The organism is Streptomyces sp. NPDC005898 (assembly GCF_040629635.1).
Classification (GTDB): domain Bacteria; phylum Actinomycetota; class Actinomycetes; order Streptomycetales; family Streptomycetaceae; genus Streptomyces.
The window spans coordinates 1-57,671 of record NZ_JBEXWC010000031.1; the positions used below are offsets into that span (position 1 = coordinate 1).

Annotated in this window: 48 protein-coding genes, 1 pseudogene and 1 riboswitch (1 of these 50 running past the window's edge); of the genes and pseudogenes, 25 read left to right on the plus strand and 24 right to left on the minus strand. The window is 72.2% G+C overall.

The annotated features are described in order from the left end of the window. Positions 1–96 precede the first annotated feature (96 nt). A complete protein-coding gene (locus ABZ385_RS29525; protein ID WP_358587148.1) occupies positions 97–1,080 on the minus strand; it encodes a helix-turn-helix domain-containing protein in 984 nt (327 codons plus the stop codon). A 142-nt stretch (positions 1,081–1,222) separates the two neighbouring features. Between ABZ385_RS29525 and ABZ385_RS29530 the strand changes: the two genes are divergently transcribed. Next, positions 1,223–2,161, plus strand: a complete 939-nt coding sequence (locus tag ABZ385_RS29530) for an NADP-dependent oxidoreductase (protein WP_358587147.1) — start codon at positions 1,223–1,225, stop codon at positions 2,159–2,161. 30 nt (positions 2,162–2,191) lie between these two features. Here the strand turns inward: ABZ385_RS29530 and mnmA are convergent, their stop codons facing one another. Further along, positions 2,192–3,328, minus strand: coding sequence for a tRNA 2-thiouridine(34) synthase MnmA (gene mnmA, locus ABZ385_RS29535; RefSeq protein ID WP_358587144.1), 1,137 nt, complete (start codon positions 3,326–3,328; stop codon positions 2,192–2,194). A gap of 61 nt (positions 3,329–3,389) precedes the next feature. Here mnmA and ABZ385_RS29540 point away from each other — a divergent pair, with 61 nt between their 5' ends. After that, complete coding sequence (locus tag ABZ385_RS29540; protein ID WP_358587142.1) at positions 3,390–4,085, plus strand: N-acetylmuramoyl-L-alanine amidase; 696 nt, start codon at positions 3,390–3,392, stop codon at positions 4,083–4,085. Here ABZ385_RS29540 and ABZ385_RS29545 read toward each other — a convergent pair. The 3 genes from ABZ385_RS29545 to ABZ385_RS29555 form a co-directional block, all read right to left on the minus strand. After that, a complete protein-coding gene (locus ABZ385_RS29545) occupies positions 4,082–5,251 on the minus strand; it encodes a cysteine desulfurase family protein (protein ID WP_358913842.1) in 1,170 nt (389 codons plus the stop codon). The genes ABZ385_RS29540 and ABZ385_RS29545 overlap by 4 nt on opposite strands. Positions 5,252–5,299: 48 nt before the next feature. Then, positions 5,300–5,518 (minus strand): DUF4190 domain-containing protein, encoded by a 219-nt coding sequence (locus ABZ385_RS29550; RefSeq protein WP_358587152.1) that lies wholly within the window; start codon positions 5,516–5,518, stop codon positions 5,300–5,302. A gap of 184 nt (positions 5,519–5,702) precedes the next feature. Beyond that, positions 5,703–5,855: a hypothetical protein gene (locus ABZ385_RS29555; protein ID WP_358587138.1), complete on the minus strand. Its 153-nt coding sequence runs from the start codon at positions 5,853–5,855 to the stop codon at positions 5,703–5,705. Positions 5,856–5,992: 137 nt separating this feature from the next. Here ABZ385_RS29555 and ABZ385_RS29560 point away from each other — a divergent pair, with 137 nt between their 5' ends. Next, positions 5,993–6,637 (plus strand): TetR family transcriptional regulator, encoded by a 645-nt coding sequence (locus tag ABZ385_RS29560; protein WP_358587136.1) that lies wholly within the window; start codon positions 5,993–5,995, stop codon positions 6,635–6,637. Between the two features lie 27 nt (positions 6,638–6,664). Further along, positions 6,665–7,525: an alpha/beta fold hydrolase gene (locus ABZ385_RS29565; RefSeq protein ID WP_358587134.1), complete on the plus strand. Its 861-nt coding sequence runs from the start codon at positions 6,665–6,667 to the stop codon at positions 7,523–7,525. On the opposite strand, the gene ABZ385_RS29570 is transcribed toward ABZ385_RS29565, so the two are convergent. From ABZ385_RS29570 to ABZ385_RS29580, 3 genes are all read right to left on the minus strand, one after another. Further along, positions 7,470–8,465 carry a YafY family protein gene (locus ABZ385_RS29570; RefSeq protein ID WP_358587132.1) on the minus strand — a complete coding sequence of 332 codons (996 nt, stop codon included), beginning with the start codon at positions 8,463–8,465 and terminating at the stop codon, positions 7,470–7,472. The genes ABZ385_RS29565 and ABZ385_RS29570 overlap by 56 nt on opposite strands. Before the next feature lie 72 nt (positions 8,466–8,537). Then, complete coding sequence (locus ABZ385_RS29575; RefSeq protein ID WP_358587130.1) at positions 8,538–9,425, minus strand: thioesterase family protein; 888 nt, start codon at positions 9,423–9,425, stop codon at positions 8,538–8,540. 45 nt (positions 9,426–9,470) lie between these two features. Further along, a complete protein-coding gene (locus ABZ385_RS29580; protein ID WP_358587128.1) occupies positions 9,471–10,145 on the minus strand; it encodes a trimeric intracellular cation channel family protein in 675 nt (224 codons plus the stop codon). 179 nt (positions 10,146–10,324) lie between these two features. Between ABZ385_RS29580 and ABZ385_RS29585 the strand changes: the two genes are divergently transcribed. Continuing rightward, positions 10,325–10,510 (plus strand): hypothetical protein, encoded by a 186-nt coding sequence (locus tag ABZ385_RS29585; RefSeq protein WP_358587126.1) that lies wholly within the window; start codon positions 10,325–10,327, stop codon positions 10,508–10,510. 73 nt (positions 10,511–10,583) lie between these two features. Here ABZ385_RS29585 and ABZ385_RS29590 read toward each other — a convergent pair whose 3' ends face one another. From ABZ385_RS29590 to ABZ385_RS29625, 8 genes are all read right to left on the minus strand, one after another. Further along, the gene (locus tag ABZ385_RS29590; protein ID WP_358587150.1) at positions 10,584–12,140 is read right to left on the minus strand and encodes a dipeptide ABC transporter ATP-binding protein; all 1,557 of its coding nucleotides are present in this window, start codon (positions 12,138–12,140) and stop codon (positions 10,584–10,586) included. Between the two features lie 29 nt (positions 12,141–12,169). Next, entirely contained in the window at positions 12,170–13,267 is a 1,098-nt protein-coding gene (locus ABZ385_RS29595) for an ABC transporter ATP-binding protein (RefSeq protein WP_358587125.1), read from the minus strand. Beyond that, complete coding sequence (locus ABZ385_RS29600) at positions 13,264–14,265, minus strand: ABC transporter permease (protein WP_358587123.1); 1,002 nt, start codon at positions 14,263–14,265, stop codon at positions 13,264–13,266. The genes ABZ385_RS29595 and ABZ385_RS29600 overlap by 4 nt, the downstream gene beginning before the upstream one ends. A gap of 156 nt (positions 14,266–14,421) precedes the next feature. Beyond that, positions 14,422–16,176 carry an ABC transporter substrate-binding protein gene (locus ABZ385_RS29605; protein ID WP_358587121.1) on the minus strand — a complete coding sequence of 585 codons (1,755 nt, stop codon included), beginning with the start codon at positions 16,174–16,176 and terminating at the stop codon, positions 14,422–14,424. A gap of 102 nt (positions 16,177–16,278) precedes the next feature. Beyond that, positions 16,279–17,283, minus strand: a complete 1,005-nt coding sequence (locus tag ABZ385_RS29610) for an ABC transporter permease (RefSeq protein WP_358587119.1) — start codon at positions 17,281–17,283, stop codon at positions 16,279–16,281. A 298-nt stretch (positions 17,284–17,581) separates the two neighbouring features. Further along, positions 17,582–18,313 (minus strand): enhanced serine sensitivity protein SseB C-terminal domain-containing protein, encoded by a 732-nt coding sequence (locus ABZ385_RS29615; RefSeq protein WP_358587117.1) that lies wholly within the window; start codon positions 18,311–18,313, stop codon positions 17,582–17,584. A 203-nt stretch (positions 18,314–18,516) separates the two neighbouring features. After that, positions 18,517–19,296: an enhanced serine sensitivity protein SseB gene (locus tag ABZ385_RS29620; RefSeq protein ID WP_358587115.1), complete on the minus strand. Its 780-nt coding sequence runs from the start codon at positions 19,294–19,296 to the stop codon at positions 18,517–18,519. Between the two features lie 59 nt (positions 19,297–19,355). Beyond that, positions 19,356–20,021 carry an AAA family ATPase gene (locus ABZ385_RS29625; RefSeq protein ID WP_358913843.1) on the minus strand — a complete coding sequence of 222 codons (666 nt, stop codon included), beginning with the start codon at positions 20,019–20,021 and terminating at the stop codon, positions 19,356–19,358. 204 nt (positions 20,022–20,225) lie between these two features. Further along, a riboswitch (glycine riboswitch) is annotated at positions 20,226–20,329 on the plus strand. 148 nt (positions 20,330–20,477) lie between these two features. Between ABZ385_RS29625 and gcvT the strand changes: the two genes are divergently transcribed. From gcvT to ABZ385_RS29680, 11 genes and pseudogenes are all read left to right on the plus strand, one after another. Then, entirely contained in the window at positions 20,478–21,602 is a 1,125-nt protein-coding gene (gene gcvT / locus ABZ385_RS29630) for a glycine cleavage system aminomethyltransferase GcvT (RefSeq protein ID WP_358698456.1), read from the plus strand. Positions 21,603–21,660: 58 nt separating this feature from the next. Next, the gene (gcvH, locus tag ABZ385_RS29635; RefSeq protein ID WP_358582332.1) at positions 21,661–22,038 is read left to right on the plus strand and encodes a glycine cleavage system protein GcvH; all 378 of its coding nucleotides are present in this window, start codon (positions 21,661–21,663) and stop codon (positions 22,036–22,038) included. Positions 22,039–22,049: 11 nt separating this feature from the next. Then, a complete protein-coding gene (gene glyA / locus ABZ385_RS29640) occupies positions 22,050–23,309 on the plus strand; it encodes a serine hydroxymethyltransferase (protein ID WP_358582334.1) in 1,260 nt (419 codons plus the stop codon). 157 nt (positions 23,310–23,466) lie between these two features. Next, positions 23,467–24,852: an L-serine ammonia-lyase gene (locus ABZ385_RS29645; protein WP_358582336.1), complete on the plus strand. Its 1,386-nt coding sequence runs from the start codon at positions 23,467–23,469 to the stop codon at positions 24,850–24,852. Between the two features lie 377 nt (positions 24,853–25,229). Continuing rightward, positions 25,230–26,462 (plus strand): hypothetical protein, encoded by a 1,233-nt coding sequence (locus ABZ385_RS29650; protein WP_358913844.1) that lies wholly within the window; start codon positions 25,230–25,232, stop codon positions 26,460–26,462. Then, a complete protein-coding gene (locus ABZ385_RS29655; protein WP_358913845.1) occupies positions 26,459–27,583 on the plus strand; it encodes a phosphopantetheine-binding protein in 1,125 nt (374 codons plus the stop codon). The genes ABZ385_RS29650 and ABZ385_RS29655 overlap by 4 nt, the downstream gene beginning before the upstream one ends. Further along, the gene (locus ABZ385_RS29660) at positions 27,584–28,867 is read left to right on the plus strand and encodes an MFS transporter (protein WP_358913846.1); all 1,284 of its coding nucleotides are present in this window, start codon (positions 27,584–27,586) and stop codon (positions 28,865–28,867) included. It begins immediately after the preceding gene. Continuing rightward, positions 28,864–30,357: an amino acid adenylation domain-containing protein gene (locus ABZ385_RS29665; protein ID WP_358698968.1), complete on the plus strand. Its 1,494-nt coding sequence runs from the start codon at positions 28,864–28,866 to the stop codon at positions 30,355–30,357. The genes ABZ385_RS29660 and ABZ385_RS29665 overlap by 4 nt, the downstream gene beginning before the upstream one ends. A 369-nt stretch (positions 30,358–30,726) precedes the next feature. Beyond that, positions 30,727–32,550, plus strand: a complete 1,824-nt coding sequence (locus ABZ385_RS29670) for an acetolactate synthase large subunit (RefSeq protein WP_358698967.1) — start codon at positions 30,727–30,729, stop codon at positions 32,548–32,550. A 7-nt stretch (positions 32,551–32,557) separates the two neighbouring features. Then, positions 32,558–32,788, plus strand: a pseudogene (gene ilvN / locus ABZ385_RS29675) (acetolactate synthase small subunit); the annotation flags it as partial. 60 nt (positions 32,789–32,848) lie between these two features. After that, positions 32,849–33,808 (plus strand): hypothetical protein, encoded by a 960-nt coding sequence (locus tag ABZ385_RS29680; RefSeq protein ID WP_358913847.1) that lies wholly within the window; start codon positions 32,849–32,851, stop codon positions 33,806–33,808. A gap of 77 nt (positions 33,809–33,885) precedes the next feature. On the opposite strand, the gene ABZ385_RS29685 is transcribed toward ABZ385_RS29680, so the two are convergent. Continuing rightward, positions 33,886–34,917, minus strand: a complete 1,032-nt coding sequence (locus ABZ385_RS29685; RefSeq protein ID WP_358913848.1) for a hypothetical protein — start codon at positions 34,915–34,917, stop codon at positions 33,886–33,888. Positions 34,918–35,421: 504 nt separating this feature from the next. Between ABZ385_RS29685 and ABZ385_RS29690 the strand changes: the two genes are divergently transcribed. The 4 genes from ABZ385_RS29690 to ABZ385_RS29705 all read left to right on the plus strand — a co-directional run bounded on the left by ABZ385_RS29690 (position 35,422) and on the right by ABZ385_RS29705 (position 40,631). Then, positions 35,422–36,924 (plus strand): MFS transporter, encoded by a 1,503-nt coding sequence (locus ABZ385_RS29690; RefSeq protein ID WP_358913849.1) that lies wholly within the window; start codon positions 35,422–35,424, stop codon positions 36,922–36,924. Beyond that, positions 36,924–39,506 (plus strand): AMP-binding protein, encoded by a 2,583-nt coding sequence (locus ABZ385_RS29695; RefSeq protein ID WP_358913850.1) that lies wholly within the window; start codon positions 36,924–36,926, stop codon positions 39,504–39,506. The genes ABZ385_RS29690 and ABZ385_RS29695 overlap by 1 nt, the downstream gene beginning before the upstream one ends. A 64-nt stretch (positions 39,507–39,570) precedes the next feature. Then, positions 39,571–39,783: an EF-hand domain-containing protein gene (locus ABZ385_RS29700; RefSeq protein WP_358582359.1), complete on the plus strand. Its 213-nt coding sequence runs from the start codon at positions 39,571–39,573 to the stop codon at positions 39,781–39,783. A gap of 188 nt (positions 39,784–39,971) precedes the next feature. After that, entirely contained in the window at positions 39,972–40,631 is a 660-nt protein-coding gene (locus tag ABZ385_RS29705; RefSeq protein ID WP_358913851.1) for an NAD(P)-binding domain-containing protein, read from the plus strand. A 26-nt stretch (positions 40,632–40,657) separates the two neighbouring features. Here ABZ385_RS29705 and ABZ385_RS29710 read toward each other — a convergent pair whose 3' ends face one another. The 7 genes from ABZ385_RS29710 to ABZ385_RS29740 form a co-directional block, all read right to left on the minus strand. Continuing rightward, a complete protein-coding gene (locus tag ABZ385_RS29710) occupies positions 40,658–41,209 on the minus strand; it encodes a glycoside hydrolase family 25 protein (RefSeq protein ID WP_358582361.1) in 552 nt (183 codons plus the stop codon). A gap of 96 nt (positions 41,210–41,305) precedes the next feature. Next, positions 41,306–42,493 (minus strand): hypothetical protein, encoded by a 1,188-nt coding sequence (locus ABZ385_RS29715; RefSeq protein ID WP_358582364.1) that lies wholly within the window; start codon positions 42,491–42,493, stop codon positions 41,306–41,308. Continuing rightward, complete coding sequence (locus ABZ385_RS29720; protein WP_358913860.1) at positions 42,493–43,197, minus strand: polysaccharide deacetylase family protein; 705 nt, start codon at positions 43,195–43,197, stop codon at positions 42,493–42,495. Before ABZ385_RS29720 ends, ABZ385_RS29715 begins: the two co-directional genes overlap by 1 nt. Positions 43,198–44,103: 906 nt before the next feature. Further along, positions 44,104–44,607, minus strand: coding sequence for an ATP-binding protein (locus tag ABZ385_RS29725; protein ID WP_358582369.1), 504 nt, complete (start codon positions 44,605–44,607; stop codon positions 44,104–44,106). A 289-nt stretch (positions 44,608–44,896) separates the two neighbouring features. Further along, positions 44,897–45,664 (minus strand): enoyl-CoA hydratase-related protein, encoded by a 768-nt coding sequence (locus tag ABZ385_RS29730; RefSeq protein ID WP_358582371.1) that lies wholly within the window; start codon positions 45,662–45,664, stop codon positions 44,897–44,899. Positions 45,665–45,756: 92 nt separating this feature from the next. Continuing rightward, positions 45,757–46,998, minus strand: coding sequence for an Ig-like domain-containing protein (locus ABZ385_RS29735; protein ID WP_358913852.1), 1,242 nt, complete (start codon positions 46,996–46,998; stop codon positions 45,757–45,759). Positions 46,999–47,162: 164 nt separating this feature from the next. After that, the gene (locus ABZ385_RS29740; protein WP_358582376.1) at positions 47,163–48,317 is read right to left on the minus strand and encodes an Ig-like domain-containing protein; all 1,155 of its coding nucleotides are present in this window, start codon (positions 48,315–48,317) and stop codon (positions 47,163–47,165) included. Positions 48,318–48,524: 207 nt separating this feature from the next. On the opposite strand from ABZ385_RS29740, the gene glgX reads away from it, so the two are divergent. From glgX to ABZ385_RS29765, 5 genes are all read left to right on the plus strand, one after another. After that, the gene (glgX, locus tag ABZ385_RS29745; protein WP_358913853.1) at positions 48,525–50,807 is read left to right on the plus strand and encodes a glycogen debranching protein GlgX; all 2,283 of its coding nucleotides are present in this window, start codon (positions 48,525–48,527) and stop codon (positions 50,805–50,807) included. A gap of 59 nt (positions 50,808–50,866) precedes the next feature. Further along, positions 50,867–51,832, plus strand: coding sequence for a LysR family transcriptional regulator (locus ABZ385_RS29750; RefSeq protein WP_358582381.1), 966 nt, complete (start codon positions 50,867–50,869; stop codon positions 51,830–51,832). A 776-nt stretch (positions 51,833–52,608) separates the two neighbouring features. After that, entirely contained in the window at positions 52,609–53,805 is a 1,197-nt protein-coding gene (locus ABZ385_RS29755) for an alpha-lytic protease prodomain-containing protein (protein ID WP_358913854.1), read from the plus strand. 99 nt (positions 53,806–53,904) lie between these two features. Further along, positions 53,905–55,881, plus strand: coding sequence for an ABC transporter ATP-binding protein (locus ABZ385_RS29760; RefSeq protein ID WP_358913855.1), 1,977 nt, complete (start codon positions 53,905–53,907; stop codon positions 55,879–55,881). After that, positions 55,878–57,671: the 5' portion of an ABC transporter ATP-binding protein gene (locus tag ABZ385_RS29765; RefSeq protein WP_358913856.1), read on the plus strand. 204 nt of this gene lie beyond the right edge of the window; only the first 1,794 of its 1,998 coding nucleotides appear in the window; its start codon is at positions 55,878–55,880; the stop codon falls past the right edge of the window. The genes ABZ385_RS29760 and ABZ385_RS29765 overlap by 4 nt, the downstream gene beginning before the upstream one ends.

A 57,671-nucleotide genomic window follows, 5' to 3' on the forward strand; every position in this document is an offset into this window, starting at 1 on the left:
GTATCGGGGCGACCCTCCGCCTTGCGATCGCACGCACCAGACGCCGCCAGGCCCGCCCTGCGGGCGGACGACGCTACTTTCGAAACACGCCCTAGGTCACCCGCCGGCGCCGGCGAACGTCTTGCGGTAGGCGGCCGGGGAGACCCCGAGCACCGCGCGCATGTGCTGGCGCAGTGAGTTGCCGGTGCCGAATCCGGCCCGGTGGGCGACCACGTCCACGGGCAGGTCGCTCGACTCCAGGAGCTGGCGGGCCAGTTCGATGCGCTGGGCGGTCAGCCAGCGGCCGGGGGGCATGCCGACCTCCTCCTGGAAGCGGCGCGTGAAGGTCCGCAGGCTCATGCGCGCGTGGGCGGCCAGCTCGCCGAGCGGCAGCGGCTCGTGGAGCCGTTCGAGCGCCCACGCGCGCGTGGCGGCCGTCGTGGCGAGCGTCGGCGCGGGGACGGGCCGCTCGATGTACTGCGCCTGCCCGCCCTCGCGCCAGGGCGGGACCACGCAGAAGCGGGCGACGCGGTGGGCGACGGCGGTGCCGTGGTCGCGGCGCAGCAGGTGCAGGCACAGGTCGATGCCCGCGCCGACGCCGGCCGCCGTCAGGATGTCGCCGTCGTCCACGAAGAGGACGTCCTCGTCGAGCGCGACCCGGGGGAAGGTGCGCCGGAAGTGGTCGGCCTCCTTCCAGTGGGTGGTCGCGGGGCGCCCGTCGAGCAGCCCGGCGGCGGCCAGGACGTACGAGGCGGTGCAGAGCGACACCCAGCGTGTGCCGGGCCGCACCCGGGCGAGCGCGGCGGCCAGGGGGCCCGGCAGGACGCCTTCGTCCGTGCCGCCGCACAGCCGCTCGGTGGGCGGGATGACGACCGTGTCGGCGGCGGCGAGCGCCTCGGGGCCGTGTTCCACCGCCACCTCGAACCCGGCGTCGGTCCGCACCGGACCGCCGTCCACCGTGCACACGACGACGTCGTACAGCGGGTGTCCGCCGGCGTCCTGGGCGGCCCCGAAGATCCGGGGCGGGATGCCCATCTCGAAGGCGTACACCCCGTCCAGCGCGAGGACCGCCACCCGGTGCCGGCCGCCAGGAGAAGTCATGGCCGAATCCTGTCACATCATGGCCAAACTGCCAGCACCGCGCCCGCCGGTCCCGACGCACTCTGGGTCCTCCAGCCGTTCCGGCAGAAGATCCGGCCCGGCAGAAGAACCGGTCCGAAGTTCCAAGAGGATGACCATGAAGATGCGTGCCGTAAGCCCCCGCTCCTGGGGCGCCCCCGAGAACCTGGTCCCCGTGGAGGTGGACCGTCCCGAGCCCGGCCTCACCGAGATCCTGGTGCGGGTGCACGCGGCGGGGGTGAACCCCGTGGACTGGAAGACCCGCGCGGAGGGCGCCTTCGGCACCTGGGGGGACACGCCGATCCTCGGCTACGACGTGTCGGGCGTCGTCGAGGAGGTGGGCCCCGGAGTGACCCTGTACTCCCCCGGGGACGAGGTCTTCGGCATGCCCCGCTTCCCCGAGCAGGCGGGCGGCTACGCGGAGTACGTCGTGGCGCCCGCGCGGCGCTTCGCGCCCAAGCCCGTGGGCCTCTCCCACGTGGAGGCCGCCGCCCTGCCGCTCGCGGCGCTCACCGCCTGGCAGGGGCTCGTCGAGACGGCGGGGCTGCGGGCCGGGCAGCGGGTGCTGATCCACGCGGCGGCCGGCGGTGTGGGGCATCTGGCCGTGCAGATCGCCAAGGCCCGGGGCGCGTACGTCATCGGGACGGCGCGGGAGGACAAGCACGCCTTCCTGCGCGGCCTCGGCGCGGACGAAGTCGTGGACTACGCGCGCGTGGACTTCACCGAGGCGGTGAGCGACGTCGACGTCGTCCTGGACGGGGTGGGCGGCGAGTACGGCACACGGTCCCTTCGGGTCCTGCGTCCCGGCGGCCACCTGGTGACGCTGCCGGACCCCGGCGGCCTGCCGGACGCCGGTCTCGCGCGGGAGCACGGCGTCCACGCGGGCTGGACGATCGTGGAGCCGGACCGCCTGGGGCTCTTGGAGATCGCCCGCCTGGTGGACGAGGGGAAGCTCCGCGTCGAGATCGACACGGTGCTGCCTCTGGAGGAGGCGGCCAAGGCCCACGCGCACGGCGAGCAGGGCCGCACGCGGGGCAAGATCGTGCTCCGGGTCGCCGCGTAGCCGCCGGGTGAGCGGGTGGGGCGGCGGGTGTCAGACGCCCGCCGTCACCCGCTCCGTCGTCGCGATCGTCGCCGAGCCGACCACGCGCGTGCCGTCGTACAGCACGATCGCCTGGCCGGGGGCCACGCCGCGGACGGGCTCGGTGAAGGAGACCCGCAGTTCGCCGTCGACCAGCTCGGCGGAGACCTCGCTCTCGCCGCCGTGGGCCCGCAGCTGCGCCGTGTACGTGCCGGGGCCGGTGGGGGCCGCGCCGCACCAGCGGGGCCTGACGGCGGTCAGGCCGGTGACGTCCAGGGCGGCGGCCGGGCCGACCGTCACGGTGTTGTCCACCGGCGAGATGTCCAGGACGTAGCGCGGCTTGCCGTCGGGGGCCGGGGTGCCGATCCGCAGGCCCTTGCGCTGGCCGATGGTGTACCCGTACGCCCCCTCGTGGCTGCCGAGGACCGTCCCGGACTCGTCCACGATGTCGCCCTGCGCCTTGCCGAGGCGGGCGGCGAGGAAGCCCTGGGTGTCGCCGTCGGCGATGAAGCAGATGTCGTGGCTGTCGGGCTTCTTGGCGACGGCGAGGCCCCGGCGCTCGGCCTCGGCGCGGATCTCCTCCTTGGTGGTGAGGGTGTCACCGAGGGGGAACATCGCGTGGGCGAGCTGCCGGTCGTCCAGGACGCCGAGGACGTAGCTCTGGTCCTTGGCCATGTCGGAGGCGCGGTGCAGCTCGCGGGTGCCGTCCTCGCGGACGATCACCTTGGCGTAGTGGCCGGTGACGACCGCGTCGAAGCCGAGGGCGAGGGCCTTGTCGAGCAGCGCGGCGAACTTGATCTTCTCGTTGCAGCGCAGGCACGGGTTGGGGGTGCGCCCCGCCTCGTACTCGGCGACGAAGTCCTCCACCACGTCCTCGCGGAACCGCTCGGCGAGGTCCCACACGTAGAACGGGATGCCGATGACGTCCGCGGCGCGGCGGGCGTCGCGCGAGTCCTCGATGGTGCAGCAGCCCCGGGCGCCCGTGCGGAACGACTGGGGGTTCGCCGAGAGGGCGAGGTGCACTCCCGTCACGTCGTGTCCGGCTTCGGCGGCGCGCGCGGCGGCGACGGCGGAGTCCACGCCGCCGGACATGGCGGCCAGGACACGGAGGGGGCGCTGGGGAGGCTGCGGGGTCTCGGTGAAAGTCATAGCCCTAACAGAGTACGGGCCCGCGGGAACCGGACGCCCGCCGCCAAGCGTTGACGAGCACATGGGGGAATCAGAGGGGCGCGGACCGGGACGCCGCGGAGTCAGTCGGCGCACCCTGCTGATCGGCGGCGGTGCGGCCGCCGCCGGCGCGGCCGTGTTCGCCGGGGACGACCTGGGGCGGCTGTGGTGGCGGATGCCCGGTGTGGTGAAGAGGCGCGAGGAGGGCGAGGTGGACGCCCGGGGCGCGCAGTGGACGGCTGCCTCGGACTACAACTGGCGCCGCGCGAACCGCCCCGACGACTACGCCATCGACCGCGTCGTCATCCACGTCGTCCAGGGCGGGTACGCGACGGCGCTGCGCGTCTTCAAGGACCCCGGCCACGGGGCCGCCGCGCACTACGTGGTGCGCAAGGACGGGCATGTGGCGCAGCTGATCCGCGAGCTGGACGTGGCCTTCCACGCCGGCGACCGGAGCTACAACGAACGCAGTGTGGGCATCGAGCACGAGGGGTTCGTCGACGACAAGTCCTCGTTCACCGACGCGATGTACGCCGCGTCGGCGCGGCTCACGGCCGGAATATGCGAGCGGTACGACATCCCGGTGGACCGCGAGCACATCGTCGGGCACGTGGAGGTGCCGGGCACGGACCACACGGACCCGGGGCCGCACTGGGACTGGGACCGGTACCTGCGCCTGGTCCGCGCCGCCCGGGACGGTGGCGGGAAGCTCCCGGGGCAGCGGAAGAAGAAGTCCTAGCTGAGCCCCGCCGTGCGGGCCCGGTCCACCGCGGGGCCGATCGCCGCCGCGACGGCGTCGACGTCCGCCCTGGTGGACGTGTGGCCGAGGGAGAAGCGCAGGGTGCCGCGCGCCAGGTCGGGGTCGGTGCCCGTGGCCAGCAGGACGTGGCTGGGCTGGGCCACGCCCGCCGTGCACGCCGAGCCCGTGGAGCACTCGATGCCCTGCGCGTCGAGCAGCAGCAGGAGGGAGTCGCCCTCGCAGCCGGGGAAGGTGAAGTGCGCGTTGGCGGGCAGCCGGCCCGCCGGGGACGGGTCGCCGCCGAGGATCGCCTCGGGGACCGCCGCGCGGACGGCGGCCACCAGCTCGTCCCGCAGGGCGCCGACCTCGGCGGCGAACCGCTCGCGGTGCTCTGCGGCGTACTCCCCCGCCACGGCGAAGGCGGCGACGGCAGGCACGTCGAGCGTCCCGGAGCGCACGTGCCGCTCCTGGCCGCCGCCGTGCAGCACGGGCACGGGGCTGTGCTCCCGGCCGAGCAGCAGCGCGCCGATGCCGTAGGGGCCGCCGATCTTGTGGCCGGAAACGGTCATCGCGGCGAGCCCCGAGGCTTGGAAGTCCACGGGGATCTGGCCGTAGGCCTGGACGGCGTCGGCGTGCAGCGGCACGCCGAACTCGACGGCCACGTCGGCCAGTTCACGGACGGGCTGGATCGTGCCGATCTCGTTGTTGGCCCACATGACGGTGGCCAGGGCGACGTCGTCGGGGTTGCGTCCGATCGCCTCGCGCAGCGCGTCGGGGTGGACGCGGCCGTGGGCGTCGACGGGGAGGTATTCGACGGTGGCGCCCTCGTGCCGGCCGAGCCAGTCGACGGCGTCGAGGACGGCGTGGTGCTCGACGGGGCTGGCGAGGACGCGGGTGCGGGCCGGCTCCGCGTCGCGCCGGGCCCAGTACAGGCCCTTCACGGCGAGGTTGTCGGCCTCGGTGCCGCCGGAGGTGAAGACCACCTCGCTGGGGCGCGCGCCGAGCGACTCGGCGAGGGTCTCGCGGGCCTCCTCGACGGATCGGCGCGCCCGCCGGCCCGCCGCGTGCAGCGAGGAGGCGTTGCCGGTGACGGCGATCTGCGCGGTCATCGCCGCGATCGCTGCCGGGAGCATCGGAGTGGTCGCTGCGTGGTCGAGGTAGGCCATGGTGCGCACGATTCTACGAGCCGTACGGCACCGGACGCCCCGGCGGTATCAGCCTGCGAGACCCCAGGACACGGTGCCGTCCATCGCGACCAGCGCGGCGAGGACCGCCAGGTCGGCCACGCCGAGCCCGAGTCCGAGCAGGGCGCGGCCCTTTCGGGCGGTGCCGCGGTGCAGGGCGAGGCCCGCGAGGACGATCGCCGTGGGGCCGAGAAAGATGTTCAGGACGAGCAGTCCGAGCAGGCCGCAGACGAAGGAGGCGACGGCCATGCCGTCGGTGTCCCGGCGTCCGGTGGGGCGCGGCGGGGCGGCCTCCACGGCCTGACGCGGGGTGTGGTCGGCGGCGCGTTCGACGCTCCGGTCCGTGGCGGGTCCGGTGCGGTGCTGGGTGGTGAGTGCCATGGTCCGACTCCTTACGGGTCGTGGTGCCGCACGGATCTGGGATGAGGGCCGCTCAGTGGTGGTGGGTGCGGCGCTCGCGGAGCGCGAAGACCACGAGCCACACCCCGATGACCGCGGCGGCGACGAGCGTCACCGGCAGGGGGGTGTGGGCCACGGAACCCATGGCGACACCCAGCAGCAGGAGGGCGGCGACGAGGAAGAGCATGAGATCCCTCTCCAATCGGCGACCGGACCGTCACGGGCCCGGTTCGGTGAACGCTTGTGGTAACAACTGTTCACTGACTTCCAGGGTACTCCGTCCCGCGCTTTCCAAACTCGGAGAACAGTTGTTAACTGCATGGCATGAGTCACACCCTCGGCGTCCGACAGGCCCAGAAGCGCAGGACCCGGCAGGCGCTCCTCGACGCGGCGCTGCGGCTGCTGGAGGAGCAGAGCCTGTCCAGCCTGGGCCTGCGCGAGGTCACCCGGGCCGTCGGCGTCGCCCCCACCGCCTTCTACCGGCACTTCCGGGACATGGCCGACCTGGGGGTCGCGCTGGTGGAGGAGGCGCTCGGCAGCCTGCATCTGGCGCTCACCGCGCTGCTCTCCGCGACGGGTGAGCGCGCCGGGGACGACGACGGGGAGGAGCGCATTGCGGCCACCGTCGAACTGATCGCCGCGTACGTCCGCGCCCATCCCGCCCATGTCCGCTTCATCGCCCGCGAGCAGCACGGCGGTGTGCAGGCGGTGCGGGCCGCGATAAACGGCCAGCTCGCGCTGTTCGCCCAGGAGGTGAAGGATCAGTTCGCCGGGGAGCCGGGGACGGCGGGCTGGGCCGAGGACGACCTTTTGATGCTCGCCGGGATGTACGTCGACCACATGGTGATGACGGCCTCCGCCCTCCTGGAGGCGCAGGGCGACCCGGCGGCCGCCGAGCGGGTGGCGGCCACGGCGCGGCGCCGGCTGCGCCTGGTCAGCCTCGGTCGCCGCCACTGGCTGGACGTCTGAAGTAAGGGGCAACTAAGCTCTACGGTCATGACGAACGCCGGTGACGCCTGGATTCTCGACCGCACCTTCGCCGGCTCCTCGGGCGCCGTCCGCTGGGCCGCGCTCGGGCCCGTCGGCGCCCCGCCCGTCGTCCTGGTGCACGGCACCCCCTTCTCGTCGTACGTCTGGCGGGCCGTCGCCCGCGCCCTCGCGGGCGAACACCGCGTGTACGTCTGGGACCTGGCCGGATACGGCGCCTCCGAGATGCGGGACGGGCAGGACGTCTCGCTCGCCGCGCAGGGCCGGGTCCTGACCGAGCTGCTCGACCACTGGAGCCTTGAGCGGCCCGCCCTCCTCGCGCACGACTTCGGCGGCTGCGTCGCCCTGCGCGCCCACCTCCTGCACGGCGCGCGCTACGACCGCCTCGCCCTCGTCGACCCGGTCGCCCTCGCCCCTTGGGGCACCCCCACCTACCGGCTCCTCGGCGCGCACGCCGGCGTCTTCGCGCAGCTGCCGCCCCACCTGCACGAGGCACTCGTACGGACCTACGTCGGCTCGGCGTCCCACCGCGGCCTGCACCCCGCGGTGCTCGACCGGCTGGTGGCCCCCTGGTGCACGGCGGAGGGCAGGCCCGCCTTCTACCGGCAGATCGAGCAGAACGACCAGCGCTACACCGACGAGATCCAGGGCAGGTACGGGGAGTTGGACCTGCCGGTGCTGATCTGCTGGGGCGCCGAGGACACCTGGATCCCGGTGGCGCGCGCCCACGAGCTGGCCGCGGCGATCCCCGGCGCCGGGCTGCGCCTGATCGAGGGCGCGGGGCATCTCGTACAGGAGGACGCGCCCGCCGAACTCAGCGCGGAGCTGGCCCGTTTCCTCCGGGCTGATCCGCCGCGTACAGGGCGGTGACGGCCGCGGCGGCCCGGGCCAGTTCGGCGCGCACCTCGGGCGGCGAGAGCACCTCGACCGCGTCCGCGAAGGGCAGCAGCGTCTTGGTCGCGCCCAGGAACTCGTACGCCATACGGACCGTGATCCACTCACCCGTGCCGTCCCCCTCCTCGGGCGGGTGGGCCAACGCCGTGCCGTTGAGGCGCAGGAACAGGTCGTAGCGGTCGCGCCGCACTCGCGCCGTCACCTCGATGCCGCCGGGGCGCTCCTCCACCTGCGCCTTCAACAGCGCCCACACCTCGGCGAGTTCGACGCCGGGGCGGCGCCGGACCGGGGCCTCGGTGAGGGTGGCCGAGCCGATCCGGTCGGCGCGGAAGAGGCGCGGGGTGCCGCCCCGGTCGGCGACCAGGTACCAGACGCCGGCCTTCGACACCAGGCCGTACGGGTCGACGGTGTACGTCCTTGGCCGCGGGGCCCCGGCGTGCCGGTAGCGCAGCCGCAGGCGCCGGTCCGCGAAGACGGCGTCCTGGAGCGCGGCCAGCTCCCCGCCGGCCGAAGGGCCCGCCATCCAGCGGGAGGCGTCGACGAGGATGCGGCGGCCGGTCAGTTCGGCGGCGGGCCGGTGCGGTTCGGGCAGCGCGGCCATGACCTTGCGCAGCGCCGAGCCGAGCGCCCGGTCCAGGCCGAGCGCGGCGTGCGCGCCCCGTGCGGCGAGGACGAACAGGGCGCGCGACTCGTCGGCGGTCAGCCCCGTCACGTCGGTGCGGAAGCCGGCGAGCAGCTCGATGCCGCCGTGCCGGCCCCGCTCGGCGTAGACCGGGACGCCGGAGGCGGACAGGGCCTCGACGTCCCGGTAGACGGTGCGGACGGAGACCTCGAGCCGCTCGGCCAGTTCGCGCGCGGGCACCCGGCCGCGGGTCTGGAGCAGCAGCAGGATCGAGAGCAGCCGGTCAGCTTTCACGCCGTCCAGGATCCCGTACGAGGGCGTGCCCGCCGCGGCGGCTCCGGTACGAGGGCCTGCCCGCCCGGCGGTTCAGGACAGGCGGGCGCGGGCCAGCTGGCGCGACTGCGCGACCAGGCGGTCCGCGCTGTCCCACACCTCGGCGTCCTCCTCCAGGAAGCCGCCCGCGAGGTTGCGCGTGGTGATCGCGACGCGCAGCGGTCCGGGGGCCGGGCGGCAGCGCACGTGCACCGTCAGCTCCACGGTGGGCACCCAGCCGGTGAGGCCCATCTCGAAGGCGGTGGGCGGCAGCGCGTCCACCGCGAGCAGCAGCGACAGCGGGTCGGCGTCGCGGCCGTCCGCGAGGCCGAACCAGGCCCGCATCTCCCCCTTGCCGGAGGGCTGCCCGAGCGCCCAGCCGAGGGTGGCGGGGTCGAGCTTGAGGAAGAGGCGGTCGGCGATGGCGGAGCTGCCGGGCACCGGGCGGTGGCCCGGAGCGTCCTGGGCGCCGAAGCACTGGTCGAGCGGCGGGATCGCGGGCGGCTCCGCACTCGTGCGGACGTCGTCGGGGAGCGCGTCGAGGTCTCCGTACGAGGCGAGGACGCGGATCCGCTCGACCTCGCGGCCCTCCTCGTCGTACTGGAAGAGCGAGGCCTGTCCGGTGGAGAGGGAGCGGCCGCCGCGCACCACGTCCGTGCGGACCACGGCCGGGCCGGGCCGGGACGCGGTGAGGTAGTGCGCGGAGATGGTGAACGGGTCGGCGTGCGGCAGGGCGTCGGCGAGGGCGCGGCCGATGACGGCCAGGAGGTAGCCGCCGTTGACGGCGCTGATGATCGTCCAGCCGGCGGAGAGTTCGGAGTCGTAGACGCCGGGCTCGCGCCGGGTGACCGCGGTGTCGCGGTCGAACTCGCTGTCGCCGATGCGGGCGGGCGCCGCCGTGGGGAGGGGGGCTGCCGAGGTGTCCGAAGCTGCCGTTGCCATGGCAGCAAGGTACAACACCCAATTACTGAGCGGTAGCTTTTCGGGCTACGGCGTCTCCTCGACGTCCGCCTCCACCGCCGTGGAGCGCCGGTGCCAGGCGCGCGGTGCCCGCCAGTGGTAGCGCAGCGCCAGCAGGCGCAGGACGAACGCCGTCACGACGGCGAGGCCGCTGGTGAAGGCGGTCAGCTCGTCGAAGCGGATGCACAGGGCGACCATCGCCGCGCCCACGATGGCCGGCACGGCGTACAGGTCGCGGTCCCAGCGGACCAGCGAGGGCACTTCGTTGGCGACGATGTCGCGCAGGACGCCGCCGCCGACCGCGGTCATCAGGCCGAGGGCGGCGGACGCGGTGAGGCCGAGGCCGTAGTCGTACGCCTTGGTAGTCCCCGACACGCAGAAGAGCCCGAGGCCCGCCGCGTCGAAGACGTTCACCGCGAGCTGGGTGCGCTCCACCTCCGGGTGGAGGAAGAAGACCAGGGCGGCCGCGAAGAGCGGGGTGATGAAGTATCCGAGGTCGGTGAAGGCGGCCGGCGGGACGGCTCCGATGACCAGGTCGCGGAAGAGTCCCCCGCCCAGCGCCGTGACCTCGGCGAGGACGGCGATGCCGAAGACGTCGAAGTTCTTGCGCACGGCGAGCAGCGCGCCGGAGATCGCGAAGACGAAGATCCCCACGATGTCGAGCGCGTGCTGGACGGAGGGGCTGAACAGATCCTGGAGCACGCGCCATTCTTACCCGGGGCCACCCCTGCCTCGTCGCCGGCTTCGGTCCTGGTTGAGGGTTCGTGTGCGGCTGTTCGCCGTGCCGCCTCGCGCTGTCGTCCGAAAGTCCCCACTGGAACTTCAATGACACGGTTGAAGGCAGGCAAGGCAGGTGCGACGGACGAGTGAAGTGAGGTGCCATGAAGTTCGTGCTGGAGGTCGACATGGGCGAGAGCGCGTTCGAGGGAAGGGCCGCCGAGGAACTGGGCCGCATCCTGCGGTACTGGGGCGGCAACCTCGGCCACTACGCGCTGACGCCCGGCGACGGCGAGGCCGTCCAGGACTCCGCGTACCGGGAAGTGGGGCGCTGGAGCGTCACGGAGTGAGCGGGGTCGGCTCGTCGCCGACACGGCGGAGGGAGGGCACGCGACCGACCGCGTGCCCTCCCTCCGGAGCCTCCTACTTACCCGCCGACTCCGCGGGCGGCTCCACGGACTTGGCGGGGGCCTCAGCCGACGTGGCGGGGGTGTCCGCGGACGTGGCGGGGGTGTCCGCGGACTTGGCGGGGGTGTCCGCGGACGTGGCGGGGGTGTCCGCCGGCTCGGCGGGGATCTCCGCCGACTTCGCGGGGGTCTCCACCGGCTCGGCCGGGGTCTCCACCGGCTTCACAAGCGGCTCCACCGACTTCGCCGGGACCTCCGCCGGCTTCACAAGCGGCTCCACCGACTGCGCGGGGGCCTCCACCGGCTCGGCCGGGGTCTCCACCGGCTTCGCAAGAGGCGCCGCCGACCTCGCGGGAGTCTCCACCGGCTCGGCCGGGGTCTCCACCGGCTTCGCAAGAGGCGCTGTCGACTTCGCGGAGGCCTCCGTCGGCTTCGCGAGCGGCTTTGCCGTCTTCGTGGCGGGCTGATCCGGGGTCGATTCGTCCGCCTTGGGGGCCACCCTCACCACCTCGATGGCCTCCTTGGCGGCCGCCAGCAGCGTGGTGTCCTCGGGGGCCTGGTCCGCCGCGTTCTCCGGGTGGTGGCACGCCACCTGGTGCCCGGTGGCGAGCGGGATCAGCGGCGGCTCCTTCGTCTTGCAGATCTCCGTCGCCTTCCAGCACCGCGTGTGGAAGCGGCAGCCGCTCGGCGGGTCGATCGGCGAGGGCACGTCGCCGCGCAGCAGGATGCGCTCGCTCTTGGTGCCGCGCCGCTTGGGGTCGGGCACCGGCACGGCGGACAGCAGCGCCTTGGTGTACGGGTGCATCGGCGTGGAGTAGAGGTCCTTGCGGTCCGCCAGCTCCACGATCTTGCCGAGGTACATCACCGCGATGCGGTCCGAGACGTGCCGGATGACCGACAGGTCGTGCGCGATGATCACGTACGTGAGGCCCAGCTCGTCCTGGAGGTCGTCCAGGAGGTTGACCACCTGGGCCTGGATGGAGACGTCCAGGGCCGAGACGGGCTCGTCCGCCACGACCAGCTTCGGCCGCAGCGCCAGCGCCCGCGCGATGCCGATGCGCTGGCGCTGACCGCCGGAGAACTCGTGCGGGTAGCGGTTGTAGTGCTCGGGGTTGAGCCCGACGCGCTCCAGCATCTCCTGCACGGTCTTGCGCACGCCGCCCTCGGGCTTGACGCCCTGGAGCTTGAAGGGCGCGCCGACGATCGTGCCGATGGTGTGCCGGGGGTTCAGCGACGAATACGGGTCCTGGAAGATCATCTGCACGTCACGGCGGAGCGGACGCATCTTCGCGGTGTTCAGGTGCGTGATGTCCGTGCCCTCGAACTCGACGCGCCCGCCGGTCGGTTCGAGGAGCCGGGTGATGAGCCGGCCCATCGTCGACTTGCCGCAGCCGGACTCGCCGACCACGCCGAGCGTCTCGCCCGGACGCACGTCGAAGGTCAGCCCGTCGACCGCCTGCACGGCCGCCACCTGGCGCTGGAGCAGCCCCTTCTTGATGGGGAAGTGCTTCACCAGGCCCTCGACCTTGAGCAGCGGCTCGGGCGAGGTCTCGCTCTGCGCCGGGATCGTCATCTCCTGGCCCTGGCCCTTCACGTCGTCTTTCACAGCTTCGGCGCAATCTCTTCGGTCCAGATCCGGGTGCGCTCGTCCCGCGACATGTGGCAGGCGGAGTAGTGCCCCTCGGCCACCAGCCGCAGCTCGGGGCGCTCGGTGCGGGTGATCTGGTCCTTGGGGATGTCCGCGTAGGGGCAGCGCGGGTTGAAGGCGCAGCCGCTCGGCAGGTTGATCAGGCTGGGCGGGGAGCCCTTGACCGGGATGAGCCGCTCGGTCTCCTCGCGGTCGATGCGGGGCATCGAACCGAGCAGTCCCCAGGTGTACGGGTGCTGCGGCTCGTAGAAGACCTTCTCGGCGGTGCCGCGCTCGACGCACCGGCCGCCGTACATGACCAGCAGCTCGTCGGCCATCTCGGCGACCACGCCCAGGTCGTGCGTGATCATGATGACGGCGGAGCCGAACTCCTTCTGCAGATCCCGGATGAGGTCCAGGATCTGCGCCTGGACGGTGACGTCCAGGGCGGTGGTCGGCTCGTCGGCGATGAGCAGCTCGGGGTTGTTGACCAGCGCCATGGCGATCATGGCGCGCTGGCGCATGCCGCCGGAGAACTCGTGCGGGTAGCTGTCCACGCGCTTGTCGGGCTGCGGGATGCCGACCCGGTCGAGCATCTCGATCGCCCGCTTGCGGGCGGTCTTCTTGTCGACGGCGTTGTGGACCCGGTACGCCTCGACGATCTGCTTGCCGATGGAGTAGTACGGGTGCAGCGCGGAGAGGGGATCCTGGAAGATCATCGCCATCTCGCGGCCGCGCAGCTTGCGCACCTCGGTGGGGTCGGCGCCCAGCAGCTCCTTGCCGTCCAGCCAGATCTCCCCCGAGATCCGCGCCTTGCGGGCGCCGTACTGGCCGGCGGTGTGCAGCCCGAGGATGCCGAGCGAGGTGACCGACTTGCCGGAGCCGGACTCGCCCACGATGCCGAGGGTCTTGCCCTTCTCCAGCGAGAAGGTGAGCCCGTCGACGGACTTGACCAGGCCGTCGTCGGTCGGGAAGTGCACCTTGAGGTCGCGCACCTCCAGGAAGGCGGAGGGCGCGGGCGAGTCGGTGACGGGCTCGTTCACCGCGGCCCCGCTCTTGGACAGTTCGGTCATCCCAGCCTCACTCGCGGGTCGATGACGGCGTACAGAAGGTCGACGACGAGGTTGGCCACGGCGATGGCGAGCGCCGCGCACAGGGTCACGCCCAGGATGACGGGCAGGTCCTTGCTGCTGATGGCCCTGACCGCCTCCAGGCCGAGCCCGGGCAGGTTGAACGTGGACTCGGTCAGGACCGCGCCGCCCATCAGGACGCCGAGGTCGAGGCCGAAGACGGTGAGGATCGGCGTCATCGCGGAACGCAGCGCGTGCTTGCGGATGACGGCGGACTCGCCGAGGCCCTTGGCGCGGGCGGTGCGGATGTAGTCCTCGCCGAGCACCTCCAGCATGGTGGCGCGGGTGAGGCGGGCGTACATGGCGGCGTTGAGGAAGGCCAGCACGATCCACGGCAGGATCAGCGTCTGGAGCCAGACACCGGCGGAGTCGTCGGTGCTGAGACTGTCCGCGATCTTGACCCAACCGAGGTTGTGGACGAAGACGCCCATCGCGATCATGCCGGTGAAGAAGACGGGGAGCGAGACGCCGCCGAGGGCGGTGGTCATCGCGGCCCGGTCCCAGACGGTGCCCCGGCGCAGCGCGGAGACGACGCCGGTGGCGACACCGCCGGCGAGCCAGAGCACACACGCGCCGGCGGCGAGCGCGCCGGTGACGGGCAGGGCGTCCTTGAGGGTCTCCCACACGGGGGCCTCGGTGCGGAAGGAGTAGCCGAAGCAGGGCGCCGGGCAGTGCGTGACGTCACTGCCGTTGACGTAGTCGCGCCCCATCGGGATGCCCTTGACGAAGTCCCAGAACTGGACGAGCAGGGGGTCGTCGAGACCCAGTTTGACGCGGATGCCTTCGAGCTGCTCGGCACCCGACGCCTTGCCGGCGAAGAGGACGGCGATGTCCTGTCCCGCCCATTTGGGCAGCATGAAGAAGACGGTGAAGGTCGCGAGCAGTACGACCAGCACCATGATGATGACGGCGATCAGGCGCCGGATGAGGTAAGCAAGCACTGTGCGCGGCCCGGCGGCGGCCAGGACCCCCTTGTGAGGGGTCCCGGCCGCCGCCCGGGGCCATCACCTGCCCTTCGGACTGGCGGGATGCGGCGGCGGTGGGTCAATCAACTGCGGGTGCCCGGACGGATGGTGCCTCGCCCGGTGTTCCGGGTGTTACTTCGTGACGCCGAGCGAGACGTAGTCGTAACGGCCGTTGTAGGCGTCCGACATGTAGGCGTTGGTCAGTCGCGGTCCGCGCCAGGTGATGTTCTTCTCGTAGAGGAAGGGCATCCAGTCGGCGTTGTCGAGGATCCGCTTGTCGAGCTGCTCGTAGATCTCACCGGCCTTGGCCGGGTCGGTCTCCGCGATGGCCTTGTCGAAGAGCCCGTCGATCTTCTTGTCCTTGATCTGCGACTCGTTGTAGTTGCCGTTGTCGATCAGGTAACGGCTGTCGAACAGCGGCTGCGCGTAGCCCTGGCCGGAGGGGAAGTCCGGGCCCCAGCCGCTCATCTGCATGCTGTAGCCGCGCTTCTTCACGACGGAGGGCGAGCCGGTGATGCTGGCGGAGTCGGCGCCGTCGAGGGACTCGACCTCGACCTTGATGCCGACCTTGTCCAGCTGGGCCTGGAGCGCCTCGGCTGCGTCGACCTCACCCGGGTTGTTGTTGCGGGCGGTCAGCTTGGCCGAGAAACCGTTCGGCTTGCCGCACTTCTTCAGCTCGTCCTTGGCCTTGGCCGCGTCCGGCTTGCCCTTGCGCGCCAGGACGCCGTAGGGGTCGTAGTCGCTGTGACCGGGGATCGCCACGGGGAACGTGCTGTTGGCGATGTCACCGGCCGCGACCTTGCCGCCGCGGGTCTGCTGGAGGCCCGCGAAGTTGGTCCCGTAGAAGACGGCCTTGCGGCAGTGCACGTTGTCGAACGGCTTGGCGGGGTGGATCAGGGCGACGTAGCGCACGAAGGACGTGTGCATGTTGTCGACGCTGTCGCGGTGCTTCTGCACGGCGGTGACGCGGCCGGACTGGGTCATGCCGGTGCCGTTGAGGTCGACGTCGTAGTCGCCCGCCATCAGCTTCTTGTCGTTCTCCTCCAGGTTGGCGGAGATCGTCACGTCGACCTTGTCGGGCAGCGCCGCGCGGATCGGGTCCGAGGACTTCTTCCAGGCCGTGTTGCGCACCAGCAGGATCTTCTTGCCGGACTTGTACTCCTGGAACTTGTACGGGCCCGAGGAGAACGGACGCGCGGTGTACTTCGCCTTGGTGTCCTTGGCCTCCTTCACCGGCGAACCGGAAGGCATGGCGAGGAACTGCTCGAAGTCACCGTTGCGCTTGGGCAGCTTGAAGACGATGGTCTGGTCGTCGGGCGTCTGGATCGCCTTCAGACCGCCCTTGTCCTTGTAGGGGCCCTGGTACTTCTTGTCCGGGTCGAGGGCCTGGCGGATGTAACCGGGGCCACCGGTGATGGTGTCCGTCGCCCAGGAGCGCTCGATGCCGTACTTGATGTCCTTGGAGGTCAGCTTGGAGCCGTCCTCCCAGGTCAGGCCATCCCGCAGCTTGTACGTGTAGGTCTTGCCGTCGTCGGAGATCTTCGCCGTGGAGGTGGCGAGGTCCGGGACCAGCTTCGTGCCCGCCTTGCCCGGCTTGGTGTCGTAGGACACCAGCTGCCGGGTGTAGAAGCGCATGAAGTCCCACGACATGCCGTAGTAGGCGCGCTGGGGGTCGGCCGAGTCGAGGTCCTGCTTGCCGACCATCCTCAGCGTGCCCCCCTTCTTCTTGGACGGGTTGGCGACCTTGTCGAGCGCCGCGTTGTAGCCGGCACCCTTCGAGTCGCCGTCGTCACCGTCACCGCCGCCGCACGCCGTGGTGGTCACCAGCGCCGCGACCACGAGGGCCGCACCAGCGGTGAGCCGTCGTTTCGAGGAAACTGTGGGCATTTTCTCGTAACCTCCGAGATTCGCGGTCCCTGGCCTTGAGCTGCCGGAGAACCATGGATAGAGCCACCTGACATGCGGCAGGGGCAAGTCGGTCGGGGACCGCTAGCGCGTCCCCTTCGGGTCGAGCGCGTCGCGCAGCCCGTCACCGAAGAGATTGAAGGCCAGGACCGTGATGAAGATCGTCACGCCCGGGAAGACCATGAACATCGGATCGTGCTCGTACGTCTCCAGCGCGTCGCGCAGCATGCCGCCCCAGGAGGCGGTGGGCGGCCGGACACCGGCGCCGAGGAAGCTGAGGGCCGCCTCCGTGAGGATGTTGGTCGGGATCATCAGCGTCGCGTAGACGGTGATCGGGGCGACCAGGTTGGGCAGCAGCTCGCGGAAGAGGATGTGGCGCTTTCCGCCGCCGAGGCTGCGGGCCGCTTCCACGTACTCGCGCTCACGCAGCGAGAGGGTCTGCCCCCTGACGATGCGTCCGACGTAGGGCCAGCCGAAGAAGCCGATGACCAGGACCAGGATCGCGACGCGCACGCTGGAACCGGTCAGGCCGAGCAGGTCGTCGGGCAGGACGGAGACGAGGGAGATGATGAAGAGCAGCTGCGGGAAGGAGAGCAGTACGTCCATCACCCGGCTGATCAGCGCGTCGATCCAGCCGCCGAAGTAGCCGGCGATGATCCCGAAGAGGGTGCCGAGCACCACGGCGACGATGGCGGCGAGGAAGGCCACCAGGAGCGAGATCCGCGCGCCGTAGACGATGCGGCTGAAGACGTCGCGGCCCTTGTTGGGCTCGACGCCGAAGAGGAAGTCGCCGCTCATGCCGCCGAGCGCGCCCTTGGGGAGGTTGGTCAGCTCGTCGAGCTCTTCCTGGTGGAAGTCGTTGGGCGGGTGCCCGAGCAGGCTCACGATCAGGGGCGCGAAGACGGCGACCAGGACCAGGAGCACCACGGTGATGCCGCCCGCGAGGGCGACCTTGTCCCGCTTCAGGCGGTTCCAGGCGATCTGCTTGAGGGACCGGCCCTCGACCTTCTTCACCCCTGCACCAACTGCGGGAGCGACGTCCTCGGTCGGGTCCGCGTCCGCAGGTGTGTCATGCAATGGTGCCGTCATCGTGGCAGGGACCCCTCTCAACCGGTGGTGACCGGCCCGCACTTGCCGCTGTAGCGACGTGATCAGTCCGTCGTGCACAGGGGCGAAGGCCCCTTGGAGCGGGAGTCTTCATCCAGGCTGCGAGCTGTTACCAGTCTTGTTGGTGAATGGATGCGCAACCGTGATGCTGATCGAGGTGTTCCGTTATCCGGACGCGGCTGAACGAGGGTCGAACACGGGGCAGTTGGGGTGCAACGCTTCACGGGCGCCCATAGGGCCCCACCCGCATCAGAACGGACATCGCGTCCGTTCGCGCTGTTCAGTACTGCGCGGGGTAGCCGTAACCGCCGGCCGGGGCGGGGGCCGCCTGGGCCTCGCGGTCGTAGAAGGGGCGGGCGTTGGCCCGCAGCCACAGGGTGACCGGGTCGTAGTCGTCCGACATCGCGACCGTCGAGACGGGCAGGCCCTCCGGCACGGCGGGGATGGACTGGCGCATCATCGCCCGCACCGCCTCCACCGAGGGCGGCGAGGTGTCGTACACGTCCAGGCCGATGGCCAGGTGGGGCGCGCCGAGCACGGGCTGGACCCAGGCGCGGCGCAGGGAGCGCACGACGGGCGTGCGGTGCGCGTTCTGCGTCAACAGGGCGTAGAACTGGGGCAGCTCGATGCTCGGCTCGGTCAGCCTGAGCGGTCCGGCGGGCAGCAGGTCGAGGCCGGTGGCGATGCGGCGCAGATCCAGCCAGGGGATGCCGACGCCGCCGCCGGGGGCGTGCGGATTGAGCCACAGGCCGTAGTGGTCGGGGTAGAGGGTGCGGGCGACGTCGACGCCGCGCACCACCTCGTAGCTGCGGTTCCAGCCGCTGGCGGACAGCTCCTGGGCGGAGGTCACACAGGGGGCGTAGCCGAGGCCCTCGACCTCCATGGTGCCGTACTGGGCGTCGGGCGAGCCGGCCTGGCCGTGCCACAGGAGCATCCACAGCTGGTCGGCGGCGAGCGCGCGCAGCAGTGCCTCGTACGCGTCGTAGCGCCCCGGCGTCACCTGGCGCAGCATCTGCTCGACCTGTCCCCGAGGACTTGAGCCAGCTCGTCCAGGGGAGGCCCCATCGGCCGCAGCCGTGCCCGACGCACTCACCCGTTACCGCCCCTTCACTACGAACCCGCACCGCCCCGGCCGGGCCATGGAACCAGCTTAAGCGGCGAGGCGGGCGCGGACTTGACGTACGCGCTTCACATCGCGCCCCGACCGGCGCGGGCTCAGGCGTGCCGCTGGAAGAACGGCCGCACCTTCGCGCGCAGCCAGTCGCCCACCGGGTCCTGCGCCACGTCCAGCAGGACGAGGTTGACCGGCCAGGCCACCGGGACCCGGCCGAGGGCGCGGCCGAGGGCCTCCATCGGCAGCTCGCGGGCCGGGCCCTCCCAGGTGGCCAGTTCGACGCCGACGAACAGGGTCGGCTCGTCCGTCTCGACGGCGGCCAGGCAGCGGCGGGCGGTGAGGACGACGCCCGTCGCCTCGAACTCCCCGGCGGCGGCGGCGAGGAAGTCCACCGGGTCCTCCTGCCAGTCCGGCTCGAAGAGGCGGACCCGGCCGCCGGTGGTCGGCCCGTCCAGCGGGGTGCGCCCCGCCCGGCACAGCTCGGCCACGGCGGCCGGCGGCAGCGGGACGCCGACGGTGCCCTCGGGGTTCAGCGCGATGCCCAGCTGCGGTGGCAGGCCCCGGGCGAACTCCACGGCGGGCGCCACCGTGCAGCCCATGCGGTCCGCCGCGTCGCCGAGGGCCTGGCGGAACTGCTGCTCGGAGGTGAAGACGGGGACGTAGGCCTGGCCGTCGATCTCCAGCGTGGGCAGGTCCAGGGTGCGGCTGTCGGGGCCGCCGCCGTTCGGCAGCGGGACCCAGAGGTGGCTGCGGCCGAGGACCTCCACGATGCGGCCGCCCGCCGGGGCGGGGGCGCCGAGGCAGGCCGCGAGGACCTCTTCCAGTTCGTTGCCCGGCCATCCCCCGTACGGATGGGCGTGTGCCTGCGCCGGAAAGTTCATCTGTCCAACCCCTGCTCGCGACCGCTTAGCCTGCGGCTGAACCCTAACGTCGGCCGCCCTCAGCGGTCGAAGGCGATCCCCCGGCCGTCGAAGGAGACGGCCCGCAGCACCTGTGCCGCCGCCCGGTCCAGGAGCACCGCCGACCCGCAGCCGCGCGGCAGGTCGCCCCGCTCGGCGGCGCCGACCAGCCGGCCGACCGTCCTGCGGTGGCGCGCGAAGGCGTACCGGGACACGCCCCGGCCGCGCTCGCGCTGGCCCTGGAGGGCGGTGTCGGCCGGCACGTCGAGCAGGAGCAGGTGCAGTGTCCTGCCCCGTCGGGCGGCCTCGCGGGCCAGCCAGCGGCGCACCCAGGGCTGGGTGCCGCAGTCGTGCACGACGACGCCGGCGCCGGACCGCAGGACGCGGCGCAGGCCCGTGTAGTGCGCGAGGCGGACCAGGGGGCGGTAGAGCGCGTACGGCAGCGGGGCGGGCATGCGGGCGGCCCACGCGTCGCGGGTGTCCTGGGAGTCGACGCGGGGGCCCGTGACGGCCTGGCGCATCAGCGTGGACTTCCCGCCGCCGGGCAGCCCGGAGACGACGACCAGGTCACCCTCGTCGAAGGTGAGGCGGTGGGGGCTGTGCCCGCCCCGCTGCCGCAGGTCCCGGACGACGGGCACGGGCAGCGGGCCGCAGCCCTCCCGGGCCGGGGCGGCAGCCTGCTTCGGCAGCGCCATCCCCGTGGTCATGGCGTGGACGCTCGTCCTGCTGCGCACCGTGATCGGCCTCCCCATAGCGGTCACGTACTGCTTTCCCCGGCAAGTGTAAAGAGAAGGTAATGCGGCACAAGGGAAATTTCCGGAGCCCGTGCCGGACCCCCCGCGGCCGGACCACCAGTCCCCCTGGCCCCGGCCGCGTGCAATGATGTGCGCGCCAACTCCATACCGGCCGTTTGAATCCGCGCGGGAGAGTTCCCGGACCAGCACGCATGGGCCCGGGGCGCCGAAGGAGCAAGTCCCTCCCTTGAATCTCTCAGGCCCCGTACCGCGCGGGCGAGGCACATCTGAAAAGCGAGCCGGCACGCCGGCTCCACCCAAGGTGCAAGCCGTCCGTCCCGCATGTCGGGACGCTCGCGGCGAACCTCTCAGGTTCCGATGACAGATGGGGAGGATCGACCTCGCCCGTCATGCCCTGGGAGTTCCCTCATGAGCACTGCCCCCCGCCTCACCGCCCTCGATGCCGTGCATCGTGCGCTCGGCGCGACCATGACCGACTTCGCGGGCTGGGACATGCCGCTGCGCTACGGCAGCGAGCGCGACGAGCACAACGCCGTGCGCACCAAGGCCGGCCTCTTCGACCTCTCCCACATGGGCGAGATCACCGTCACCGGCCCCGAGGCCGTCGACCTGCTGAACTTCTCGCTGGTCGGCAACATCGGCTCGGTGGGTGTCGGCCGCGCCCGCTACACCATGATCTGCGCCGAGGACGGCGGCATCCTCGACGACCTGATCGTCTACCGCCTCGGCGAGAGCGAGTACCTGGTCGTCGCCAACGCCTCCAACGCCCAGGTCGTGCTCGACGCGCTGAGCGCCCGCGCCGAGGGCTTCGACGCCGAGGTCCGCGACGACCGCGACGCCTACGCGCTGCTCGCCGTCCAGGGCCCCGAGTCCCCCGGCATCCTGAAGTCGGTGACCGACGCCGACCTGGACGGCCTGAAGTACTACGCGGGCCTGCCCGGCACCGTCGCGGGCGTCCCCGCCCTGATCGCCCGCACGGGCTACACCGGCGAGGACGGTTTCGAGCTCTTCGTCGCCCCCGGTGACGCGGAGAAGCTGTGGAACGCGCTGATGGAGGCGGGCACGCCCGCCGGCATGGTGCCGGCCGGCCTCTCCTGCCGCGACACGCTGCGCCTGGAGGCGGGCATGCCGCTGTACGGGCACGAGCTGACCGCCGCCCTCACGCCCTTCGACGCCGGTCTCGGCCGGGTGGTGAAGTTCGACAAGACCTCGCAGGCCGACACCTTCGTGGGCCGCGCGGCGCTCGCGGCCGCCGCCGAGCGCGCCGAGAGCGCCCCGCCGCGCAAGCTGGTCGGCCTGGTCGCCGAAGGCCGCCGCGTGCCGCGTGCGGGCTTCTCCGTCGTCGCGGACGGCCAGGTCATCGGCGAGGTCACCTCCGGCGCCCCCTCCCCGACGCTGGGCAAGCCGATCGCGATGGCGTACGTCGACGCGGAGCACGCCGCCCCGGGCACGCCCGGCGTGGGCGTGGACATCCGCGGTACGCACGAGCCGTACGAGGTCGTGGCGCTGCCCTTCTACAAGCGCCGGAAGTGACCCCCCGCACACCTTTCCCGTTCCGCAGCACCCACCCGCGTACAGGAGAATTCAGGTCATGAGCAACCCCCAGCAGCTCCGCTACAGCAAGGAGCACGAGTGGCTGTCGGACGCCGAAGAGGGCGTGTCGACGGTGGGCATCACGGAGCACGCGGCCAACGCGCTCGGTGACGTCGTCTTCGTGCAGCTTCCCGAGGTCGGTGAGACGGTGACCGCGGGCGAGACCTGCGGCGAGCTGGAGTCGACCAAGTCCGTCAGCGACCTGTACTCGCCGGTGAGCGGCGAGGTCGTCGAGGCCAACCAGGACGTCGTGGACGACCCGTCGCTGGTGAACTCGGCTCCCTTCGAGGGCGGTTGGCTCTTCAAGGTCCGGATCGCGGAGGAGCCGAAGGACCTGCTCTCCGCGGACGAGTACACCGAGTTCTCCGGCAGCTAAGGATCATCCCGATGTCGCTTCTGAACACCCCTCTGCACGAGCTGGACCCGGACGTCGCCGCCGCCGTCGACGCCGAGCTGCACCGCCAGCAGTCGACCCTGGAAATGATCGCCTCGGAGAACTTCGCTCCGGTCGCCGTCATGGAGGCCCAGGGCACCGTCCTCACCAACAAGTACGCCGAGGGCTACCCCGGCCGCCGCTACTACGGCGGCTGTGAGCACGTCGACGTCACCGAGCGACTCGCGATCGAGCGCGTCAAGGAGCTGTTCGGCGCCGAGTACGCCAACGTCCAGCCGCACTCCGGCGCCTCCGCCAACCAGGCCGCCCTCTTCGCGCTCGCCCAGCCCGGCGACACGATCCTCGGCCTGGACCTGGCGCACGGCGGCCACCTCACCCACGGCATGCGCCTGAACTTCTCCGGCAAGCAGTTCAACGTGGTCGCGTACCACGTGGACGAGGCCGGCCTGGTCGACATGGCCGAGGTCGAGCGCCTGGCCAAGGAGAACAGCCCGAAGGTGATCATCGCGGGCTGGTCCGCCTACCCGCGGCAGCTGGACTTCGCCGAGTTCCGCCGGATCGCCGACGAGGTCGGCGCGTACCTGTGGGTCGACATGGCGCACTTCGCCGGTCTGGTCGCCGCCGGGCTGCACCCGAACCCGGTGCCGCACGCGGACGTGGTGACCTCCACCACGCACAAGACGCTGGGCGGCCCGCGCGGCGGCATCATCCTGGCCCGCAACAAGGACTTCGCGAAGAAGCTGAACTCCGCGGTCTTCCCCGGCTTCCAGGGCGGCCCGCTGGAGCACGTGATCGCGGCCAAGGCGGTCTCCTTCAAGGTCGCCGCGAGCGAGGAGTTCAAGGAGCGCCAGCAGCGCACCCTGGACGGCGCCCGCATCCTGGCCGAGCGCCTGGTCCAGGACGACGCGAAGGCCGTCGGCGTCGACGTCCTGTCCGGCGGCACCGACGTGCACCTGGTCCTGGTGGACCTGCGCGACAGCGAGCTGGACGGGCAGCAGGCCGAGGACCGCCTCCACGAGGTCGGCATCACGGTCAACCGCAACGCGGTCCCGAACGACCCGCGCCCCCCGATGGTCACCTCGGGCCTGCGGATCGGCACCCCGGCGCTCGCCACGCGCGGCTTCCAGGAGGACGACTTCCGTGAGGTCGCCGACATCATCGCCGAGGCCCTCAAGCCCGGCTTCGAGGCGGACGCCCTGAAGGCCCGGGTCTCGGCCCTGGCCGACAAGCACCCCCTGTACCCCAGCCTGTAGTCATTTCGTACGCTTTCCTTCGTACGTAACTCCGGGGCACCGCGCACACTGGAACTGAACACAGTGAGCGCGGTGCCCCCGCTCATGCCCGGCGCACGCCCCGATCTCCGCACCACCCCGGCGGACGGGGCGTCCACCAAAACCATTGGAGTCTCCCGTGGCCATCTCGGTCTTCGACCTGTTCTCGATCGGCATCGGCCCGTCCAGCTCCCACACGGTCGGCCCGATGCGGGCCGCCCGCATGTTCGCGAGCCGCCTCAAGAACGAGGGCCTCATGGCCCACACCGCCGCGATACGGGCCGAGCTGTACGGCTCGCTCGGCGCCACCGGCCACGGGCACGGCACCCCCAAGGCCGTCCTGCTCGGCCTGGAGGGCGAGTCGCCCCGCACCGTCGACGTGGAGTCCGCCGACGGCCGCGTCGAGGCGATCAAGAGCAGCGGCCGCCTCAGCCTGCTCGGCGTGCACGAGATCGACTTCGACTTCGACACGGACCTGGTGCTGCACCGCCGCAAGGCCCTGCCGTACCACGCCAACGGCATGACGATCTTCGCGTACGACCGTGACGGCGCCCTCGTCCTGGAGAAGACGTACTACTCCGTGGGCGGCGGTTTCGTCGTCGACGAGACCGTCCTGGAGCAGGAGGGCGGCTCGGGCGAGAACCCGATCGTGCCGGACGACACCGTCCTGAAGTACGCCTTCCGCACCGGCGACGAGCTGCTGCGGCTCTCCCGGGAGACCGGTCTGTCCATCTCCGCGATGATGCTGGAGAACGAGAAGGCCTGGCGCACCGAGGAGGAGATCCGCGAGGGCCTCCTGGACATCTGGCGCGTCATGCAGGCCTGCGTCTCCCGCGGCATGTCCCGCGAGGGCATCCTGCCGGGCGGTCTGAAGGTGCGCCGCCGCGCGGCGAACTCGGCCCGCCAGCTGCGCGCCGAGGGCGACCCGCAGGCCCGCTCCATGGAGTGGATCACGCTCTACGCCATGGCCGTCAACGAGGAGAACGCCGCCGGCGGCCGCGTCGTGACCGCCCCGACGAACGGCGCCGCGGGCATCATCCCGGCCGTCCTGCACTACTACATGAACTTCATCCCCGGAGCCGACGAGGACGGCGTGGTCCGCTTCCTGCTCGCGGCCGGGGCGATCGGCCTGCTCTTCAAGGAGAACGCCTCCATCTCCGGCGCCGAGGTCGGCTGCCAGGGCGAGGTCGGCTCCGCCTGCTCGATGGCGGCGGGCGCCCTCGCCGAGGTCCTCGGCGGCTCCCCCGAGCAGGTGGAGAACGCCGCCGAGATCGGCATGGAGCACAACCTCGGCCTGACCTGCGACCCGGTCGGCGGCCTCGTGCAGATCCCGTGCATCGAGCGCAACGGCATGGCGGCCGTGAAGGCCGTCACCGCCGCCAAGATGGCGATGCGCGGCGACGGCTCCCACAAGGTGTCCCTCGACAAGGTCATCAAGACCATGAAGGACACCGGCGCCGACATGTCCGTCAAGTACAAGGAGACGGCCCGGGGCGGGCTCGCGGTGAACATCATCGAGTGCTGAGGCGCTCCGCGAGGTGATCCCGTCGTCGCGGTCGACGACGGGACATCTCGAATTCACTCGGCGCGGACTCCGCCCCACGTACGCGCTCTTTTCTCGGAAAGGCCTCCTTTTCCGGCGCCGGACGAGAGGGAAATGGCGTTCCCCAGGATCGGTGGACGCCGTCCGCAGGGCCGCCGGGCCACCCGGCCGCCATCCTTTTGGCTCTCCCTCAAAACGTCGGTGAGACCGTCTCGGAAAGCGAGACATCCGGCTGTTTTCCTCAAAAGCTGCTGCTACGTTCTCGCCTGTCGCCGGCATTCAGTACCCGGCCCGTGACGCGGCATCGTCATCACCGCCCGCGAGATCGGGCCCAGGCAGCGCAATGGGGGCCACTGCCAGTGATCATCGTTCCGTACGCTCATGGCGCGGCAAGCCCGCACCGGATCGCCGGAGCGGCGGCGCCGTTCGGCGGTGCCGTCTTCGTCGTCGACCCCACGGAGCCACTGCCCCCGACCGTGCTGTCCCTGCTGGGGCAGTTGGGGCCGGTGGTCTCGGGCAGCCAGGGGGACGCGGCGCTGCTCACCGAGCTGGAGCGGTACCGGCCCAGGGGCGTGGTCGCCTTCGTCGACGTGCTGCTGCCACTCGCCTCCTGGATCGGCGCCCACTTCGAACTGCCCTGTCACACCGCCGCCACCTGCGCCTTCCTGACCAGCAAGGCCGCCCAGCGGCGCCGGCTCAACGAGCAGGGCGCGGGGCACGTCTCCACCACCTCGTTCTCGTTCGAGGGTGAGCTGCCCGCGCACCTCGCCGAGTCGGTCTACCCGGCGGTGCTCAAGCCCGACGCGGGGGCCTCCAGCCGGGACACCTTCTACCTGGAGAGCTTCGCCGACCTGCGGGCGCACACCGGTGACCTCGTCGCCGGCCGGCGCTGCGTCCTCGAAGAGGCGATCGTCGGCGCCGGCCGGCTGCCCGGGTCGTGGCTCGCCGACTATCTGTCCGTGGAGCACGCCCTGGCCGACGGGGAGGCCCGCTGCCTCGGCATGACGGGCCGGCTGCCCCTGGCACCGCCGGTGCGCGAACGCGGCCTGGTCCACCCCCTGACCCTGGACGGGGATCTCGGCGCCGAGGTCCGCGAGCTGGCCCTGCGGGCGGTGCGGGCCCTCGGTGTGACCACCGGCCTGACCCACACCGAGATCAAGGTGACCCCGAAGGGCCCGCAGGTCATCGAGGTCAACGGCCGGCTCGGCGGCTCATTGGAACGCCTGGTCCCGCGGGCCGGGGTGGCCGACGTGGTGAGCCTCGCCGTCGAGATCGCCGCCGGCGCCAAGGCGGCGCGCGTGGCCGAACTGATCCGTCCCGCCGAGCAGGTGGCCATGGTCCGGTGGGTGCAGCCCCCCATGGCGGCGACCGCGGTCGAGGGCATCACCGGCCTCGCCGACCTGCGCCGGATGCCGGGCGTCTTCGGCGCCGGACGCGTCCTCGCCCCCGGCTCCGCCGTCGACTGGCGGCGCGGCTCGATCGGCCGGGTGGTCGACGTATGGCTGGAGGCGGCCGACCTGGACGAGCTGGCGCACCGCTCGGCGGCCGTGGAACGACACATCGATCGCCACATCACCTGGAGGTACGCGTGACCGTCACCACCCTGAACACCCCCTCGGCCGAGGCCGTCGTCACCGAGGCCGTCCGCCGGGCCTGGAGCGAGGTGCTGGGCGAGGAGCCCGAGTCGGCGGACGTCAGCTTCTTCGAGGTGGGCGGTGACTCGCTCGCCGCCGTGGAGATGATCGAGCACCTCCAGGAGGAGCTGGGCCGCTCGGTGCGCATCCAGGACGTCTACCGCTCCCCGTCGCAGGCCGGCCTGGTGACGGCGCTGCTGATCGACGAGGGTTCCGTGCCGGCCGCCCACCACACGACCGGGCGCACCGTCGTGCGGCTGCGCAACGCCGGCGCGGGCCGCCTGTGGTGCTTCCTGCCGCCGCAGTCCGGCGCCGTGACCCGCTACGCGAGCATGGCGCGCCTGCTGCCGCTGGCCGACGCGGTCTGGGCCTGCGAGACCCCGGCGGCCCTCTCGCGCGAGGGCATGCGGGCCGTCGCCGACGGCCTGGCGGACGCTCTGATCGGCGAAGGGGCGACGGACTTCGACGAGATCGTGCTGGCCGGGTACTCCCTCGGCGGTGTCTTCGCCCACGAGGTCGCCGCCGCCCTCGCCGCGCGGATCGGGCACGAGCGGGTGTCGGCGCTGCAGATCGACCCGCCCTCCCCCGGCGACCCGGCCCTGTCGCTCACCGCCACCTTCGAGGTGTTCGTGCGCGTCGGCTGGCGCATCACGGCCCGGGAACCCGCCGAGTTCATCGACGCGGCGGGCGAGCGGGACTTCGCGGCCGTCGCCGCCGCCGCGGCCGAGGCCGGCACCCTGCCGAAGAACGCGGGCGCCGACGAGGTCGAGGAGGCGTGGGAGGTGTACGCCGCCAACGCCGCGATCCTCGGCGGGTGGGAGCCGGTGCGGCACCACCCGGACGACCGCCGGGCCATGCTCCGCAGCGTGGCCGCCGACGAGAGCGTGCCGGGCGCCACGGAGACGGTGTGGGCGCCCTGCGCGCCGGAACCGGCCTGGGCCCCGGCCCTCGACGCCGGCCACTGCTGGGGCATCCGCCTCGAACACTTCCAGCTCCTCGAGGCGCCGAACGACGCGACCATCGCCCGCTGGCTGATAGCGGCGGCGGACCTGCTCGCCGGTGAAGTCGGGGCGCGGTAGATGACCCTCACGCCGTCGGTCGAGGACGCCGCCGTGCCACCCCCGCCGGGCCGCGGCCGGCTGCCCGGCTGGCTGACCGAGCTGGGCCGGCCGGGCGCCCGCGGCACGCTGGCCCGGCAGGCGCTGATCGACTCTGCGGGCAACGGGATCGCGCTCGGTCTGCTGACCCTGTTCCTCGTCGGCCCGGCCGGTCTGACCAAGGCCGAGGTCGCCGGCTGTCTGACGCTGGCGGCGGCCGGGGGCCTGCTCGCGACCCTGCCGGCCCGCCGGCTGATGCCCCGGATCGGCGCGCGCCGCTACGCCATCGGCTCCAACCTGATCCGCGCGGTGCTGATCGGCGTCCTGCCCTTCACCTCCGGGGTGGTGCCGATCGGCGCCCTGCTGATCCTGAACGGCGTGGCGGAGGCCGGACGTTACGCCATGTACCAGGTGATCATCGCCGAGGCGGTGCCGGACGAGGCCCGCACCGAGGTGCTGGGCATCCGCCGCGCGCTCGGCAACCTCGGCTTCACCGCGGCGGCGGGCCTGTCCGCGGTCGCGATCGCCGGGGGCGGCCGGTCCGCCTTCCAGGCGGCCTTCCTCTTCGACGTACTGACCTTCCTCGTCAGCGCCGCGCTCGTGGCACGGATCGAGGCCGGGCTGCCCGGCACGGCGCCCCCCGCCGCGACGACGCGGCACGGGGCGCTCGGCGACGTGCGGTACATGACGCTGACCGGCCTGCGCAGCGTCTGCGGGATCGTCGCGTCCGGGGTGCTGACCGTGGGCCTGCCGCTGTGGGTGGTCACCGAGACCGAGGCGCCGCGCTGGATCGCGGGACTGCTGCTCGGGGTCAACACGCTCCTCGTGGTGCTGTTCCAGGTCGCGATCTCCGCGCGCGTGACGAACCTCGCCGCCGCCCGGCGCGCCCTGCTGGTCAGCTGCGCGCTGACCTGCGTGGGGATGGCGGGGTTCGCGCTGGCCTCGCACGTCGGGGCGGGGACGGCCGCGCTGCTGCTGTGCGCGGGGACCGCCCTGGTCGGCTTCGGGGAGATGGCCGACACCGCGAGCTGGTGGGTGATCTCGTTCGACCTGGCGCCGGTGGACCGCCGCGCCGAGTACCTCACCACCTTCGACATGTCCACACCGGCGACGGAGATCGCCGGCCCGACCGCCATGGTCCTCGTGGTCGCGGCGGGCAGCACGGGCTGGGTCGCGTTCGGCGCGCTCGTGCTCGCCTCCGGCCTCTTCTCGGCGCTGCTGCTGCGTCATGAAACCGCTCCTGGGAAGGACACCGCATCCGCATGAGCACGCTGTACGCGTCGTTTCTCGACACCGTCCGCCGGCACCCGGCCGAGACGGCGCTGGAGGTCGACGAACACGTCCTGACCTACGCCGAGTTGGCCGCCGTCGTGGACGGCCTCGCCGGCCGTCTCACCGTCGGCCCCGGCGCGCGCGTCGGGCTGCTGGCGTCGCGGAGCCTCGCCGCCTACGCGGGGTATCTGGCGATCCTGCGCAGGGGTGCGACGGTGGTGCCGCTGAACCCGAAGTTCCCGCCGCAGCGCATCGAGTCGATCGCCGAACAGGCCGGGCTCGGGCTGCTCCTGGTGGACGAGGGGCTGGACGCGGCCGTGGTGGCCGCCGCGAGGGAGTCGGCCAAGCGCCTTTCGGTGGCGACGCTCGTGGAGAGCGACCGCACGCTGACGGCTCCTTCGACGGGCCCCGCCCCGGGCCCCTGCGCCGGCAGTGCCGACGACGTCGCGTACATCGTGTTCACGTCCGGCTCGACGGGGCGCCCCAAGGGGGTGCCGATCCGCCACCGCAACGTCGTGGACTACGTACGGCACCACGTCGACCGGTACGAGAGCGCGCCGGGCTGCCGGTTCTCCCAGATCTCCGACCTCACCTTCGACATGTCGGTGTTCGACCTGTTCGTGTGCTGGGCCGGTGGCGCGGCCCTCGTGGTGCCGAGCGCCGCCGAGGTCCTGGACCCGGCCGCCTTCGTCGGCGCCCGGGGGATCACGCACTGGTTCTCCGTGCCCTACGTCGTGACGCTCGCGAACCGGCTGAAGCTGCTGCCGCCCGGCGCGATGCCCGGCCTGCGCCGGAGCCTGTTCGGCGGCGAGCAGCTCACCTTCGAGCAGGCCCGGGTGTGGGCCGACGCCGCGCCGGGCAGCACGATCGACAACGTGTACGGCCCGACCGAGCTGACGGTGACCGTCACCTCGTACCGGCTGCCCGCCGATCGGGATCAGTGGCCGACGACGAGCAACGGCTCGGTGCCCATCGGCACGCCGCATCCCGCGATGGAGTACACGCTGCTGGACGACGAGTTGTGCGTGCGCGGCCCGCAGCGGTTCGACGGCTACTTCGACCCGTCGGACAACATCGGGCGCTTCCACCCGCCGGCGGGGCACGAGCCGGCCGAGAGCGACTGGTACCGCACCGGGGACGTGGTCTCGGTGGAGGAGGACGGGGTGCTCGTCCACCGGGGCCGGCTGGACCAGCAGGTCAAGTTCCGCGGCTACCGCATGGAGTTGCCGGAGATCGAGGCGAAACTGCGGGCGGCGCCGGGCGTCGAGGACGCGGTCGTGGTGCACCAGGCCTCGGGCGGCAACGGCGGTCGGCTGGTCGCCGTCTACACCGGGGAGCGCACCTCGCCCGCCGCACTGACCAAGGAGTTGCGCGTCAAGTTGGCGCCGTACATGGTGCCGAGCCGGTTCATCTGGGCCGAGCGGCTGCCGACCAACGCGAACGGCAAGATCGACCGCCGGCGCCTCGCCGCCGAACTCGACTGATCCGGCAGGGGAGATGACTGGGCCGGGCCGCCAACACCGCAAGTTCGCGCCTTGGTTGAGCCCCCTTCAAGAAACGTGCATTCAACAATCTCTTTACCTTCATTATTCGAGATCGCACTGTCGCTCCACGGACCGCTGTGCCTATGATCAAGCTCCGCTCACCAGCGGATACGCATCACGCACACCGACGGTCCCGCTCCGTCGGACCGCACGCCCGAGGCCTGAGCGCATACCCTGCGCCTCTCTCGCGGGTTTTCGTTCTTGGCATATCCCGCCGCTTTTCCCCGGGCACCCGGTGACGCCTCCCCGTCACCGCCATCCCCGGCCCCGGGCCCGTCCCAAGCGGCACCAAGAAGAAATCCGGAATTGATGAACCAGCTCGCAGACATACCCCTCTCCACGCCTGAATCCGGGACCATGACCGGCGCCCAGTCCCTCGTCCGATCCCTCGAACTCGTCGGCGCGGAAACGGCGTTCGGCATACCGGGCGGCGCGATCACCCCGGCGTACGACGCGCTGATGGACTCGACGAAGGTGCGGCACATCCTGGTGCGGCACGAACAGGGCGCGGGCCATGCCGCGACCGGTTACGCGCAGGCCACCGGCAAGGTCGGCGTCTGCATGGCGACGAGCGGTCCGGGCGCCACCAACCTGGTCACCCCGATCGCCGACGCCTACATGGACTCGGTGCCCATCGTGGCGATCACCGGCCAGGTGATGAGTTCCTCGATCGGCACGGACGCCTTCCAGGAGGCGGACATCTGCGGCATCACCATGCCGATCACCAAACACAGCTTCCTGATCACCGACCCGGACGACATTCCCCGGGCGATCTCCGAGGCCTTCCACATCGCCTCGACCGGCCGTCCCGGGCCCGTCCTGGTCGACATCACCAAGGACGCGCTGCAGAAGGAGACGGTCTTCCGGTGGCCGGCCGAGCACCGGCTCCCCGGCTACCGCCCGACGACCAGGCCGAACAGCAAGCAGATCCACGAGGCCGCCCGGCTGATCGCCGCCGCCGAGCGCCCGGTGCTCTACGTCGGTGGCGGCGTCCTCAAGGCACGGGCCTGCGCCGAGCTGCGGACCCTGGCGGAACTCACCGGCATCCCGGTCACCACGACCCTCATGGGCATCGGCGCCTTCCCCGACAGCCACCCCCAGCACCTGGGGATGCCCGGCATGCACGGGACGGTCGCGGCCGTGACGGCGCTCCAGAAGGCGGACCTGATCGTCGCCCTCGGCGTGCGGTTCGACGACCGCGTCACCGGCAGGCTGGACAGCTTCGCGCCGCACGCCAAGGTCGTGCACGCCGACATCGATCCCGCCGAGATCGGCAAGAACCGCTTCGCGGACGTGCCGATCGTCGGGGACGCCCGCGAGGTGCTGGTGGACCTCGTCGCCGCCCTGCGCGAAGGATCGAAGGGCACCGCGGCCGACCTCACGGCCTGGTGGAAGCTGCTCGACGACTGGCGCGCGAGGTATCCGCTGGGCCACGAGCCGGCCCCGGCCGGCCGCCTCTCCCCGCAGGAGGTCATCCGGCGCATCGGGGAGCTGACCGACGACTCCACGATCTTCACGGCCGGTGTGGGCCAGCACCAGATGTGGGCCTCCCAGTTCATCACGTACGACCGGCCGGGCAGCTGGCTCAACTCCGGCGGGGCGGGCACCATGGGCTACGCCGTGCCCGCCGCGATGGGCGCCAAGGTGGGCGAGCCCGGGGCGACGGTCTGGGCGATCGACGGCGACGGCTGTTTCCAGATGACCAACCAGGAACTGGTCACCTGCGCGCTCAACAACATCCCGATCAAGGTCGCGATCATCAACAACGGCGTCCTCGGCATGGTCCGCCAGTGGCAGACCCTCTTCTACGGGCAGCGGTACTCCAACACCGTGCTGCACGCCGGGAAGGCGACCGACGGAAAGGCGGCCGAAGGAGCGCCCGGCGGCACCCGCGTCCCGGACTTCGTCAAGCTCGCCGAGGCCATGGGCTGCCACGCACTGCGCTGCGAGACGCCCGAGGAGCTGGACGCGACCATCGAGAAGGCCATGGCCCTCGACGACGCCCCCGTGGTCATCGACTTCATCGTCCACGAGGACGCGATGGTCTGGCCGATGGTCGCGGCCGGCACCTCCAACGACGCCATCATGGCCGCCCGCGGCATCCGTCCCGACTTCGGTGACGACGAGGAGTAGGAACGCCATGTCGAAGCACACACTCTCCGTCCGCGTCGAGAACAAGGCCGGTGCCCTGACCCGGATCGCCGGGCTCTTCTCGCGCCGCGGCTTCAACATCGACTCCCTGTCGGTGGGACCGACCGACGAACCGACCACCTCGCACATGACGATCGTCGTCGACGTGGTGGAGGAGCGCCCGCTGGAGCAGGTCGTCCAGCAGCTCCACAAGCTCGTCAACGTCATCTCCATACAAGAACAGCCCCGGTGACAGCGCCGGGAGCACCAAGCCGTGAAGGTCGGGGGGAGACCACACCGGATGTCCATCGCCGCTCAGCCTCCGCTGATCAGTCAGCGGACCGCAGCACAAGCACCGACCCGCTCGACGCCCGCTCGCCCGCCGCGGGACCGCGGCGAGCGCGGTGACCGGATCACCCTCGGCATCTCGGCGCGCGAGCTGTCCCGATGCCGCTTCTCCGTCTCGCCGCTCCTGGAGGTCCTCGCGGCGGCCGAACTCCTGTGCGGCCAGTACCCGGCCGCGCTCGGCCGCCGCCCGCGCGGCCCGAAGTTCGGCAAGCGGCACGCCTTCACCCCCTCCGCGGTCCAGCGCCACATGCGGCTCGCGGCGGGCCGGCTGGCGCTGCGGGAGCGGGGCGGGGCCGCCCGTCAGGAGACCGACTTCGCGGCTCTCGGGCCGATGGAGGGGCCGGTGCGCGAGTTCTTCCAGGAGTGTCTCGCCGAGGACTGGCCCCGGATCAGGACCGCCCTGGAGTCGGATGTCGCGCTGCGCGCGCACGACCTCGCCGCGTACGGCGTCCGCCAGGTCGTCGACAGCCTGCCCGGGGTCACCGTGCGCGAGGTCCGCGGCGAGCCCGCGGGCGGCGAACGCGAACTGATCCTGGTGCCCTCGGTGTTCCAGCGCACGCGCGTGCTCCTGACGGGCGCGGGAGGGTCGGTGATCACCTACCCCGCGTCCGGCCATCGCCGGATCTGGGACGACGAGGCCGTCGCCCCCACCCGGCTCGGCGCGCTGCTCGGCCGCGGCCGCGCGGCGGCGCTGCTGAACATCGGCGCCGGCTGCGGGACCACGGAACTGGCGGACCGGCTCGGCGTCAGCGCGGGCACCGCCTCGGTGCACGTGTCCGCGCTGCGCAACGGGGGCCTGGTGGCCACGCACCGCATCGGCAAGGCGGTCAAGCACGTCCTGACGCCGGTCGGTTCGGCGCTCCTCACCGCGCACGTCACGGCGGAGACGAGCATGCTCCCGCAGCTGTTCTGACGGCCGCGACGGCCGCCGCCGCGACCACCGGCCGACGCCCCCCTTGCCGGGGGCGTCGGCCGGGCGCCGGGGGCCGGTCAGCCGTTGATCAGGTGGTCGGTGCCGGGGACCAGGTGCTCCTGGTGGGGGGCCATGTCGTCCACGTTCACCGTCTTGATGATCCAGCGCGTCTGCAGCGCCTCCGGGTCACCGACCTCGACGACCTCCTTGGCGTGGATCGTGTGGTTGTTGTACGTGATCACGAAGTCGCCGGGCTCGATGAACACCCGCTGCTTGAGCTTGTGCAGGGTCTCGGCGACCTTCGGCACGATGGTCTTGGCGGCGTCGGTGACCCCCACCGTGCGGTTCTCGAAGAACCGGAGGTCCTCCGGGCCGCGCCCGCCGATGATCGGGTGCATGTCCGCCTCGCCGAGCTCGACCCGGCCGCCGCCCATGGTGCTCAGGTCGTCGAAGGGCGTGTAGAACTCGGCGGAGCGCAGCAGCGCCAGCTCCTCCTCGGTGAAGGAGGCGATGACGTCGATGTTGCGGACGAACGACGTGTAGACCTCGTTCACCGGGGTGCTGCGCATGCCGACCATGTACACCTGGTCCGGGCGCACGAAGTGGTTGGCCAGGTCCTTGTGGAAGTGGATCTGGTTGAGCGCCTTCTGCGACTGGCTGCTCTGCAGCCGGCGCTGCGGGTAGATGTCCTGGAAGACGTCGCCGTCGTTGACGTTGACGTAGCCGATGGCCGGGGTGTTCGCCAGCTGGGCGAACAGCGCGAGGAACCCCTCGGCGACGAACGTCTTCTTCAGCTCGTACTTGGAGCGCACCGGCTGGTCGAAGTCGAATACGGGTACGTCGCGGTCGTGGGGCACGTTCTTCAGGACGACCACGGGCTCGGTGGCGCGGTCGCGGGTCGCCAGCGAGTCGACGTAGGCACGGAAGCGGGCCGGGACGGCGTCGGTGGATATGAGCTGACCCACCTGGAAGCGGTGGGCCTCGTAAAGGCGATAGGGGTTCGCCGTGACACCGGCGAGCGCGGACTCCAAGGCCTCGCGCTCCGCGTCCGTGAACACGAACTCCGGGGTGATGGTCCAACTGGTCCCGATGGCGGCCTCGACAGTCATTTACGCTCCTTGGAAAAAGTGAATTCCACGCCTCGGCCGGGAAGTTAACCCCCGCGCTTTCACCGTTGTCCATGAATTTGAGGCAGAGTCAAAACCTGCGTCGAAACCTGTGAGTGCCCACTGTTTTCGGCCTGTTCACCCGAGGGCGGTGAACGCCGTACGCCCCGGACACGGACCCGGGGAACCAGCCGGATCCACTTGCCGCGCACGGGAGTGGACACCGTGTGATCCCAGCCACCCGGGATTGATCTTCCTCGCGGCCGACTGCTAGCGTCTGAAACAGGCGAGCTGAAAATAGCTTGCGCGTCGGGGGCTCACAAGGTCATCACCCGGAAAGCCACCCCACACTTTCCCCTTGCCGGGACGCGGAACGCCGACACTTCTCGATTCAGCCGCCCGGCATATCCACTCCGCGTGGATGCCACCCGAATGCCTGCCGACGCCTCGCCGCGGGCATGAGAGAAGATCGAGAACCACATGTCGCCGGCAGAAAATCGGCCAAAAATGACATCCCGCACGTTCGGTGTCGTGGCCACCGCCTACCTGAGCCTCTTCATGGTTTCCGCGGACAATTCCATCATCAACACCGCGGTGCCGCGCATCTCGGCCTCGCTGGGGGCGGGCACGCCGGACGTCCAACTCGCCATCGACGCCTACATGCTGGTCTTCGCGTCGTCGCTCATCGTCGCGGGCAGCGCCGTCGACCGCATGGGGGCCCGCCGCTCCTACGCGGTGGGCCTCACCGTCTTCACCGCCGCCTCGCTGCTGGGCGCGTTCGCGCCCTCGGTGCTCGCGCTGGTGCTCTCCCGCGCGGGCATGGGCGTCGGCGCCGCGTTCATCGTGCCGAGCATCTTCGGTCTGTTCGCCGCGGAGTTGACCGACGGCGAGCGGCGGCGCGTCCTCGCGCTGTGGCCGGCCGTCGTGGGGCTCGGGGTGGCCATCGGCCCGGTGCTCGGCGGGCTGCTGCTGACCCGGTTCTGGTACGGATCGATCTTCCTGATCAATGTGCCGGTCGGCGCGATTGCCCTCGCCGGCACGGCCACGCTCATCCGGCGCAGGGAGCCGGTGCCCACCGGGAGGCGCCCGAGCCCCGTCGGGGCGCTGCTGCTGCTGGCCGGGGTCGCGGTGTTCGCCTCGGCGATCATCTTCGCCGCCGACGACCGGCTTCCCGGCCTGCTGCGGCTCGGACTCGGCGCCGCCGGTCTGCTGACCCTGGTCGGCTACACCGTCCACGAACGGCGCACCGACCGGCCGTTGTTCGACCTCGGTTACTTCCGGGAGCGGACGTTCACCGGCGCCGTCGTGGCCATGTCCGGACTGTTCTTCGCCCTGTTCGGCACGGTGTTCCTGGCCGGCCAGTTCACCCAGTACGGCCTGGGCTGGAGCCCCTTGCTCGCCGGCGCCGGGCTGCTGCCGCTGGCGATCGGGCTGACCGTCGCCTCCCTGTCCTGCGTCGCGGTCGTCGCGCGGGTCGGGGCCAAGGCCGCCGTGGCGATCGGGCTCGGCCTCGGCGCCCTCGGCTGCGCCTGCTGCGCCCTGGCCGCCCTCGATCTGCGCTATCCGCTGCTCGCGGCGGGGCTGCTGTGCTGCGGGCTCGGCATGGGGCTGTCCGTCGGGCCCGCGCTCACGCTGATCGTCAGCGGCCTGCGGCCCTCCGACGCGGGCGTCGGATCGTCCGTGAACGCCATGTTCCAGCAGATCTGCGGGGCCGGTGGCGTCGCCGTGATGGGCCTGGTGTTCACCGCCGGCTACCGGGCGCGGGTCGACTCGGTGCCCGGTCTTCCGGGGGGCGCGGCGGCGTCCGTGACCGAGGGCCACGCCCTGATCGCCCGTGGCGCCGGAGGGGCCACGGCGTGGTTCACCGACGGAGTCGGCTCCGGCCTGCTCATCGCCTGGATCGTCGGCGCGGTGGTGGCCTCGGCCGCCGCGATCACCGTCCTGGTGCTGCTGCCCGCCACCGCCAAGGCCCCCTCCCCCACTTCCAGTTCGCGAAAGGTGAACGCCTGATGACTTCGGAAACCGGCGCCACGCTGTACGCCGCGATCGCCGCGCACGCGATCGACCGTCCCGAGCGGACCGCGCTGTCCCGCGGCGATCACCGGCTGAGCTACCGCGACCTCGCGGCGGCCGCGGACACCCTGGCCGAGCGGCTGCGCGACCTGGGGGCAGGACCGGAGAGCGTGGTGGTCATCGACCTGCCGGTCGGCTTCGACACGGTCGTGGCGATGGCCGCGGTCAGCCGCGTGGGTGCGGCCTTCACCCTGCTGGAGCCCGATCTGCCCGAGGCCCGCAAGCAGTTGATCATCGACGACTGCCGGCCGGCCGCGCTGATCACCGGGGCGGGCCCGGCGCGCGGCCCCCGGCCCGGCCCGCCGCTGGACGAACGGCTGGTCCGGCGCACCTCGCCCGCCGCGTACGTCGCCTACACCTCGGGGTCGACGGGAGTGCCCAAGGGCGTCGTCGTCGAGCAGGCCGCGCTGGACAACCACGTCCGGCGCACCATCGACTGGTACGGCCTGACCTCGGCCGACACCCGGCTGTTCTTCTCCTCCATCGCGTTCGACCTCGCGCTGGAGCAGATCTGCACGTCCCTGGCCGTCGGCTGTGAACTCGTCTTCCGCGACGAGACGTTCGTGTACGGCGGCGCCGAGGAGTTCCTGCACCACTGCCGCCGCCTCGGCATCACCGTGCTGAGCCTGCCGACGGGCGTGTTCAACCGGTTCGGCGCCGAGCTGGCCGGGTCGGCCGGCCACACCGCGCCGGAGCTGCGCCTGGTGATGGCCGGCGGCGAGGCGCCGACGCGGCGCGCGGTGGCGTCCTGGGCGGTCGTCGCGCCGGGCGGCACCCGCGTGGTGAACGGCTACGGTCCCACCGAGACGGCCGTCGTCGTCTGCTACCGGGACCTGCTGCCCGGCGACGCCATCGCGATCGGCGCGCCGATCGAGGGTGTCCGGTTCCGCCTCGAACCGCTGGGCGAGGACGGCACCTCGGCCGGCCTCGTCATCCAGGGTGTCGCGGTCGGCCGCGGCTATCTGGGGCGGGCGGCGTCCTCCTCGGCGTTCCACCTGCTCGACGGGGAGTGGTCCTACCGCACCGGTGACGTGGCGACGGCGCGGCCCGACGGCGGCTACGACCTGCACGGCCGTTTCGACGCGCAGGTCAAGGTCAACGGCGGCTTCCGGGTCGAACTCGGCGAGATCGTCTCGCGCCTGCTGGCCATCGACTTCGTCCTCGACGCGGTGGTCGTGCCGTACGAAGGGGCCGGCGGCCGGCTGCTCGCCGCGTTCGTCCGGCTGGACGCGGGCCGCGCGCCGGGGACGGATCCGGCGGCGGTGATCGCGCGGCGGCTGGCCGACGCCCTGCCCGACTACATGGTGCCCGCGCGGGTGAGCGTGGTGGACGAGTTCCCGCTGACGTCGCGCGGCAAGGTCGATCAGGCCGCGCTCCTGGAGCGCGCTCGGAGCCTGACGGCCCAGGAGGCCGAGGAGGGCGCCGACCCGGCGGATGTCGCCGCGCAGCTGCGGCTCGCGTGGCGGCAGGTCCTCGGCAGCCCGCCCGAGGACGAGTCGGCGAGCTTCTTCGCGGTGGGCGGCGACTCGGTCAGGGCGATCGAGCTGATCACCCAGGTGCGCGACCGGCTCGGCGTGCAGGTGCGCGCCGCCGAGCTGTACCGGACGCCGTCCTTCGACGCGCTGGTGCGCCTGCTGACCGATCGCCGCGAGGGGATCCCGACCGCGCACCACACCACCGGCACCACGCTGGTGCGGATGCGTCCGGCGGGCGAGGACAGGCTGTGGGTCTTCCTGCCGCCGCTGTCCGGCGCCGTCACGCGCTACGCGTCGCTGTCGAGGCTGCTGCCTCCCGAGGACACCGTGTGGGCCATGGAGACCCCGCCGGAACTGTCCGGCAAGGGCATGGCGGCCCTCGCCGACGGGCTGGCCGAGGTGCTGCTGGCGAGCGGCGTCGACGGGTACGGCACCGTCTGCGTGTCCGGGTTCTCGCTGGGCGGCGTGTTCGGCTACGAGGTCGCCCGCCGGCTGCGCGACCGGCTCGGCGACCCGGTGCGGGCCCTGCTCATCGACCCGCCGGACCCGGGCGCGCACCGGGTGAGCGTGCGGGACGCCTTCGACATCTTCGTGCGGGTCGGCTGGTCGATCCCGGTGCCCGCGGAGCGGTTCGTCGACGCGTCCGGCGGGTTCGACCTGGCGGCGGTCACCGCGGCGGCCAAGGACGCGGGGACCCTGGCGCGGGACGCGGGGCAGCGGGAGATCGAGGACGCCTGGGCGGTGTACGAGTCGAACGCGCGGGTGCTGGACGGCCTGGTCCTCGGTGAGCCGGGCGGGCTGCCCGTGCGCATCCTCCAGGGCGACACGGGCGGCGAGATCGACTACGCCCGCCGCGGCCCGACCGCCGTGGCGGCCGGCGGCGACGAGCCGTGGACCGGCGGGCGGGCGCTGGGCCAGTGGCGGGACATCCTGCCGGACGCCGCCGTGGACCGGCTGCCCGTCGACCACTTCGCGCTGCTCGAATCGCCCAACGACGAGCTGGTCCGCGACTGGCTGGTCGCCCGGGCACAGCACTCGTTGTGAGCCGGACCAGGGGCGGCCGTTACCCTGACCCCCGTCAGTAGTGCATTGAGAAGGGGTGGATCCGGTGGCGGACATCGAGGAAGCGCGCAGGACGTTCGACCAGTTCGACGCGGACGGCGACGGCTTCATCACGGCGGCCGAGTGGAAGAGCGCCATGGCCAAGATGGGCGACTTCTACATGACCGAGACGGTGGCCGAGGCCGTCATCGGCGCGAAGGACGTGGACGCGGACAAGCGGCTGTCCTTTGACGAGTTCTGGGCGAGCCTGAACAAGTAGTCGCGGCTGGAGGGGCCCGGCGCGTTCGTGCGCCGGGCCCCTCGCCGTGTCCGGGGGTGCCTGCGCCCGCATTCCGGCGGCCCCGCCGGAATACCCCCGCGCTTCCGGAGGTTACCTCCGTATACGCATTGGCCCACCGGACGCGCGGTGGACCACCGATACGGCAGCGCATCACCAAAGGGGCAGTCATGAAGATCGGCATCATCGGCGCGGGCAACATCGGCGGCAACCTCACCCGCCGCCTGACCGCTCTCGGCCACGAGGTCTCCGTCGCGAACTCCCGCGGCCCGCACACCCTGACCGCCCTCGCCGAGGAGACCGGGGCGACGCCCGTCCCGGTGGAGGAGGCCGCGCGCGGCGCGCAGGTCGTCGTGGTGACGATCCCCCTCAAGGCGGTCCCTGACCTGCCCAAGGGCTTCTTGGACGCAGCGGCGAAGGACGTCGTCGTCATCGACACCGGCAACTACTACCCGCAGCAGCGCGACGGCAGGATCGCCGAGATCGAGGAGGGCCTGACCGAGAGCCGCTGGACCGAGCGGCAGATCGGCCACTCCGTCGTCAAGGCGTTCAACGGCACCTACGCCCAGGACATCCTCGACAAGCCGCGGCCCCAGGGCGCCCCGGACCGCGTCGCCCTGCCGGTGTCCGGTGACGACGAGGTCGCCAAGAAGGTCGTACGCGATCTGCTCGACGAACTCGGCTTCGACACCGTCGACAACGGCGGCCAGGACGAGTCGTGGCGCCAGCAGCCGGGGACTCCCGTGTACGGCAACACCGGCGGCGTCGAGGCGATCCGCGAGGCCCTGCGGGCGGCCTCCCCCGAGCGCACGGCCGAGTGGCGCGCCTGACCTTTCCGCCGGGACGCCGCGGCGCCCTAGGGCGAGGCCCACTCCCGCAGGGCGTCCTCGCTCTCGAAGCGGGCGACGTTCTTGTCCACCGGTGACGACGTGTACTGGTGGAACGTCCACCGCGCCTTGATGCGCGGCTTCCCGGCGCTCACGTAGTCGGCGATCCACAGGCCGTCGCCGGCATACGACGTCGTGTCGTGGTTGAGCCAGAAGTCGCGGTTGCAGTAGAGCAGCACCCGGTGGTCGGGACGGAGCCGCTTCACCTCCCGGATGAAGCGGTCCTTCTCGCCGTTGGTCGCGCGGGTGTGGTCGCCCGTCCACTCCCAGTCCACCGCGAGGAGGTCCCCCTTCTTCTCCGGGGCCCTGGCGACGAAGTACTCGGCCTGGGCCTTGATGTTCCCCGGCCACAGGAAGTGGTAGTAGCCGACGACGCAGTCGCCGTCGCGGGCCAGCTTCGTCTGCTCGGCCAGTCTCGGGTTGACGTACGAGCGCCCCTCCGTCGCCTTGACGAAGACGAAGCAGAGGCCGTCGGTGTCGAACGTGGTCTGGTGGGAGCTGACATCGATGCCGCGCAGCATGACGGCCTCCGGTGGGCGAGGGTACGGTGGGGGGGTTTGCGAACTGCCCCTTTTGTGCCCGGTGTCGGCATGCGTCAACCGTCAACCGTCCATCTGTCAACGGAAGATGCCGGTGTGACCCAGTGAGTAGCGGCCCGGCTGCGGGTAGACGGCGAGGCCGTGCGGGCCGCTGCCGACCGGGATGCGGCCCAGCTCGACCCCGGTGCGGGTGTCGATGGCGTACACCTCGGAGTCGTAGCGCCCGGACAGCCACAGGGTGTTGCCGTCCGCGGAGACACCGCCCATGTCGGGGCTGGCGCCCCGGGAGAGCTTCCACTTCTTGGTGAGCCGGTTCTTCGGGAAGTCGAAGACGGAGATGGTGCCCTCGCCTCGGTTGGAGATGTACATCTCCTTGGAGTCGCGGCTGACGTAGAGGCCGTGGCAGCCCTTTCCGGTCGGCAGCAGCTTCGGCTCCGTGAACTTCTCGCCGTCGAGGACCCACATGCCGTGCGCCATCATGTCGGCGACGTAGAAGGTCTTGCCGTCCGGGGACATCTTCACGTCCTGCGGCATGGCGCCCTTGAAGGGGATCTTCCGCTGGCCGACGACCTCCATCTTCTCCGTGTCGACCTTGAGCAGCTCACCGGAGAACTCGCAGGAGACGATGAAGTAGCGCCCGTCCATGGAGAAGTCGGCGTGGTTGACGCCCGCGCAGGTGACCGGGACCGTCTTGACGCGGTTCATGGTCTTCGGGTCGCGGAAGACCAGCTCGCGGTCCATGGACGCCATCACGACGGCGTGCTTGCCGTTCGGCGTGAAGTAGAGGTTGTAGGGGTCGGAGACCTCGACGGTGCGGCCCGGCTTGCCGGTCACCGGATCGATGGCGGTGAGGCTGTCGCCGAGGTCGTTGTTGACCCAGAGCGTCTTCATGTCCCAGGAGGGGACGACGTGCTGGGGCTGGTCGCCGACCTTGATGGTCTCGACGACCTTGAACTTCTCGGGGTCGATGACGGACACCGTGTCGGACTCGGTGTTCGGGACGTAGACGCGCGACAGGAACTTCCTGGCCACGGGCGCCAGGGCGTTCGGGCGGTCGGCGGCGTAGGCGTCCTTGGGGTCCAGGACCGGCGGCATGCCGGGCAGGCCGCGGATCGCCTTCGGCCTGGCGGGCTCGCGGGCGCCCTTGGTGCCGAGGGCCTCGTCGGACCGCTCGTCGGTGCCGCAGCCGGCGAGGGCGGCGAGCACCGCGCCCGCGGCGAGAACGGCGGCGGCGCGGGTGGTCAGGTTCAGTGCGATGCGGGACATCAGGTCAGCAGCTCCGTGGTCGTCACCGCGCGCAGGCCGCGGCGTTCCAGTTCTTGCAGGACGGCGGGGAGCGCGGCGACGGTGTCCGCGTACCCGAAGTGCAGGCTCACCACGGATCCCGCGCGGACCTCGGCGGCGATCTTGCGGGTGACGGCCGGGGCGCCCGGCGAGGTGAAGTCGAGGGAGTCGACGTCGTAGGACAGGACGTGCGGGTAGCCGGCGCGGTGGGCGAGCCGTTCGACGAGGGGGGTCGCCGTGCGGGCCCGCGAGGGGCGGAACCAGGTGCCGATGGAGCCGGTGAGGCGGCGCAGCCGCTCCGCGCAGCCGGTGATCTCGGCGTAGGCGTCGGCTTCCGGCATGGCGTTGACGTCGAGGTGGTGGAGGGTGTGGTTGCCCAGATCGTGGCCGCCGTCGAGGACGCGGTGGGCGAGGTCGGGGTGGGCGTCGAGCCAGCCCCCGACGGCGAGCACGGTGACCCTGGCGCCGGCCCGCTCCGCCTCGGCGAGCAGCGCCTTCGCGATGGCGGGGTCGCCCTGCCCGTGAAAGGTGAGGGCGACCTCCGGGCGCTTGCGGGGCCCGTGCTCGATCTGCCCGGGCAGATCGGGAAAACGACGCGGCGCGGGGGCGGCCGGCGGCGCCTTGGCCACGGACGAACGCTCCCGCGCGGGCACCCTCGGGCGCCCACTCCCACACCCACCGAGCAGCGCGACACCGGCACCCGCGGCAGCGACCGACACCCCGCCCCACAGCACCCCACGCCGCCCGGGCGGGGGCGACTGGGGCGAGCCTGAGACGCACGGGACAGCTGGGCGCCCCGGGGCAGCTGGGGCGGGCGACGCGGACAGATCGAGCGGCACGGCCGAGCCCTGCGGCTCGGCCGGGATGGGCGGCCCGGGCAGGGCGACCGGCATGACGGGGGCAGAGGGCGCGGCCGAGCCAAGCGGAACAGCCGGGACGGAAAGCGCGGCCGAGGCCAGCGGGACAGCTGCGGTGGGCAGCGCGGTCGAGGCGAGCGGGACTACTGGGGCAGGCGGCGCCGCTGAGCCCAGCGGGGCGGCCGACGCGGGCGGCGCGGGCGGGGCGACTGGGGCCACCGGGCCGGCTAGGGCGGGCGGTGTGGCGGAGGTGGGCGGCACGGCTGGGGCCGGCGGGCCACCCGTGTCGGCCCTCGCGTTCGGCGGTTCCTGGTCCGGGAGGCCCGCGGCCCTCGCATGCGCTGTCACGCGACCATTTAATGGGCCTGGTGGGCGATTCGCGGTGATTGACCCGCTTCGCACCCTCGCTCAGCCGGGAGACCGCCCGTTCCGGAGCCACCGCAGGCCTTGCTTATCGCCAGTCACAGCCGCCGCTCGTCCACCGTTTTCCAGGCAGGTGTCCCATCTCACCAAGGATTCACCTCTAAACTGTCACCCCTTGCCCTCATATGCCCGGATAGGGGGTTTTGGATCGTCGGCCCCCGTCTGCCATAGTCGGGGACGCGACCCCCATTGACCCGGGCTCAGGTCGTCCGGCGGCCGTGGTCACACCCCCTCGTCCACGCCGCTTCCCGAAAGCCCCCGCCGTGCCCGACCGTGGCCCACAGGGGGCTTTCGTGTGTCCGGGGGCGGACGTCAGCGGTCGGCGACCCGCATCTCGAACCACGTCGTCTTGCCGCGCGGGAGCAGGTCCACGCCCCACCGGTCGGAGAGCTTGTCGACGAGGAAGAGGCCGCGGCCGCTCAGGTCCGTCTCCTGGACCGGCATCAGGCAGGGCAGACCGCGCGAGGGATCGCGGACCTCGACGCGGATCCAGCCGCGCCGCCGGTGCATGCGCAGCCCGAAGACGCGGGCCCCGGTGTGCCGCACGGCGTTCCCGACGAGTTCGGAGACGAGCAGGACGACGTCCTCGGTGAGCTTCGCGGAGAGGTGCCAATGGCGCAGGACGACGACCTGGGCGAGGCGGCGCGCGATGGCGGCGGACTCCGGGCGCGAGGGCAGCGGCACTTCCGCGTCCGTCGGATTGCCGAACAACTCCAGCGCTTTCAGCGCGTGTTCGTCCTCCACCGCCGGCGACCAGCGTCCCGCGGTCGCACTCGGCTGCCGCCGCGGCCGTTCGTAACCCTCCAGCCCCGCCATCCCCCCATCATGGCCGCCCGGCGTGCCCGCCGGGGCCGTTCCGAAGGAATGCGCCCCCCGGAACCAACCGTTCCGGGGGGCGGAATAGGCATATGCCAACGGCAGCAATAAGCCGTAGGAGCGGCCCTGACCTGCGGCGACCGCCACTCCTGAGTGATCCCCCGCGGCCCGGGCGGCAGGGGGAGGACTTTTCGTCAGGGCGCCCGCGAACCGCCCCTTAGGGGGACGGCCCGAGCTGACCGGAAAGACCCAACTGGGCGTAACAGAAAGGTAGTTCGAACCAAACCGCTCAGAGGAACTTCGCCTTGCCCGGCCCTTCCTCGACGAAGCTCCGCATGCCCCGCTCCCGGTCCTCGGTGGCGAACAGACCGGCGAACCACGTGCGTTCGATGGCCAGGCCCGTGTCGATGTCCGCCTCGAGACCCGCGTCGATGGACTCCTTGGCGGCGCGCAGCGCGATGGCCGGCCCGCGCGCGAGCCGCGCGGCCCAGGCGTGGGCCTGCTCGTACACCTCGGCGGCGGGCACCACGCGGTCCACCAGGCCGATGGCGAGTGCCTCGGCGGCCTTGACCTGGCGGCCGGTGAAGATGAGGTCCTTGGCCTTGGCCGGGCCGACCAGGCGGGCCAGGCGCTGGGTGCCGCCCGCGCCGGGGATGAGGCCGAGCAGGATCTCCGGCTGGCCGAGCTTGGCGTTGTCGGCGGCGATGCGGAAGTCCGCGCAGAGCGCCAGCTCGCAACCGCCGCCGAGCGCGTAGCCGTTGACCGCGGCGACGACGGGCTTGGGGATGCGGGCCACGGCGGTGAAGGACTCCTGGAGGGCCCCGGAGCGCGCGATCATCGCCGCGTGGTCCATGGCCTGCATCTCCTTGATGTCCGCGCCGGCGGCGAACACCTTCTCCCCGCCGAAGATCACCACGGCGCGCACGTCGTCGCGGCGCGTGGCCTCGGCGGCCAGCTCCTTGAGGCGGTCCTGGGTGGCGATGTCCAGGGCGTTCATCGGGGGGCGGTCGAGGCGGATCGTGCCGACGCCTTCGGCGACTTCGAGGTGTGCAGTCATGACAGGCACGTTAGCGGCAGTCAACGCCGAGGGGCCCGGTGCACTTGGTCACAGTGCGCCGGGCCCTCACTCACTCCGTAACGAGGGTGGCGTCAGGCCCTCCACTGCTCCCACGGCATGTTCCAGCCGTTGTAGCCGTTCTCGGGCTGGATGGTCTTGTCCGCAGAGTTCTTCACCACGACGACGTCACCGATCAGCGAGTTCTCGAAGAACCATCCGGCGGGCGTCTTCTTGCTGTAGCCGCCGCGCACGTCGCTCAGGCCGATGCAGCCGTGGCTGGCGTTGGTGTTGCCGAAGGCGCCGCCCGACCAGTAGTTGCCGTGGATGAACGTGCCGGAGGTCGACAGGCGCATGGCGTGCGGGACGTCCTTGATGTCGTACTCGCCGCCGAAGCCGACGGTCTCCCCGTTCATCCGGGTGACCTGGAGCTTCTCGCTGATGACCATCTGGCCGTTGTACGTGGTGGTGCCGGGCGCGCCCGCGGTGATCGGGATCTTCTTGATCTGCTCGCCGTCGCGGACGACCCTCATCTGGTGCGTCTTGGCGTCGACGGTGGAGACCTGGCTGCGGCCGATGGTGAACTTCAGCGTCTTGGTCTGCTCGCCGTAGACGCCGGGGCGGCCCTCGACGCCGTCGAGGTTGAGCTTGACGGTGACCTTCGTGCCGGCCTTCCAGTACTTCTCCGGGCGGAAGTCGAGGCGGTCGTTGCCGAACCAGTGGCCCTCGACCGGCACGGACGGCTCCGTCTCGATCTCGATGGCCTTCTCGACGGCCTCCGGTTCGGTGATGCCGCGCGTGAAGTTGACCGAGAACGGCATTCCGACGCCGACCTTCGAGCCGTCCTCCGGTGTGAACTGGCCGATGAAGGTGTTCTGCGGGGTGAGCGTGGTGAAGGTGGTGTCCTTGGCCGACGCGCGGCCCTCGGAGTCCTTCGCCACCGCGTGGACCTTGTACTTCGTGGCCGCCGCGAGGTGGTGCGCGGGCGTCCAGGCCGTGCCGCCCGAGGTGATCTTGCCGGGGACCGGGTTGCCCTTGCCGTCCTCGACCCGGACCTGGGCAAGCTTGCCCTTGTCGGCGGCTATCTTCAGGGCGCCGCTGGTGGCCACCGACTTCGAACCGTCCTTGGGGGCTATCGTCACGACGGCCGCCGACGGCGCGTTCTTGTCCGCCGCGTCCTTGCCGTCGCCGCCCGCGTCCGAGCCGCCTCCCCCGCCGCACGCCGCCACCATCAGCAGCGCCGCCCCCGACAGCGCCGCCGTCAGACCCCTGGCGCCCCTTCGCCGCGCGCGCGTGCGCGCGCCAACCGACGTCCCCGATATCGGTCGCCCGTTCACGATGTTGTCTCCCCTCGCACGGCCTGGATCCAGGCCCGCACCCCAGTGCACCTGCGCGTTTCGGACACGCGCCAGCGATAGATAACCACACGGCTCCGGGCGATGACTCCCCGCCAATGTCACCGTTGCGTTCCAACTGCGCGTGGGGTGCGGAGGGACCTCGTTCAGCCGTTGTTCACCCAGTCCTTCCACTCCATGTTCCAGCCGCCGAGGCCGTTGTCGGGAGCGACTTCCTTGTCATCGCTGTTGACCACCTCCACGACGTCCCCGATGAGGGTCCGGTCGAAGAACCAGCCCGCGGGGGTCTTGGAGCTGCCGCCCTTCACGTCGCGCAGGCCGACGCAGCCATGGCTGACGTTGGTCTCGCCGGGGGCCTCGGGCGCCCAGTAGTTGCCGTGCAGGAAGGTGCCGGAGCTCGTCAGGCGGATGGCGTGCGGCACGTCGGGGATGTTGTACTCGCCGCCGAAGCCGACGGTGCGGCTGTTCATGCGGGTCACCTCCAGCATCTCCGTCACCACCATCTTCCCGTTGTACGTCGGTGTCTTGGGGGCGCCCGCCGTGATCGGCACCGTGGAGATCAGCTCGCCGTCGCGGCGCACCTCCATGGTGTGCTCGGCGGCGTCGACGAGGGACTCCTGGTGGCGGCCGACGGTGAACGTGAACGTCTTGTCCTGGAGGCCGTAGACGCCGGGCGCGGCCTGGACGTCGCGCAGCCGCAGGCCGACGGTCACCTTGGTGCCGGGCTTCCAGTACTTCTCGGGGCGGAAGTCGATGCGGCTCCTGCCGAACCAGTGCGGGCGGATGTCGACCGCGGGGCGCGCGGTGACCTCGATGGCGCGCTGGACGGCCGCGCGGTCGACGACCTCCTGGTTGAACTCCAGGGAGATGATCATGCCGGTGCCGACCGTGGAGCGGTTCTCCGGCGACGCGTACGCGACGAAGCGCTCGGCGGGGACCGCCGTGCGGAAGGTCGTGTGGCGCGCGGCGCGGCGGCCGTGGCCGTCCAGGGCGACGGCGTCGACCTTGTAGGTGGCGGCGGTCGCGAGCGGGCCCTTGTCCAGAGGCCGCCAGGTGGTGCCGTCGGCGTCGATGCGGCCGGGCACGTCGAACTGCCGCGCGTCCTGCGTCCGGACCACCTTGACCGACTCCAGGCGGCCGCCGGGCACCCGCACCTGGAGCCGTTCGTCGGGCTTGACCCCTTTGCTCTCGTCGTCGGGCGTCACCCGGATCACGTCCGCGGGCGAGCGCGGTTTGCCGAGGACCTCGTCGAACCCGCCGGCGCAGCCCGCCGCCCCGGCCAGCAGGCCTGCCCATGTCACCGCCGCGGCCAGCGCGGCCCCTGCGCGCCGTGCGCGCCTCGCAACCTGTCTCACGTGGGGCCCAACGACCGGCGCCGCCCGGGGAAACGTGAGTGCGACCCGCGCGCTGGGCAGAACAGTGGGGAGGACGACGTAGGGGGAGCCGCGGCCGGGACGCCGTATGCCCTTCTTCGAGCGTCGGCCGACGAGGCCGCGGGAGGCTGACAGGTGTCGAGCGCATCCGAGCAAGGGGCAGTGCGGGAGGCACGGGCGAAGGGGCGCGCCGCGCCCGAGCGGCCGGCTCCGGCGGTGAACGGGAACCGGCGGCCCACCGCGCGCGCGGTGCCCGCGCGGCCGGTGTGGCCGGGGGCGCCGACGCCGCTCGGCGCCCGGTTCCGGGTGGGGCCGGACGGGGTGGCGGGCACCAACTTCGCGCTGTGGGCGGGCGGGGCGGAGTCGGTGGAGCTGTGCCTGTTCGACGCCCGGGGCGGTGAGACGCGCTGTCCGCTGACCGAGCTGACGCACGAGATCTGGCACGGCTTCGTGCCGGGGGTGCGGCCCGGGCAGCGGTACGGCTACCGGGTGCACGGCCGCTGGGACCCGTGGACGGGCGCCCGCTGGAACCCGGCGAAGCTGCTCCTGGACCCGTACGCGCGTGCGGTGGACGGGGACTTCACGCTGCCCGCCGAGGTGTACGGGCATGTGCGCGACTGGCCCCAGCAGCATGTGGCGGACACCGTGCGCGACGAGCGGGACTCGGCCCCGTACGTCCCCAAGGGCGTGGTGGTGCACGACGACGCGCCGGACGACGAGTGGGCGGACGACCGCCGGCCGAAGACGCCGTGGGCGGACTCGGTCATCTACGAGCTGCACGTCCGGGGCTTCACCAAGCTGCATCCGGAGATTCCCGAGGAGCTGCGGGGCACGTACGCGGGTCTGGCGCATCCGGCGGCGCTGGAGCACCTCGTACGGCTCGGGGTGACGGCGGTCGAGCTGCTGCCCGTGCACCAGTTCGCGCACGAGGACCATCTGCTCCGGCGGGGCCTGCGGAACTACTGGGGCTACAACTCCATCGGCTACTTCGCGCCGCACGCGGCCTACGCGGCGTCGGGGACGACGGGGCAGCAGGTCGGCGAGTTCAAGCGGATGGTGCGGGAGCTGCACGGGGCGGGGATCGAGGTGATCCTCGACGTGGTCTACAACCACACGGCGGAGGCCGGTGAGCTGGGCCCGACGCTGTCGCTCAAGGGCATCGACAACCGCGGCTACTACCGGCTCCGGCCCAGCGACGCCCGGCGGTACACGGACTACACGGGCTGCGGGAACACGCTCCAGGTCGTGCAGCCGCACGTGCTGCGGCTGATCACGGACTCGCTGCGGTACTGGGTGACGGAGATGGGCGTGGACGGCTTCCGCTTCGATCTGGCGGCGGCCCTCGCGCGGTCCTTCCACGACGTCGACATGCTCTCGCCGTTCCTCGCGGTGATCGCGCAGGATCCGGTCCTGCGGCGCGTGAAGCTGATCGCCGAGCCGTGGGACGTGGGTTCGGGCGGCTACCAGGTGGGGGCGTTCCCGCCGCTGTGGACGGAGTGGAACGACCGCTACAGAGGTGCGGTGCGGGACTTCTGGCGGGGCGCGCTGCCCGACGTACGGGATCTGGGGTACCGGCTCTCCGGGTCCAGCGACCTGTACGCGTGGGGCGGGCGCAGGCCGTACGCGTCGGTGAACTTCGTGACGGCGCACGACGGTTTCACGCTGCGGGACCTGGTGACCTACGAGCGCAAGCACAACGAGGCCAACGGCGAGGGGAACCGGGACGGCTCCGACGACAACCGCTCCTGGAACTGCGGGGCGGAGGGCGAGAGCGACGACGCGGACGTCACCGCGCTGCGGCGGCGGCAGCTGCGCAATCTGATGACGACGCTGCTGCTGTCCACCGGGGTGCCGATGTTCGTCGCGGGCGACGAGATGGGGCGCACGCAGGCAGGCTCGAACAACGCGTACTGCCAGGACAACGAGACCAGCTGGGTGGACTGGGGGCTGCGGGAGGAGCCCGGCTGGCGCGAGCTGTTCGCGCTCACCGCCCGGCTGATCGAGCTGCGGCACCGGCATCCGGTGCTGCGGCGGCGGGCGTTCTTCTCCGGGCGCGCGCACTCGGCGGACGGCCTGCGGGACCTGGCCTGGTTCACGCCCCGGGGCACGGAGATGACGGAGGCCGACTGGTTCGCGCCGGCCGCGACGCTCGGCATGTATCTGTCCGGGCGGGACATACCCGGCCGGGACGCCTGGGGGGCGCCGGTGGTCGACGACAGCTTCCTGGCGGTCCTGCACGCGGGGGAGCGTCCGGCGTGCTTCGTGCTGCCGGGGCCGCCGTGGGCGTCGTCGTACGAGGTCGTCGTGGACACGTCGCTGGAGGAGCAGGGGGCGCCGCCGTGCACCGTGCACCGGGCGGGGGCCGCGGTGACGGTGCCGGGGCGGGCGGTGTGGCTGCTGCGGGTCCGCCCCACCTGACAGGGCTGGTCCGGACCTACGTATTGCCCAGGCGTCGCCCGCGCCCCCAAGCTCGGCTCATGGACCTGGAGTTGCGGCACCTGAAGACGATCCGGGCGATCGCCGACGCGGGCAGCCTCACCAAGGCGGCCACCGCGCTCGGGCTGGCCCAGCCGGCGCTGAGCGCCCAGCTGAAGCGCATCGAGCGCGCGCTCGGCGGAACGCTGTTCGAGCGGGGGCGGCACGGGGTGCGGGCCACCGCGCTCGGCGAGTTCGTGCTGGCGCGGGCCCGGGTCGTGCTGCCCGCCGTGAGCGGGCTGCGGGAGGAGGCGCAGCGGCTCGCGCGGGCCTGGGAGGGCGGCGCGGGGTTCCGGCTCGGCGGGACGCACGGGCCGCTGCTCGGCGCCCTGGTGGACCGGCTCGCCGCCGCGCACCCCGGGGCGGCCCTCTCCACGCACACCTCCTGGTCGGAGCGGGAGATCGCGGCCCGCGCGGTGGCCGGGCGGCTGGACTTCGCGCTGGTGGGCACGTGCGGGGCGGCCGCGCCGCCGCAGAGCGAGCTGCTGAGGTGGCGTGAGGTGGGGCGCGACCCCGTCTTCGTGATGCTGCCCACCGGCCATCCGCTGGCCGGCCGCCCCGAGGTCGAGCTGGCGCAGCTCGCCGGCGAGGCGTGGACGGACGTGCCGGGGGACGGCTGCTTCGGGGACTGCTTCACCGCGGCGTGCGCGCGGGCGGGCTTCACGCCCTCGCGGGTGTACGAGACCGATGTCGCGTCCTGCGTCCATCTGGTGCAGGTGGGGCGGGCGGTGGGACTGTGCCGGGCGACGTTCCCGCCGACGCCGGGCCTGGTGACGAGGGCGCTCGCGGGTACGCCGCTGTACTGGCGTCATGTGCTCGGCTGGCATCCGGCGGGGCCGGCGCATGATCGTGCAGCGGGTGTCTTCGCGGAGGCGCGGGCGGCGCATGGGGAGGCGGTGGCCCGCAGTGACAGCTACGCGGCGTGGCTGGCGGCGCCGGCCCCTCGGGCGGGGGGCGGGGCGGGGTGACGGGCCTCGCCCCGGGGCGGCTGGGCGGGTTCCCTGGGCCGCCGCTTCGCGGCGGATGTCTCCGGGTGCGGGTGTCCTGGCCCGCCGCTTCGCGGCGGATGTTTCCCACGGGGGCCGTCTCCGGGGTGCGGGTGTCTCTGGCCCGCCGCTTCGCGGCGGATGTTTCCCACCCACCCACCCGTTACTCCGCATCGGGGGGTGGGCGTAGAAGCGGGCTTCAGTTGCCGGGTGCGTCCGTTGCATCGCTTCTGGGGCGCGGGGGTGTCCCTGGCCCGCCGCTTCGCGGCGGATGTTTCCCACCCACCCACCCGTTGCTCCGCGTCGGGGGTTTTCCTGTGCTGGTTGATGCGGGGTAAACGGGTGGGTGGGTGGGAGATTCTGCCGCGGAGCGGCAGCAGGGCGGGCGCTCCCGGCCGGGCGGGAGGGGCACACGGAGCGGGAGCGGGACGGGCGCTCCGGCTGGGCGGGAAGGGCAGACGGAGCAGCGGTGGGGCGGGGGTCATAACGTCGGGTACCGGGGGTGACTGGCAGCTGGGCGAGGGAAGTTGAGCGCTCTACGGTGTGGGGCGAACCCCCGCACCCCCTCCCCCCTCGCCCCGAGGAGTCCGTATGCTCCCCCTCCCCCACAGACGCGCCGCGACGGCCCTCGGCACCGCCCTGGTGATCGCCGGCCTGCCCGGTCTCGCGGCTGCCGGCCCGCTCCCGCCATCCCGCCGGCGCCCTCCCCCGCCGCGAGCGCCGCCGTCGGCACGACTTCTCCCGGCGTCCTGACGGCGATGCGGCGCGACCTCGGCCTCACGTCGGCGCAGGCCGAGGCCCGGCTGGCCCACGAGGCCGAGGCCGGCGCCGACGCGGGAGCCCTGCGGCTCGCACTCGGCCGCTCCTTCGCGGGCGCCTGGGTGCACGGCGCCACGTCCCGGACGCTCACCGTGGCCACCACCGACGCGGCGGACGTCCCCGCCATCGAGGCACGCGGGGCGCGGGCGAGGGTCGTACCGCACTCCACCGCCGAACTCGACGCCGCGAAGGCCGCGTTGGACCGGGCCGCGAAGAAGAAGGACACGCGGGACGCGCCCGTCTGGTACGTCGACGTGCGCTCCAACGCGGTCGTGGTGCGTGCCGTCAGGACCGCCGCCGCCACCTCCCTCGTCTCCGCCGCCGGCGTGGACGCCGACCTCGTACGCGTGGAGAGGACCAAGGAGCGGCCCCGCCCGCTGTACGACCTCGTGGGCGGCGACGCCTACTACATGGGGGGCGGCCGCTGCTCCATCGGCTTCCCCGTCACCAAGGGCACGCAGCAGGGCTTCGCGACGGCGGGCCACTGCGGGCGCGCCGGCACCGCGACGACCGGCTACAACCGGGTGGCTCAGGGCACGTTCCAGGGGTCCGTCTTCCCCGGCAGGGACATGGCCTGGGTCGCCACGAACACCCAGTGGACCGCCACCCCGTACGTGAAGGGCCCGGGCGGCCAGCGGATCGGCGTCGGGGGCTCCACGCAGTCCCCGGTGGGTGCGTCGATCTGCCGGTCGGGCTCCACCACGGGGTGGCACTGCGGCGCGATCTCGCAGCACAACACGAGCGTCACCTATCCCGAGGGCACCATCAACGGCGTGACCAGGACGACGGTCTGCGCCGAGCCCGGTGACTCGGGCGGCTCGTACATCTCGGGCAGCCAGGCGCAGGGCGTCACCTCGGGCGGCTCGGGCGACTGCTCCAGCGGTGGCACGACCTTCCACCAGCCGATCAACCCGCTGCTCCAGCAGTTCGGGCTCACGCTGCGGACCACGGGCGGCGGCGACCCGGGCCCCGGGCCCGGCGATCCCGAGCCGGGCGGCACCTGGGCGGCCGGGGAGGTGTGCGCGGCGGGTGACACCGTCACGTACGGCGGCTCGACCTACACGTGCCTGCAGCCGCACCAGGCCCAGCCGGGCTGGGAGCCGCCGAACACGCCGGCGCTCTGGCAGCAGGCCTGAGGGCCGGCGGGGGACCCACCGGACTAGGTCCAGCGAAGTAGCCGGTCCGGGCCGAAACTCGGTGGGCGCCGTCAGTGGCGATCCGTAGGCTCGCCCCTGATGCCGAAATCAGATGCCCCCACCACGGAACGCTCCGAACACTCCACCGTCCGGACGCTGTTGCGGCTGTGGCCGTACGTGCGACCGGTCCGGACCCGCCTGATCGTCGCGGCGCTCGTCGCGGTCGTCGCCTCCTGTACGGGACTGGTCTTCCCCCTCGTACTGAAGTGGCTGGTCGACGGCCCGGTGGCCGACGGCGACGGGGCGGGGGTGTGGTTCGGGGCGCTCCTGCTGCTGGGGCTCGGCGTGGCGGAGGCGCTGCTCTTCGGGCTGCGGCGGTGGCTCGTCGCCCGGCCGCTGGCGAGCGTGGAGGCGTCGATGCGGGCGGATCTCTACCGCCACCTCCAGCGGCTGCCGGTGGCCTTCCACGACCGGTGGCCCTCGGGGCAGTTGCTCTCGCGCGGCACGACGGACCTGATGCTGCTGCGCATGTTCCTCGCCTTCCCGCTGACGTTCCTGCTGGTCAACAGCGTGACGATCGTCGTCGGCGTGATCATCCTGCTCGGGCAGGACTTCACGCTCGGACTGGTGCTGCTCGCGCCCGTGGTGCCGATGGTGGTCGTCTGCGCGTACTACGAGGGGCGCTACACCGCGGTGGCGCGGCGCGCGCAGGACCAGGTCGGTGATCTGACGACGGTCGTCGAGGAGAGCGTGCTCGGCATCCGGATCATCAAGGGCTTCGGGCGCCACCGCAGTCAGGCGCGGGCGTTTCGCGAGCTGTCGCACACGTTGCGGGGCACGGAGCTGGCCAAGGCGCGGATCCTCGCGGCGATCTACGCGGTGATCATGTCGCTGCCCGAGGCCGCGATCGGGGCGGCGCTCGTGCTCGGCACGGTGCGGGTAGCGGACGGCGACCTGTCGACGGGCACGCTGGTCGCCTTCCTGTCGACGGCGCTGGCGCTGCGCTGGCCGGTGGAGTCGATCGGCTTCCTGCTGGCGATGAGCCAGGAGTCGGCGACGGCCACGGAGCGGTACTTCGAGGTGATGGACGCCGAGCCGGAGGTGCCGGTGGCCCCGGAGCGGCCTTCCCCGGCGACCGCCGCCGCCCCTTCCCCTCTGCCCCCGCACGCGTCCTCGGACGGGGGCGGGATGCGGTTCGAGGGGGTGGAGTTCCGGTATCCCGACGCCCCGCCGGACGCGCCCCCGGTGCTCAGCCGCGTCGACCTGCACATCCGGCCCGGCGAGACCATGGCCCTGGTCGGTGCGACGGGCAGCGGCAAGACGACGCTGACCGCGCTGGTGCCCCGGCTGCACGAGGTGAGCGGCGGGCGCGTGACGCTGGACGGCAAGGACATCGCGGCGATGGACCGCGAGCGGCTGCGCACCCTGGTGGCGGTCGCCTTCGAGGAGCCGACCCTGTTCTCGGCGACCGTCGGGGAGAACGTCCTGATGGGGGCCGAAGAGGGCGCCGGTGACGCCGAGTTGCGCCATGCGCTGGGCGTCACCCAGGCCGACTTCGCGCATGCCCTGCCCCAGGGCGTCGACACGCAGGTCGGTGAGCAGGGGCTGAGCCTGTCCGGCGGTCAGCGCCAGCGTCTCGCCCTGGCCCGCGCGGTGGTGGGCCGGCCCCGCTTCCTGGTCCTGGACGACCCGCTGTCCGCGCTGGACGTCCACACGGAGGCGCTGGTGGAGGCGGCGCTGCGGCGGGTCCTCGCCGACACGACCGCGCTGATCGTCGCCCACCGCCCCTCCACGGTGCAGCTGGCCGACCGGGTCGCCCTGCTGTCCGGCGGGCGCGTCGCCGCCGTCGGCACCCACCAGCAACTGCTGCGGGACAACGCGGAGTACGCCTGGCTGATGTCGGGCACCGAGGCCGGGGAGCCCGGCGCGGGCGCCGGTGCGGCGTCCGGTACGCAGGCCGGTGCGGGAGACCCCGCGGAAACCGGCGGCAGGACCGTAGGGGAAACCCCGACAGACCCCGGCGGGAACCATGCCGACCACCCCGTCGGCCACACTGCCGAGGAGGCTGCCCGATGACCACCTCGTCGACGTCCACGTCACGCGGCGCCGAGCCGGACCCGGAGGAGACACCGACACCGGGTCGGGCGCGACCCCAGCCGCAAGCACAGCCACAGTCACCAGCACAAGCACAAGCACAGTCGCGGTCCTGGCCACGGATTCGGCCGCGGGGTCGGGTAAAGGCACCGGCGTCCGGGACGGGCGGCGGTGCCGGGGACCCCTTCGACCAGGACGACCTGCCCACGCCGCCCCACGCCACCCGCGCGCTCCTGCGCTCCCTGCTCGCGCCGCTGCGCGCCCGTGTCGTCCTCGCCGCCGTGCTGCTGGTCGTACAGCAGGCCGTCGTGCAGGCGGGGCCGCTGCTCGTCGCGTACGCCATCGACCGCGGCGTACCGGCGGTGCGCGACGGCGACCACGGCCCGCTGATCGCGGTCGCCGTCGGCTATCTGCTCTGCGCGGGCGCCGCCGGCGCCCTCCAGTACGCCTTCATCGTCGCCTCGGCCCGCGTCAACCAGGACGTACTGCTCGACCTGCGGGGCCGCATCTTCCGGCACGCGCAGGCGCTCAGCGTCGACTTCCACGAGCGGTACACCTCGGGGCGGCTCATCTCCCGCTCGACCACCGACGTGGAGTCGCTGCGCGAACTGCTCGGCGAGGGGCTCCAGGAACTGGTCACCACCCTGCTGTCCTTCCTCTGCATCTCGGCGATGCTGCTCTGGCTGGACCTCGGTCTCGGCGCGCTCGCGGTGGCGTCGTTCGTGCCGCTCTACCTCCTCATCCGGCTCTACCAGCGCCGGGCCGGGGCGATGTTCCGCGTCCGCTCGACCGCCATCGCCGCGGTCATCGTGAAGTTCGCGGAGACCATGAACGGCATCCGGCCGGTGCGGGCCTTCCGCCGGGAGCGGGCCAACGACGCGGAGTTCGCGGTGCTCAACCGCCGCCACGAGCGGGCCAACGGCGACGCCATCCTGGAGATGGCCCGCTACGTCGTCGGCTCCCGGCTCGTCGCGAACATCGCTGTCGCCGCGATCGTCCTGTGGGGCGCGCACCGCGTCGCGGACGGCGGGCTCGCGCTCGGTGTCCTCGCCGCGGCCGTGCTGTACCTGCGGCGGCTCTACGACCCGATCGACCGGCTCGGCATGTTCCTCAACTCCTACCAGTCGGCGGCCGCGTCCCTGGAGAAGATCGCGGGTCTGCTCGCCCAGACCCCGACCGTTCCCGAGCCGCCGGAGTCCCTCGCGCGTCCACTGCCCGCGCTGCGCTCCGCGCGGCCGGGCCGCGAGGTCCGCTTCGACGGGGTGCGGTTCGCCTACCGCACCGGCGGCGAGGTGCTGCCCCGCTTCGATCTGACGCTGCCGGCCGGGCAGACGGTCGCGGTGGTCGGCTCGACCGGCGCGGGCAAGTCCACGCTGGCCAAGCTGCTCGCCCGGTTCTACGACCCGACGGAGGGCAGCGTCCTGCTCGACGGCGTGGACCTGCGGGAGCTTCCGGTCGCCGAGTTGCGGCGCGGGGTCGTCATGGTGACGCAGGAGGCGTTCCTGTTCTCCGGGACGGTCGCCGAGAACATCGCCATCGGCCGCCCCGACGCCACCCGCGAGGAGATCGAACGCGCCGCCGAGGCGATCGGCGCCCACGACTTCATCACCGCGCTGCCGGACGGCTACGACACCGACGTACGCAAGCGGGGCGGCCGCATCTCGGCCGGGCAGCGGCAGTTGGTGGCCTTCGCGCGGGCGCTGCTCGCCGACCCCGCGGTGCTGATCCTCGACGAGGCGACCAGTTCCCTGGACATCCCCGGCGAGCGAGCC

Coding starts and splice junctions, on each gene's coding strand:
- ABZ385_RS29590 (WP_358587150.1), bottom strand. CDS start 12,140: ATGACGATCCCGGCGCAGAGCGAGACCTCGCCCGAGCCGCTGCTCAAG.
- ABZ385_RS29680 (WP_358913847.1), top strand. CDS start 32,849: ATGTCCATCGCCGCTCAGCCTCCGCTGATCAGTCAGCGGACCGCAGCA.
- ABZ385_RS29685 (WP_358913848.1), bottom strand. CDS start 34,917: ATGACTGTCGAGGCCGCCATCGGGACCAGTTGGACCATCACCCCGGAG.
- ABZ385_RS29710 (WP_358582361.1), bottom strand. CDS start 41,209: ATGCTGCGCGGCATCGATGTCAGCTCCCACCAGACCACGTTCGACACC.
- mnmA (WP_358587144.1), bottom strand. CDS start 3,328: ATGACTTTCACCGAGACCCCGCAGCCTCCCCAGCGCCCCCTCCGTGTC.
- ABZ385_RS29695 (WP_358913850.1), top strand. CDS start 36,924: ATGACTTCGGAAACCGGCGCCACGCTGTACGCCGCGATCGCCGCGCAC.
- ABZ385_RS29610 (WP_358587119.1), bottom strand. CDS start 17,283: ATGACGGCACCATTGCATGACACACCTGCGGACGCGGACCCGACCGAG.
- ABZ385_RS29660 (WP_358913846.1), top strand. CDS start 27,584: ATGACCCTCACGCCGTCGGTCGAGGACGCCGCCGTGCCACCCCCGCCG.
- ABZ385_RS29615 (WP_358587117.1), bottom strand. CDS start 18,313: ATGCTGCGCCAGGTGACGCCGGGGCGCTACGACGCGTACGAGGCACTG.
- ABZ385_RS29755 (WP_358913854.1), top strand. CDS start 52,609: ATGCGGCGCGACCTCGGCCTCACGTCGGCGCAGGCCGAGGCCCGGCTG.
- ABZ385_RS29760 (WP_358913855.1), top strand. CDS start 53,905: ATGCCGAAATCAGATGCCCCCACCACGGAACGCTCCGAACACTCCACC.
- ABZ385_RS29575 (WP_358587130.1), bottom strand. CDS start 9,425: ATGGCAACGGCAGCTTCGGACACCTCGGCAGCCCCCCTCCCCACGGCG.
- ABZ385_RS29585 (WP_358587126.1), top strand. CDS start 10,325: ATGAAGTTCGTGCTGGAGGTCGACATGGGCGAGAGCGCGTTCGAGGGA.
- ABZ385_RS29545 (WP_358913842.1), bottom strand. CDS start 5,251: ATGGCCTACCTCGACCACGCAGCGACCACTCCGATGCTCCCGGCAGCG.
- ABZ385_RS29750 (WP_358582381.1), top strand. CDS start 50,867: ATGGACCTGGAGTTGCGGCACCTGAAGACGATCCGGGCGATCGCCGAC.
- ABZ385_RS29665 (WP_358698968.1), top strand. CDS start 28,864: ATGAGCACGCTGTACGCGTCGTTTCTCGACACCGTCCGCCGGCACCCG.
- ABZ385_RS29595 (WP_358587125.1), bottom strand. CDS start 13,267: ATGACCGAACTGTCCAAGAGCGGGGCCGCGGTGAACGAGCCCGTCACC.
- ABZ385_RS29565 (WP_358587134.1), top strand. CDS start 6,665: ATGACGAACGCCGGTGACGCCTGGATTCTCGACCGCACCTTCGCCGGC.
- gcvT (WP_358698456.1), top strand. CDS start 20,478: ATGAGCACTGCCCCCCGCCTCACCGCCCTCGATGCCGTGCATCGTGCG.
- ABZ385_RS29715 (WP_358582364.1), bottom strand. CDS start 42,493: ATGTCCCGCATCGCACTGAACCTGACCACCCGCGCCGCCGCCGTTCTC.
- ABZ385_RS29555 (WP_358587138.1), bottom strand. CDS start 5,855: ATGCTCTTCCTCGTCGCCGCCCTCCTGCTGCTGGGTGTCGCCATGGGT.
- ABZ385_RS29525 (WP_358587148.1), bottom strand. CDS start 1,080: ATGACTTCTCCTGGCGGCCGGCACCGGGTGGCGGTCCTCGCGCTGGAC.
- ABZ385_RS29605 (WP_358587121.1), bottom strand. CDS start 16,176: ATGCCCACAGTTTCCTCGAAACGACGGCTCACCGCTGGTGCGGCCCTC.
- ABZ385_RS29730 (WP_358582371.1), bottom strand. CDS start 45,664: ATGACTGCACACCTCGAAGTCGCCGAAGGCGTCGGCACGATCCGCCTC.
- ABZ385_RS29705 (WP_358913851.1), top strand. CDS start 39,972: ATGAAGATCGGCATCATCGGCGCGGGCAACATCGGCGGCAACCTCACC.
- ABZ385_RS29725 (WP_358582369.1), bottom strand. CDS start 44,607: ATGGCGGGGCTGGAGGGTTACGAACGGCCGCGGCGGCAGCCGAGTGCG.
- ABZ385_RS29620 (WP_358587115.1), bottom strand. CDS start 19,296: ATGAACTTTCCGGCGCAGGCACACGCCCATCCGTACGGGGGATGGCCG.
- ABZ385_RS29530 (WP_358587147.1), top strand. CDS start 1,223: ATGCGTGCCGTAAGCCCCCGCTCCTGGGGCGCCCCCGAGAACCTGGTC.
- ABZ385_RS29560 (WP_358587136.1), top strand. CDS start 5,993: ATGAGTCACACCCTCGGCGTCCGACAGGCCCAGAAGCGCAGGACCCGG.
- glyA (WP_358582334.1), top strand. CDS start 22,050: ATGTCGCTTCTGAACACCCCTCTGCACGAGCTGGACCCGGACGTCGCC.
- ABZ385_RS29625 (WP_358913843.1), bottom strand. CDS start 20,021: ATGACCACGGGGATGGCGCTGCCGAAGCAGGCTGCCGCCCCGGCCCGG.
- ABZ385_RS29540 (WP_358587142.1), top strand. CDS start 3,390: ATGGGGGAATCAGAGGGGCGCGGACCGGGACGCCGCGGAGTCAGTCGG.
- ABZ385_RS29550 (WP_358587152.1), bottom strand. CDS start 5,518: ATGGCCGTCGCCTCCTTCGTCTGCGGCCTGCTCGGACTGCTCGTCCTG.
- gcvH (WP_358582332.1), top strand. CDS start 21,661: ATGAGCAACCCCCAGCAGCTCCGCTACAGCAAGGAGCACGAGTGGCTG.
- ABZ385_RS29690 (WP_358913849.1), top strand. CDS start 35,422: ATGACATCCCGCACGTTCGGTGTCGTGGCCACCGCCTACCTGAGCCTC.
- ABZ385_RS29670 (WP_358698967.1), top strand. CDS start 30,727: ATGAACCAGCTCGCAGACATACCCCTCTCCACGCCTGAATCCGGGACC.